A 56,951-nucleotide genomic window follows, 5' to 3' on the forward strand; every position below is an offset into this window, starting at 1 on the left:
GTACTGCAGCGGCAAGCCGCTGCAGAGCGGTCCGCCTTGCGCAAGCGCAAGGTGGTTCCCGCGCAAGCGCGGGAATGGGATTCCGCAAGCGGAATTCCTGAAGGGAATGTAATTCGCGCAAGCGCGAATTAGGGGTGATCGCGCAAGCGCGATCACTTGGGCTGGCTATTGGGGCGGGTGCATCGGGTGCGGGACTGTGTAGGGCTTGGGAACCTCAGCTGCTGCCCCTGCAGCAGGGGTGACGGGCTGCCGGCCTGCTCGGGTGCCGGCCTGTTGCAGTGACGGGTTCCGCTGCGCTCCACCCTGACCCCTCCCCTGTCCTCGAAAGTGGTCACGCTCGCGTTCACCAATCCTGCCGGTTTATACAGCAACTCTCGTGACAGTGGGGCAGGTATCCGACGATGCATCACCCGAGCGGATAAACGCACAACCTGGATGATGCATCATGGATAATAGCTGTGTAGCCTTTGGGGTTCTAGCTGCGTCCCATCCCCCTTTCCGATAACTCCCGTAAGAATTCAGAATCGCACGGCCCTGGATAGCTCAGCCACAGAACGGAAGCCCGATATGGGAACGCTGCAATTCAACGTGCGGAGGTAGCTGAGTCGCCCGGCCCCCGGGGCCGGGCGACGGAACCGTTCACCGGCATCAGCCACTCCTCGGTGCTTTGAAGCGTCACGGCCGGTACCACCCGAGACTCAGAGCCGTTGATGCCGCCCACGGCCCGCACCCGTTCCACCAAGCCGCACGCGAAGCCACCTCAGCTGTCGACGGATCAACCAACGGCGGCGCAAAAAGCCGTCCACGAGCGCCTGGGGGGCTATCCATCCCCTGTGGCCGCCGACTACGCAACGCGCGGCTGTGAGGCGCCTGGAGGCCTTCGCGGGCTCGGTGGTCGAACGGACCGGGTGACGGTTGCGGACGGTACGCCCTCGCTGCTGCGCAGTGCCAGCTGTGACGGTCGGGTGCCGTCGGTGGCGGGTGGCCGCACACGCGCGAGGCGCTGGTCCCTGACTCACGGACTCGTGCGCGCGCGTCTTAAAGGAAAAGAGGGCCCTCGCGGAAAATGGGCTCTGACCTGGTCTTTTACGGAAGGGGATGTGTCAGCGCTGACACATCGACCTGCGGAAATGTGTCCGTGGTGCCACACCGACACCCCTATTCGCCAACCACGCTTGTACAAACGCGGAAAATTGCTGGTGAGAGGTGGTTTTGAGGGAACACCCCTCGTTTCCCTGTGTCGGTGTCGACACCAAAGCGCCCGACCGCCGGCCGCAGCAAGGGCAAGATCACCGCCGTGCCGCCGGGCGGTGACAGCGCCTTCCGCGAGACCCTGTCCTCCCGGCTGGGCAAGGACATCAAGCCGCCGACCCGCAAGCGGCCGGTGCAGCAGATGGACGTCAGTGTCCGGTACACCTACCGCGCCCCACACGACATGTACGGGCGCTCCGGCTACAGCGTGGTCTCCAACGACTTCCTTGCTGACGTCCTGGCCGTGCTCATCGCCCAGCACGGCATGTCGCCGATCCAGTCTGCGGTCCTGCTGTGGTGCATCGGCCGGCAACGTGAGGGCTGGCTGAAGGCCACGCACAAGAAAATCGCCGACAAACTGGGTGTGGAACGGTCGAACGTAACCCGGGCGATCGGCCGCCTTGAGGAGTGGCACATGATCCAGCGCGTGGACACTGGGCTGATCTTCGTGAACCCGATGCTCGGGTTCGAGGGCAACGGGGACCTGCAGCGCGAGGTCCTGGACGCACTGCGTGACGCGGCCGGGAAGCTGCCCGAAGACCTCTTCCCGGCCCTGAACGCCCCGAAGCCGCCGCGCAGCGTTCAGCTGGAGCTCGGGGCAAAAGACGGGGAAGATGAAGTGGTCGACGCGGAGGGGCGGGCATGCTGATCCAGGCGAGCGCCGGTTTCGGAATGCTGTACCGGCTGAACCTCACCAAGGCCGCGATGGAGTTGCTGAGCGTTCTCATCGAGCGCCAGGCGCCCGGCGGCGAGGTGAATGCTTCCCAGGCCGAGCTGGGGGCGCGAGTCGGCCTGTCGCGGAATTCCGCGAACACGGCGATTTCGCTACTGGAGAGCCGGAACCTCGTGCTGAGGCCCGAGGACCGCAAGTACCGCACCTACTACCTCCACCCGTACATCGCCTCGTACAACTCCCAGGAAGAGCTGGAAGAAGCGCTCGAGGAAGCAGCCGAGCGCATCGAGGCCGGCGAACTGCCCGAGATCACCGCCCCGCTGTACGAAACCGCGCCGCCCAAGCGCCAGAGCCAGCCACTTCGGGCAGTCCGCGCCGCCGGCTGACGCCATCCGTTATCACCCCCGGGTGATAACGGACCGTGAAATAGGCGGCGCCCGAAGCCGCCGCCCACCGCGTACAACCGGTCCGTCGGCTCCAGCACGGGGTTCATCGGCGAGGCGTTCTCCATGGACAGCCTGGAGTTCATGCGCTGGGCCGCTGTCCGTTACGACGGCGACCGGTTCGTTCTCGTGGTGCTGTTCCACCTGATGGGCTCCCAGAAGCCCGGCGGGCTGATCGAGGCCACCCACGAGGATGTGTCCGCCGATCTCGGATACAGCCGGCCTCACATCAGCCGCGTCTTCAACGTCCTGGCGGCCGACGGGGCGCTGCGTAAGGTCCAGCGGGGCCGTCTACCAGCTCAACCCGGCCGCTCGCTGCGAGGAGGGCTCAGGGAGCCGCGCAAGGGCGAGAAGAAGCGTGCCAAGGCGGGTATGGGGGACAGGGTGGAGCAGTTGGACCTGTTGCGCGAGGTCATGGAGGACCCGGACGCGCCCGACGCGTTCCGGGCGATGGCCGCTCCTGGCGTGAAACTGGAAGCGCGCAAGGCGCCGAATGGGGAAGGGAAGGCCACGTCATGACGTCCGCTGTCGCAGAGGGATGGGTGCCGCGCCGCAACGTGCTGTGGGGCAGCTTCAACGGTCTCGCGTACGTTCCGCGGCTGCCTCCCACCGCCTACACGCTGCTGCTGCACATGATGAGCGAGCAGGAGCCGGGCGGCCTGGTCGTCGCCACCCACGACGAACTCGCCACCGGCCTCGCGATGGAGCGCGGCATGATCAGCCGGGCCATGCCCCACCTGGTCGCCGCCCGGCTCGTCGCCGTGGTCCGCCGCGGACGCTTCCAGCTCCACCCGATGATCGCAGCCTTCAACGACCCCCGCGAGCAGCAGCGCGCCGTCAAGGCCCTGCCCCGGGACATGCGCCTGGACGTCGGCGACTTCGAGGACGAGTACGACCGCCGCTTCCAACTCCACCTGGACGAGAAGGCCCGCCTGTATGCAGCAGCCGTGCATAGATCTCGCCCGGAGCATCGCAGATCTGCGATGTTATGCAGCCGCCGGGTTGAAGCCCTGCTCACAGTGCCATCGGCGATGCCGAACACTCGCTACGCCGGATTCCCTGCTTGCGTCGGCCGGGTTAGGAATTTGGTTGCGGTGAATCGGGCGGATGCGGTCATACTCCGGCATGAGTAGAGACGCCGAGGTCATCGTGCTCGCCCGCTGGTCGGACGAGGTGATGGAACCGCTGACCCAGGACGACCCGGAACGCACGTGGCGAGGTCGCTTCGTCCCGATAGCGGGGCACTGGGGCTACGAGTGCGGGTGGGCCCTTGAGTTCGAGAAAGTGCGTGCCCGCAAGGGCCTGCTCAGGCACCTGGAGTCGTTGCCGTGGCCGCATCCTCATACGGTGCAAGTTCTGCTTCGCGACCAGGACGACGACTGCTTCGGGCTGTGGATGTTCCAGGAGGGCCGGCTGGTGGAAGTCACCATTCCGCGCACCGAGCGTTTCCACCGGCCGGCACCGCCCACTGAGGACTTCGAACCCGACCCGGGCATGCTGCTGCGCACCGACCAAAACATGGCCCTGCCCGAGCAGACCCCAGAAGCACTCCGCGACACCCGCTCACCCTGGTAGACCGAGTTCGACAGCTCATCTTGGGACGTCAGGGCTGTCGACGCGCGCCGCGATGGCCCCGGGCGTGAGGTTCAGGACCTTGAACGGTTCGCCGTCCCAGCGGTTCGGGGCGGTGGTGGCGACGAGGGCTCCGCTCGGGCGGTCAGCGGTTGGCTCTGCTGCTCAATCGAGGTGGGGCGTAACCGTTCCACCTCGGCATCGGACACGGTGGTGCTCCTTCCCACGCCACCAGGGCCCGGGGGTACCCGTACCCGTACCCCCGGGCCCGTCCGTGACCGGACCGGTCAGGCCGGGAAGACTGCCTTCAGCCAGCCCTCCGCCGTTTCCGAGCGCAGCAGCGCGTGGCGCTTGTCGGCCGGGCCGGCGCTGCCGGTGTCCGTCCGCAGTGCGGCCTCGATGACGCGGCTGGTCTGGTCGATGTCGAACGGGTCGATGGTGCGGGCGAACGGCGCGAGTTGTTCGTGCACGCCCGCGTTGGCGGACACGAGCAGTGAGGCGGAGTCGTCGAGGAGGTAGGCGGCCTCCTTGGCGAACAGGTTGAGCCCGTCGTAGGTCGAGTTGACGATTGCGGCGCTGCTCATGAGCAGGGCCGCGAGGACGCAGTTGCGCGAGTCCCGGCCCTTGCCGGGCTGGAGGAGGGTGGCGACCGGCCGGTCCGGCGTCCCGAAGCGGTCGTTGACCCGGCGGATCGCCTCTTCGGTGGCCTTCTGGTAGGCGAGGTGGCGGGCGGAGGCGCGGCTGGGTGTGGTGCCGACGGCGAGGAACCAGGAGGTCTCGGCGAGCTCCGGGGAGCGTTCCAGGGCGGCCTCGAAGGCGGCGAACCCGCGGGGCATGTTCTTCCAGAGGTCGATCCGGTCGGCCCGGACCATCACGCGCCGGCCGTCCGCCATCCGCGTCAGCCGCTCCGTCCACGACGCGGTGGCGGGTTCCTCGACCATCGTGTCGATCACGTCCACGTCCAGCGGGAACGGCTCGGACACCAGCCGCGTGACGTGGCCCCGGTGCGTGATGGTGTCGCCCTCGATGACGGCGTCGGGCAGGAACCTTGCGCAGCAGGCGGCGAACGCGTCCGTCCAGCGCTGGGCGTGGAAGCCGACGGCGTCGCAGGCGAGGAGGGATTCGAGGATGCGGGTGCGGACGGGGCCGGGGAGGACGGTGAAGTAGTCGGGTTCGCACCACGGCGTGCCCAGGAAGTAGGTGAGCTTGCTCTTCCTCTGCTTCTTGCCCGCGGTGAAGAACTCCGGGACGAGCATGAGGTGCGGGTCGTTGATCAGGATGAGTTCGTCCGCGGTGTCGGCCGACAGGCCGGTGAGCCTTTCCGCGTACAGCCGGTTGACCGTTTCGTACCCTGCCCAGGCCTCGCCGAGCTCACGGTCGAAGACCGGTTCGACCGATGTGTCGTGCATGTAGTGCAGGAGTCCGAGCAGCAGTTGGATGGAGACCGTGTCGTAGTGACGGCGGCGCAGGTCCTCGTCCAGTCCCATGGGGTGCAGGGTGATGCCGCCGTCCAGGGTCACCGATTCGGGCAGGTCGCCGCCGGGTGGTGCGGTGAAGATCCAGTCGCCGCCGTGTTCGGCGAGCAGGGCGTTCAGCATGGGGACGAGCCCACCGGCGGAGCGCGGGTTGAGCTGCCCGTCCGCCCACTGCGGACAGCTGTTGCTGCAGGTCAGAATTTTCATTTCAGCATCCTTGGTGTCGAGAGCAGCAAGTCGGCCGCGGGGCGGCGCATCCGGACGAGGGCGAGTGCTGTCAGTGCCACGGCGCAGAGCCCCAGGAGGTGGTATCCCCAGGCACCGGGCAGCGCGGCCACCAGTGGTGCGACGACCACGGCGGCGGCGCCCATGGTGGCTTCGCCGATCCCTTCCACGTAGGGACGCAGCTGTCCTGGGACTGCTCCGGTCAGCAGCGTGCTGGCACCGACCACGCCGAAGTTCCAGCCGAGGCCGGCCAGGACGAGGTGGACGGTTGTCATCGTCGTGGGGCCTGTGCTGAAGCTGCCCAGCACGCTTGCCATCAGGGAGATCACGGCGCCGATGAGGACGACCGGCATCGGCCCGTACCGGTCGGCCAGCCGTCCGACGAGGGGGGCGGGGGCGAACATCCCGACCACGTGCAGCGCCACGAAGGAACCCACCACACCGTGGCCGGCGCCGTGCTGGCTGAGGTGTACGGGGGTGAGGGTCATGACGCCGACCATGATGAAGTTGGCCCCGGCCAGTGCGCTCAGGGCCACCACCGCCGCCGGCTCGCGGAGTGCGGCGCCCAGCCGGACTGTGCCGCGAGCGGGTCTCAAGCCGGAGGCGAGCACGCTCGCCGCACGTCCCAGCAAGGGTGTTCTCGGGGAGCAGCCCGCGGCCAGCAGCAGTGCGGAGCCGCCGAACGCGACGAAGGCGACCAGGTACAGGCCGCACAGTGTCGGCAGCCCGATCGCGTGGGCGGCCGTGCCGCTGGGGCCGAGCAGCAGCGGGCTGATCACGGCGCCGAGTGCGGTGGCGAGGAAGACCGCGCCCAGTGCTCTGCCCCGGCTTCCTTCCGGTACGGCTTGGGCGGCGGTGTAACGGAGCAGGAAGATGGAGGAGTTGGCGGTGCCGAGCAGTGCGCTGCCGGCCAGCATCCAGGCGAGGCTCCCCTGTTTCGCCGCGAGGACGACCGCCAGCGCCCCGAGGGCTCCCAGTACCAGGCCGAGGGCCAGGCCGCGTCCGCGGTGGCCCCGGCCCGCCTGGTGCGACACGAGGAGCGCGCCGACGGCGGAACCGCCCAGGTGCAGGGCCACGGGGAGTCCGGCCACCGAGGCGGTGCCGGCCAGTTCGGTGGCGAGCAGGGCTCCGGCCGTTCCGCCGGCGGCGAGGCCGAGGCCGGCCAGGGCGGTGGTGCCGGCGATGTACGCCGGTATGCCGTGCCACGGGCTGTTCGGCCCGGCCGTCGGTGGCAGCACGCTCAGGGCGGCCTCGCCGCCCCCCTGGAGTTCCGGGGCGGGACGGTATTGTGCAGGGCGGTTCAGTGGTACGACCTCTTCTCGTCCGACGGCCCGCTGCTGGCTGTGGGCAGCGGGCAGCGGGCGACTGGCGGGTGTCTACCCGGGCCGGGGTCGGGCCATGTGCGGGCCCGTCCGCGGCTCAGGCTGCGAAGGTCTCTTCCATCGGCCCCGATTCGTAGGCGCACCGGCCCGCCGTGGTGGCGTGCTTCATGGCCAGCGCCATTTTCATCGGGTCCTTCGCGCGTACCAGGGCGGTGTTGACGAGGGTGGCCGCGGCGCCCATGCCCATCGCCTGGGCGACGTGGTGGGCGGTGCCGAGGCCGCCTTCGACGACGACGGGGATGCTGACGGCGTCGATGATCTGCTGGATGGGCCGGGGGTCGATGATGCCGCGTCCCGAGGCCACGGGTGCCGCCATGACACGTAGGGCCGAACAGCCCGCTTCTTCGAGGGCCTTGGCGGTCTCGATGTCGGGCAGGATGAAGGGCAGCAGCGACCAGCCCTTCTCCCGAAGTTCATGGGCTGCCTCGATGGTCTGGCGGTTGTCCGGCACGTTGTCGTGGCCGCGTACATCCAGTTTGAGGATGTCGATGCCCCAGGAGTCGCGAAGGATTTCGGCGGTGCGCAGTGCGCTGTCCTTGGAGCGGGCGAACGAGGTGGTGCCGATCCAGGTGAACCGGTCGAGGTCGAGGGCGTCGTCCAGGTCGGACAGCAGGAGGCTGCTGCGGCGGTTGTCCGGGTCCACGGTGGTGATGAAGATGTCCGCGTCGGTCACGGTGAGCACGTCCCGCACGACGGGCACGGAGTCGTACTGTTCGATCCCGACGATGAGCCGGGAGCGGAACTCACGGGTGCCGATCCTGAGCCAGGGTTCCCTGCGGTCGTCGGTGAAGGCCGTTCGCTGAGTGGTCAAGGAATTGTCCCATCAGAGTAGATGGCGGAATGCCGCGAGCACCGGTTTCTTCATGTTGCTGAAACATTGGACATCGGACCCGGGTGCCTGTCAGCTATTCCTGTCCGTTCTCTTTCCACTCCGTTTTCCGGACTCTTCTCTCCGTTTGTGTCTGTGGTGCGGAGGTGCGGAGGTGGTCGCCGGGAGTGTCCTTGCCGGTGGTTCGTCAGGTCACCTGGGCGGCCGGTTCGAGGATGTATCCCCTGCCCCAGGCGGTCTGCAGGACCAGGCCAAGGGGGCGGATGCGCCGGCGGATGCGCATGATGTGGAGGTCCAGGGCGTTGCGGGAGATGCATGCCTGGCTCTCGCCCAAGCGGTCCAGTAGTTCCTCGCGGTAGACGACTCCCTGGAAAGATCCGGTCAGGCTGTCCAGCAGCGCCCTCTCCGCGGGTGAGACCGCCACCACGCGGTCGCGGTACTTCAGTGCGCCGCTGGGGTCCACGGTCGGCACGGTGAAGGGGTAGGACCTGGCCCGCAGGGCGGCCATCCGGGCGCGGAGGTCTTCGTTGCTGATGGGTGCCCGTGCCCAGTCCTCGCGTACGTCGGAGCAGATGGGCGCGGGTGCTCCGCCCTCTACGACGAGCAGGCGCAGGAGGCCCTCCTCCATACACTGGCGTCGCTTGGCCGACTCCGCGGGCCACCGCAGAAGTCTGACGTCGACTTGATCTTGTCGCACGAAATCGCGCTCCCGGTCTCGTGGTCCGTCATTCAGAACAAGCAGTTGTGCTCAGCGTTCCGAGTGGTCTCTTCAAGCCACTGTGGAGCCCCCGGGGGACGCGGGGAAGCTGGCCGAGGACCGGATGGGACCCGTGGGAGGAGCAGCGGTCACGGCCGTTGCCGGGGGGCATGCCGGAGCTGCGTAAACGTGCGGTACGAATGTATCGGGCCCTCGAACCGGCGCCGTGCGTCGAGGGTTTCTCGATCGGCCCTGGTGCGTTTCTCAAGGCTCGAGTTTCTCGGGGCTCGTGTTCAGTGGTGCTTCGCCGCTCGATTTTCTCCGGCCCCAGGAAGTGAGAGGCACTGTTCCAGGAAGGCGAGCACCCGCAGGTGGTAGGTGCGGGCGGTCCGGCCCAGGCTGATGTTGTGGCCGGCGTCCGCGAGGCGCTCGCTGCAGGACAGTGGGGATCCCAGCCGCTCCAGCATGGCCCGTACGGTTTCCGGGTCGCTGCGCCACCACAGCTCGTGTTCGGCGAAGGTGAACCGGACGGGTGCCCGGACGTCCCGTGCCACCTGCGGGTACAGCCGCGGCCAGTCCAGGATCTCGCGGGACTCCTGCTCCGGGATGGGTGTGATCAGCGCGTCGGCCAGCCGGAAGGTGCCGGGCGGGTAGAGGGCGAGGGGTCCCCAGTGCATCCGGTGGGAGAGCCGGCTGCCCTGGCCGACCAGTTGTTCCGCGTCGGGGGCCCATTGGTCGCCGATGCCGGAGACGTCCATGCCCAGCAGCCCGTCGCCCGTCCACCGGGACGAGGCGTGCAGGGCGACGACGCCGCCCAGGGAGTGTCCGACCAGGAGGATCCCGGCGCCGCAGGGGTGGTTCGCCCGGTAGTCGTCCAGGGCGGCGCGCACCACGTCCGCCTGTTCGGACAGGCCCATGCCCGTGGGCAGTTGAGCGGCTGACCGGCCGTAGCCGGGGCGGTCGAGGGCGAGTGCCGCGTATCCGCAGGAGGAGGCGAGGGTGAGCAGCGAGGTGGCCGGGTCGGCTCGGCCGTCGAAGTAGCCGGCCCGCATCCCGCCCCCGTGCAGGGCCACGAGCAGGGCGCGGGGCGGGGAGGCGGGCTCGGAGAGCAGCCCGGACAGGGTGACGCCCCTCCCGTCCAGGGTGATCGCACGAACCGGGTTGGAGCCGGGGGCGGTTGCGGGTGCGGCCACTGAGGATTCGTGGAGGGGCATCGGTGGATCTCCTTTCACATGTACTGCCGTGTCGCTCTACATGTGTACGGCGGTGCTGTCTTCCATCGCCTTCTCGTCCTGCCGCGGCCGCGGCAGGTTGTTGGTGAGCATGATCAGCACGCCGGCCAGCAGCAGGATGCCGACGGTCCACCACACGGCGACGGCGTAGCCGTGTACGGCCGCCTGGTCCGCGTGGTTGCTGCCGCTGCCGCTGTGGGAGACCAGCCAGGCGGCGGTGGTGCTGGCCGCGATGGTGTTGAGCAGGGCGGTGCCGATGGAGCCGCCGAGCTGCTGCGAGGCGTTGATCATCGCGGAGGCGACGCCGGTCTCGTGGTCGGCGACTCCGTTGGTGGCCAGGCTCATCGCCGGTGTGAAGGCGAGGCCGAGACCGATGCCGAACAGCAGCTGGCCGGGCAGGACCAGCAGCGGGTAGGAGGAGTCCACGTCCAGCTGGGTCAGCATCAGCATGCCGAGGGCGGCGACGAGGAACCCGGGGCCCATGATCCAGCGCGGGGCCATCCTCGGCATCATGCGGCTGGCGATCTGGCCCGCGCCGATGAGCATGCCGGCCACCATGGGCAGGAACGCCACGCCCGACATGAGGGGGCTGTAGCCGCGGATCTCCTGGAAGTAGTAGGTGAGGAAGAGCAGCAGGCCGAACATGGTGATCACGGCGAGGGCCTGGGAGGCGAAGACGCCGGCCCGGTTGCGCTCGGTCACGATCCGCAGCGGCAGGAGCGGGGTGCTGCTCCGCTTCTCGACGACGACGAAGAGGGTCAGCAGGACGACGCAGGCCACGAAGAGGGCCAGGGTCGGGGTGGCGGTCCAGCCTTCGCTGTCGGCGAGGGTGAAGCCGTAGACGAGTGCCACGATCCCCGCGACGGACAGCACGGCGCCGGCGATGTCGAGCTTCTCGCGGGGCGGGCGGTTGCCCTCGTCGCGGACGACGGCGACGGCGCCGACGACCACGACCGCGGCGAAGGCGATGTTCACGAAGAGGGACCAGCGCCAGTTGAGGTACTCGGTGAGGACGCCGCCGAGGATCAGGCCCACCGCGGAGCCGCTTCCTGCGATCGCGCTGAACACCCCGAACGCCTTGGCGCGTTCGCCGGGTTCGGTGAAGGTGACGGCCAGCAGCGAGAGGCCCGCCGGTGCCAGCAGGGCGCCGAACGCGCCTTGCAGGGCCCGCGCGGCCAGCAGCATTCCGGAGTCGACCGCCAGGCCGCCGAGCGCGGATGCCAGGCCGAAGCCGATGACTCCGATGAGGAAGGCCCGCTTGCGGCCGATGGTGTCGCTGATCCGGCCGCCCAGGAGCAGGAGTCCGCCGAAGGCGAGCATGTAGGCGGTGACGACCCACTGCCGGTTGCTGTCGGAGATGCCGAGGTCCCGTTGGGCGGAGGGCAGGGCGATGTTCACGATGGTGCTGTCCACCGAGACCATCAGCTGCGCGAGGGCAATGTAGACCAACGCCTGCCAGCGCCGTGCGTCCGGGGCGACGGCGCCGGACGCGCGGGGCGCGATGATTTGATCTTCAGCCATGACGGTTCTCACTTCTGTGACGGCAGGATGCTCGGTCCATACATGTCCAGCGCGTCGCCGGTCCGCCTCGCCCGTGGAGCTTCGGTAGACGTGGGGCAGGCCCGACAACATTTGTTGTTCCAACCAATGTTGTACGGCATAACGATATGACCAGATCGTTGGTCGATGCAACACTGTCGCGTAGGCTTCTCGATATGACCCTGTACGGACGACTGGTCGAACTGGATGTCTGGCTGCTCTCGGGCGCTGCCCTGCGAGCCCAGCGACTGCTCTGCGAGTACCTGGATACCACCGGCCTGCGGATGCAGCACTACCGCGTGATGGCCGGTCTGGCCGAGCTCGGTGAGTGCACCCAGGCCGATCTGGGCCGGGCCCTGGGCCTGGACGCCGGGAACATGGTCGCGCTCCTGGGCGATCTGGAGGGCCACGACGCCGTCACCCGTAAAACAGATCCCGCCAACCGTCGTCGAAACCTCGTCAGGAGCACCGAACAGGGCAGGAAGCTCTTCGAGGAGATGGACCGGGCCGTCGAACAGGCCAACGAGGCCATGTTCGCGGCGTTCTCTCCTGCCGAGCGCGAGGAATTCCACAAGGTGCTGGTCCGCCTCGCGCAGGGCGACCAGTAGAACTGCGAGAAACGGCCTGCGAGTCGCCCGCCGTTCGGGACGTCTCGTAGGCCGTCAGGTGTTACGCGGTGTACGGGCGCTTCTCACGGGCCTCGCGCAGCGAGACCCCCCACCACACCAGCTGGTCGAGCAGGGTCTTGCTCGCCGTGCCCGCCGCGGTGGGCTCCACGAGGGCTCCCGCCTCGTCGAACTGTCCCCAGACGTTGTGGAAGCTGACGCAGTCCCGCACCGTCACCGCGTGCAGCTCGGCGAAGACGGGACGCAGGTGCTCCACCGACCGCAGGCCGCCGGCCAGGCCGCCGTAGGAGACGAAGCCGAGCGGCTTGGCCTGCCACTCGGTGCGGTGCCAGTCGATGAGGTTCTTGAGCGAGGCCGGGTAACTGTGGTTGTACTCCGGCGTCACGACGACGAAGGCCTCGGCGGCGGCCAGGCGCGGCGATACCCGGGCCAGTTCCGCCGACACCGTCTCACTCGGGGCGTGCGACAGCTCGTGCGGCAGTGCGTGCTCGGTGAGGTCGATCAGGTCGACCTCCAAGTCCGGGCGCTGAGTGGCCTGTTCGACGAACCATCGCGCGACGGTCGGGCCGAACCGGCCCTCCCGGACGCTGCTGTTGATCACGGCGAGGCGTAGGGGTGTGGCGGACATATTTCTCCTCTAGTGCCTGTTCAAGCGGGAGACGGCCGTGGTGTCTCTCCGCCGGGTCTGGATGCTGGACCGGGGCTGAAGTCAAGAACGGCCCGGGGAACTCGCCGCGAGCGTACGGCCCGTACCTCGTTCCCGGCTCCAGCCGCGAGCGCCGCTGTGGCGCAGCGCGCGTTCCAGGCGGTGCCAGTTGGGCGTGTGGTGGCGGGACGGCCGAAGGGGCTGGGACGCGGCGGACCGGGCCATCAACACCACGACGAGAGCGGCGAGTTCCTCGGGAGTAGCGTAGCCGCGGCTTACCTGGATGTCTGACATGGGGGTCTCCGTCACAGAGGGGGATTGCCGTGTTTGCGGGAGGGGAGCTCGGCATGTTTGTCCCGCAGCATCGCGAGGGACCCGATGAGGATCTCGCGGGTGGCACGGGGGTCGATCACGTCGTCGACCAGGCCGCGTTCGGCCGCGTAGTACGGATGCATGAGCTGGGTGCGGTACTCCTCGATCTTCTGGCGCCGTACCGCGTCCGGATCGTCGGCGCCGTTGATCTCGCGGCGGAAGATGACGTTGGCGGCGCCCTCCGCACCCATCACCGCGATCTCGTTGCCGGGCCAGGCGAAGGCCAGATCGGTGCCGATGGAGCGGGAGTCCATCACGATGTACGCCCCGCCGTACGCCTTGCGGACCACGACCGAGACTCGGGGCACGGTGGCGTTGCAGTAGGCGTAGAGCAGCTTCGCGCCGTGCCGGATGATGCCGTTGTGTTCCTGTGCGATGCCGGGCAGGAAGCCCGGCACATCGACCAGCGTGACCAGCGGAATGTTGAACGCGTCGCAGAACTGCACGAAGCGAGCGGCCTTTTCGCTGCCCTGGATGTCCAGCACCCCCGCGGACGCGGCCGGCTGGTTGGCGACGATCCCGACGACCTCGCCGCCCAGCCGGGCCAGGGCGCAGAGCGTGTTGCCCGCCCAGGCCGAGTGGATCTCGAAGAACTCCCCGTTGTCGACGATCTCCTCGATGACGTCGCGCATGTCGTAGACCCGGCCGGGATCGTCCGGGACCAGATCGAGCAGTGCGTCGCTCCGCCGGTCGTGCGGGTCCTCGGACAGGACCGACGGGGCCAGTTCGCGGTTGTTGGACGGCAGCAGGGAGAGCAGGAAGCGCACGTCCTCCAGGCAGCTCTGTTCGTCGTCGTACGAGAAGTGCGCGACGCCAGAGACGGCGGCGTGCACGTCGGCGCCGCCGAGGCCGTTCTGGGTGATCTCCTCGCCGGTGACCGCCTTAACGACGTCCGGTCCCGTGATGAACATCTGCGAGGTCTCGCGGACCATGAACACGAAGTCGGTCAGCGCCGGACTGTAGGCCGCGCCGCCCGCGCACGGACCGAGCATCACGCTGATCTGTGGGATGACACCCGAGGCCCTCGTGTTGCGCTGGAAGATCCCGCCGTACCCGGCCAGCGCGGAGACGCCCTCCTGGATACGGGCGCCGGCGCCGTCGTTCAGCGAGACGAGCGGGGCGCCCGCCGCGATGGCCATGTCCATGATCTTGTGGATCTTCGTGGCGTGGGCCTCGCCCAGCGCCCCGCCGAAGATCCGGAAGTCGTGTGCGTAGACGAAGACGGTGCGGCCGTGCACGGTTCCCCAGCCGGTGACGACACCGTCGGTGTACGGCCGTTTCGCCTCCAGGCCGAACCCGGTCGCCCGGTGCCGGCGCAACTGCTCGACCTCGTGGAAGGAGCCCTCGTCGAGCAGCAGGGCTATGCGTTCGTGCGCCGTCAGCTTGCCCTTGGCATGCTGACGTTCGGTGGCTGCGGGGTCCGGGCCGTGCCGGGCCTCGTCTTTGATCAGCCGGAGTTCCTCCAGACGCCCGTAGAGCGTCCAGTCGGCGCTCCGGGCCGGAGTCGTGTCGGTGGCGGCCATAAGTGACTCACTCTCCTGTGGATGGTTTCCCGGCCCGGTCGGGGTGGGCCCGCAGGCCGCCGAGCCCGGCCGCCAGCCCGGCCACGGCGACGGCGGTGACGAGCAGGAGCGCCGGGCGGTCGTCGGCCCGGCCGACGGCCAGCGCCGCGGCCATGGCCGGCACGATGACGGCGGAGATCTGCACGGCACTCTGGTAGAGGCCGACCGCGGCCGGCCTGTCGACCGCGGCCAGCCGGGAGGTGGCCTGGGCGTTCAGCGCCGCGAAGGCCAGCACGAAGCCGGCGCCGACCAGCAGCAGCGTCGGCAGCACGTCCGTGACGTAGTGCTCCGGAACCGGATGCCGCAGGCAGAGCGCCGCACCCAGCACCGGTCCCAGCGCCCCCAGCGCGATCAGCCGGGCGGTGCCGTAGCGGGCGATCAGCCTCCGCGACAGCAGTGCCGTGACGGCCAAGGGCACACTGACGGGCAGGAACGCCAGCGCGGTACGCAACGGGGACCAGCCGAGACCGGTCTGCAGCCGCGCCGTCAGGACCAGCAACAGCCCCAGGTTCACGCCGTTCAGCGCGGCGGCCCCGGCCATCGAGCGGACCAGTGTCCGGTTCCGCAGCAGCCGCCCCTGGATCAGCGGCCGCGATCCGGTGCGCTCCGCGACGACCAGGACCGCCCCCAGCACCACGGCGAGCACCAGCGGACCCGCCGTACGCGCGTCGGACCAGCCGTGCACCGGCACCGAGACGATGCCCCCCACCAGGCACACCAGGACACCGGTCAGCGCGAGCGCCCCGGTGACGTCGAAGCGGCGCGGGGCTCCGGAGGACGCGGCGGCGGACACCGGGCCGCGCGGAACCAGCCGCACCGCGAAGGCGAACAGGACCAGCACCACCGGCGCCGGGAAGGCGACGGTCCAGCGCCAGCTCACTCCGGTCAGCAGACCCGACAGCAGCAGCCCCGCGGCGAACCCGAACCCGCCGAACAGGGCGTACACCGACACCGCGCGGTCGCGGCTGCGCCCGGCCCGGAACTCCGAAGCGATGATCGCCAGTCCGGTGGGCGCGGTCAGGGCGGCGAAGAACCCTTTCAGCACCCGGGCCGCCACCAGCACGGCGGGCTCATCGGTCACGGCGCCCGCCAGGGACGCCACGGCGAATCCGAGCAGCGCCCACAGGTACACCCGGCGCCGGCCGAGCAGTTCCACCAGCCGTCCGCCGAACAGCGTGAGCCCGCCGAAGCCGATGGCGAAGCCGGTGACCAGCCACTGCGCCCCGGTCAGTGCCAGACCGAGGCCCCGTCCCACCGAGGGCATGGCCACGATCATGGCCGACACCTCGATGGCGTCGATGAGCATGTTTCCGGCCAGCACGAACAGCAGCCCCCACAAGCGGGGGCTCCACCGTCCGTCGTCGGCCGCAGCAGGACCGAAGGAATCCTGGGTGGGTGGTGGCATGGGCCTCATCCGAACTCCTCCACTGCGTACGCTCCTTGTCCCGTCCCGGCGGTGATCAGCCCAGGAGCGTGCCGCCGGTGGCGTCGAGGAACGCCCCGGTGACCCAGCGGGCGTCCTCACTCGCCAGGAACGCCACCACGTCGGCGACGTCCCCCGGCTCGCCCACCCGCCCGAACGCCGACATCTGGGCCATCTGCTCGACGGCCTGGGGGATGTCGAAGACCGGGTTGTCGTTGCGGGTGATGCCGGGCGCGACGCTGTTGATGGTGATGCCGCGCGGCGCGAGGTACTTCGCGAAGTGCAGCGCCAACTGCTCGACGGCGCCCTTGGTCATCGCGTAGGCGATCTCCTCCGGGTTGGCGAAGTGGGTCAGCCCCGAGGAGACGTTGATGACGCGGCCGCCGTCGTTAAGGTTCTTCAGCGCCCGCTGGATCATGAAGAACGGCGCCTTGGCGTTGACGGCGAAGAGCCGGTCGAACTGCTCGGACGTCGTCGTCTCGGCCGGGACCCCGCCGCCCATGATCCCGGCGTTGTTGACCAGGATGTCCAGGTCGACGGAGCCGGTGCGCTCCTTCAGCCCCTGCTCCAGACCGAGGAACAGCTCGTGGACGTCACCGGGCAGCCCCAGCTCCGCCTGGACGGCGAAGGCCCGCCCGCCGTCCTTCTCGATCGAGGTGACGACGTCGTCCGCCGCCTGGCCCCCGCTGGAACTGTGCACGACGACCAGTGCGCCTTCCCTGGCCAGCCGCAGGGCTATGGCCCGTCCGATACCTCGGCTGGAACCGGTCACCAGCGCCGTCTTGCCCGCGAACCTGTTCATACCTGCTCCGCTCCCGTGTGAAGTGGTGTGTGAGGGTGCGCCGCCGGTCCGGTCCCCGGTTACCGCCGGGGACGGGGACTGCGTGCGCGCCGGGGTGGGACGTGCCTCGCGCGTGATGTCGTGCGCGAGGTCCTGCGGTGCCGGTTCACCGAACCAGCGCCGCAGGGCCGCGCCGAGCCCGGCCGTGTCCGCGGCGCCCTCCGCGTCGGCCCACACGACATGCCCGTCCGGCCGGACCAGCACCGCCGTACCCGGGTCGGGGACCGCCGCCGGCGGTACGCCCGTGACGAGGTCGACCCGGTCGGTCCACGGCGCCAGGTCCCGTTGCAGGGCGGCCTTCCGGTGGGACGAGCCGGGGTGGAGCAGCAGCAGGCCCCGGGAGCCGTGTCCCCGTTGCCCGTGAGCCAGCCGGTGTCCCAGGAGGGGGTGGGCGCCGGGGTGGACGTCATGGCGGATGTCGAGGCCGCTGATCATCGCGGCGAGGTGGGCGCGGGCCGGTTCGTGGCATACGAGTTCGGCCACGACCTCCCGTACCGCCTCCACCTCGGCGCCGCCGAGGAGCAGCATCGCCTGCGCCCTGATGTTGCCCAGGGCCCGTGCGCCCACGGCGTGCCGTTCCGTGTGGTAGCTGTCGAGCAGCCCGTCCGGGGCCCGCCCGGTCACCTGGAGGGCGAGCTTCCAGCCGAGGTTGGCGGCGTCCTGGAGCCCGAGGTTGAGGGCCTGGCCGCCGATGGGCATCTGCTGGTGGGCGGCGTCGCCCGCGAACAGCACGCGCCCCTGCCGGTAGCGGGTCAGCTGCCTGGCGGCGTCCGCGAAGGAGTTCACCCACAGGGGGCGGCCGTGCCCGATGTCCTCGCCGGTCACCCGTTGCCAGATGTCGCGGACCTCGGCGAATTCCGGGTCGCCGGTGCGCTGTCCGGCGGAGCTGCCGAACTCGTGCACCATCACCCGGGTCACGCCCTGGGGGTTGCGGGCCGCGATGGCCAGTCCCCGGGGCAGCCGCTGGAAGCGCCGGGCCGGGATGTCGATACCGGTCACGTCGGCCCGGACCAGCTCCCGGCTCGCCGCCTCGCCGGGGAAGTCCGCCCCGGTCAGCCGCCGTACGGTGCTGTCCTCGCCGTCGCACGCCACGAGGTACCGGCCGCTGATCCGGACCGTTCCGCCGGGCCCGGCCGCCTCGGCGCCCACCCGGTCCGGGTGCGTGGTCAGCCGGGTCACCTCGTGGCCGGGACGCAGATCCGCCCCCAGGGACAGCGCCCACTCCCGCAGGGCCGCCTCGGTGCGGGTCTGCGGGATCTTCCACTGCCCGGGGTACGGCGTCGGCAGCGTCAGATCGAGCGGGATGCCGCCGAAGTGGCCCATGACGTCGTTCGGCAGGGTTCCCAGCCGGTCCAGCAGGCCGCGGCTGTCGAGGATCTCCATCGTGCGGGCGTGCAGGGTGGATGCCCGCGACTCCGTGCCCGGCTCCGGCCGTCGCTCCAGCACCACCACCCTCGCCCCGCCGAGCCGGAGTTCCCCGGCGAGGAGCAGCCCGACCGGGCCCGCCCCGACGACGATGACATCGCTGTCCAGGGTGGCCACGGTCAGCGCTTGCTCTCGGCGTGGCTCTTGGCGTAGCCGAGCGTGGCACTGCTGTTGGTGCTCAGTGCGCCGTGCACGTAGGCGCGGGCGTCCTCGACCGTCGCCTCCGTGCCCAGGATTTTCGCGATGTTGGCCGTGTTGAGCACCACGGTGTGCTGGGAGACGGCGGTCACGCCGCCGTCGTGCTCGGTGAAGGTCCAGCAGCCGGTGTGCAGGGTCATGAGCGCGGGCAGGGTGATCTGCTTGTACGCGATCTTCTGGTCGGGGAAGGCCACCCGGTAGGACTTGGTGGTGTGCACCGAGCCGTCCTTGGCCCTGGTGTCCATCTCCAGGGTCTGCAGCCCGGGAGCGTCCTCGCTGAAGCGCACGGAGGCGACGTGCGGAAGCCGCTCCGCCCACAGGCCGGCCTCGTTGATGAAGTCGAAGGCGTCCTTGGCAGCCCCGTCGATCTGCACGCTGTCCTCGAAGGAGAAGGTCAACTCCTTCGAGGAGTACGCCAGTTCGACATTGGTCTTGAGCGCTTCGAGCTCCGAGCGGGAGTTGCGGTCGACGGCTTCCTCGATCCACTTCAGGCCCTCGGCGTCGTCGTCGACGGCCCGGTAGTCGTGCAGCAGCCTGATCCGGGAGCTCCCGCCGTCGAGCGGCTCGATGATCCAGGTGCCGCCCATGGCGGCGACCGGAGGCGTGGAGACCTCCTGGCGGAAGCGGATGCGCAGCCCCTCGGGATCGAGGGTTCGGCGGGACGTCCAGTTCTTCGCGGCGCCGTTGGCGGTGGCCCAGATCCGGATGCGCTCCTCGGTGCCGGTCCGTTCTGCCACGTCCACGTGGATGGTGGGCGGGAAGATCTGCGGCCAGTTCTCCACCTCGGCGATCAGGCGGTAGACATCGGCCGCGGGTGCGGCCACGGTGATCTCGTGCTCGACGTGCTGGGTCGTCATGGTGTTCGCTCCTAGCGAGGTTCCCCCGGGAGGGTTCGGGTCCTGTGCGGAGTTGTGGCGTGGAGGACCTAGAAGTTGCCGAGTCCGCCGCAGACGTTCAGCGCCTGGGCCGTGATCGACGCCGCGGTGTCCGACGCCAGGTAGCCGACGAGGCCGGCGACCTCCTCGGGGGTCGAGTAGCGGCCGAGCGGGATCTTCGCGGTGAAGCGCTCCATGATCACGTCCTCGCCGGTGCCGTACGCCGCCGCGTAGCCCTGGCGCACCCGCTGGGCCATGGGGGTCTCGACGTAGCCGGGGCAGACGGCGTTGACGGTGATCCCGGTCGGCGCCAGTTCGTTGCCGAGGGACTTGGTGAAGCCGACGACGCCGTGCTTGGAGGCCGAGTAGGGCGCTCCGAGGACCACGCCCTGCTTGCCCGCCGTGGAGGCGATGTTGATGATCCGGCCCCGGCTCTTCTCCCGCATGCCGCCGGCGTTCAGCGCGGCACGGGTCATCCGGAAGACGCTGTTGAGGTTGGTGTCGATGACATCGGCCCACAGCTCGTCGTCGATGTCGGCGGTGACTCCGCCACCGCTGCGGCCCGCGTTGTTCACCAGCACGTCGACGGTGTCGTAGCGCTGCACGGCGGCGCGCACGAACTCCTCGACGCCCTCCGGGGAACGGACGTCGAGCGTCGTGCCGTCGACGTCCAGGCCGTCCTCCCGGAGCGTCTTGAGCGTGGAGGCCACGTTCTCGGCATTGCGGGCCCCGATGAAGACCCGGTGCCCCTGCTCGGCCAGCAGCCGGGCGGTGGCGAGGCCGATTCCGCTGGTGGCGCCGGTGACGACGGCGACCCTGGTGTCCTGAGTGTCCTGTGGCATGGCTGCTCCCGTGAGCGGTGAATGGGGTACGAGGATGTGTGGCGGGACCGGGGTGGCCGGGTCAGGCCGCGGCTCCGTCCGCCAGGTGCTCGTTGACGGCTCCGACCAGGGCGCGCGGGGTCGTCGCGTCGGCCAGGATGGTGTCGGAGATGGTGATGCCGTACGTGCGCTCGATCCGGCTGCTGGTCTCCAGCAGTGCCAGGGAGTCGTAGCCCAGGTCCTCGAACTCCTTGTCCAGGATGTCGGTTTCGAGGTCCACGTTCTCCGCGGCGCCGGCGCCTTCGAGCAGGATCCGCTTGAGGTCGTCGATCGTGAACGGCTGAGAGCTCACCGTTTGCCCTACCTTTCGTCTTGGGTCCGGACCGGCCGCGTTGCCGGCCGGCGTGATCAGCCGCGGTCGGGACTGCGCAGCAGAACCGCGGAGTTGAAGCCGCCGTGGCCACGGGCCAGCACCAGCGCGGTGCGCACCGGGCCCGGCCGGGCGTCGCCCGTGACGAGGTCGAGGCCGAAGGCGGGATCGGGGTCGGTGTTGGTGCTGGGCGGGATCAGCCCGGACTCCATCGCCAGCAGCGCGGTGGCCAGGTCGAGCGGGGCGGCCCCGGAGTAGAGGCGGCCGGTCATGGTCTTCGGTGCGGTGACGGGAACCGCGCGCGGCCCGAAGACAGCGTTGATCGCCTGCGCCTCGGCCCGGTCCAGTTCCGGCACCGCCGCCGCGTCGGCGAACACCACGTCGACGTCGCCGGGTGCGGCGCCCGCCTCGGCCAGGGCCAGCTCGATCGCCTTCCGCAGACCGGGCTCGCCCCCGCTGCCCGGCCTCGGGTCGAACGTGGAGCCGTACCCGGCGACCTCGCCGTACACCCGTGCGCCCCGTCGGCGCGCGTTCTCGGCCTGCTCCAGGATGAGCATCGCGCCGCCCTCGCCCGCCACATGGCCGGTGGCGCGGGCGTCGAACGGCAGGTAGGCGCGGTCGGGGTCGTCGACGGTGCTGAGGCGCCCGCTCGCCAGCTGGGCCACCCAGCCCCAGGGGCAGACGGAGGCGTCGATGCTGCCGGAGACGATCATCCCGGTGCCCTTGCGGATCTGCCGGCGCGCGTGCGCGACGGCGTCGAGCCCGCCCGCCTGGTCCCCCACCAGGACACCGCTGGGCCCCTTCATTCCGTTGCGGATGGAGATCTGGCCGCTGTTGACGGCGTAGAACCAGGCGAAGGACTGATAGGCGCTGACGTGCTGGCTGCCCTTGCTCCAGAGCTTCTGCAGCTCGTTCTGGCCGAACTCGAAACCGCCCGAGGAGCTCGCCGTCACCACGCCCATCTCGAAGCCCTCGGCCTCCGCGGGCTTGATACCGGCGTCGGCCAGTGCCCAGTCGGTGGCGACCAGCGCGAGCCTGGTCATCCGGTCCGTCTGCGGCAACAGCCGGCTCGGCAGATGGTCCTCGGCCTCGAAGCCCGGCACTTCACCGGCCAGCCGCGCCGGGTACTGCGAGGCGTCGAACCGGGTGACGGGGCCGATACCGCCGCGTCCCGCCCGGGTGGCCGCCCAGAAGTCCTCCTTGCCCAGTCCGTTGGGGGACGCGATGCCCAGACCGGTGATCACGACCGATGTCGTCATCGTGCGCTCCCTTCGACCCGCGCCATCACCATGGCGCTCTGGAATCCGCCGAATCCGCTGCCCACGGTGAGCACCGTGTCCGTGCGGTGGTCCCGCGCGGTGATCGGCACGTAGTCCAGGTCGCACTCGGGGTCGGGTGTGTGCAGGTTCGCCGTGGGAGGAACGACGTTGTTCTCCATGGCGAGGGCGCAGGCGGCGATCTCGATCGAGCCGATCGCGCCCAGCGAGTGCCCCACCATCGACTTGATGGAGCTGACCGGCGTGCGGTAGGCGTGGTCGCCGAGGCTCTTCTTGAACGCGGCCGTCTCGTGCCGGTCGTTCTGCTTGGTGCCGGAGCCGTGCGCGTTGATGTAGTCGATACGGTCGCCGGGGATCCTGGCCTCGTCGAGGGCCACCCGGATCGCCTCCGCCATCTCCGCCCCGTCCGGGCGCAGCCCGGTCATGTGGAAGGCGTTGCAGCGGGAGGCGTAGCCGGAGATCTCGGCGTAGACGTGCGCGCCGCGCCGCCGGGCACTCTCCAGCTCCTCCAGGACGAACACCGCGGACCCTTCGCCCAGCACGAACCCGTTGCGGGTGCCGTCGAAGGGCCGCGAGGCCTCCTCCGGGGCGTCGTCGCGCGGGGTGGTCGCCTTGATCGCGTCGAAGCACGCCATCGTGATCGGGGAGATCGGGGCGTCCGAGGAGCCGGCGATCATCACGTCCGCCGATCCCTCGCGCAGCAGCTCCACGGCGTACCCGACGGAGTCCAGGCCGGAGGTGCAGCCGGTCGACACCACCGTGCTGGGTCCTTGCGCGCCCACGGCCCAGGCGACCTCGGCGGCGAATGAGCTCGGGACGAAGTAGTTGTACAGATGGGGGACGGCGTACTCGTGGTCCACCAGGTCCAGCCGCCCCTGGTCGCTGACGACGCGGTACTCCTCGTCGAGCCCCATGGTCGCGCCGACCGCGCTGCCGATGGTGACGCCGAGCCGGTAGGGGTCCATCGCCCCCAGGTCGAGGCCGCTGTCCGCGACCGCCTCCCGGGTGGCGACGATCGCGAGCTGAGCGGCCCGGTCCATCCGCCGGATTTCCTGCGGGCTCAGTCCGCTCGCCTCGGCGTCGAAGTCGATCTCGGCGGCGACCCGGGAGCGGAACGGGGCGGGGTCGAAGAAGGTGATGCCCCGGGTGGCGGTGCGCCCCTCGCTGAGCAGGCTCCAGAAGTCCTTGACCCCGATGCCGCCGGGGGCGACCACTCCGATGCCGGTGATGACCACCCTGCGCCCGGTCACGCGGTGCCTTCCCAGTGGTAGAAGCGGGTCGCCATCGCGTCGGCGGGAGAGCGCCAGGTGGCGGGGTCGTACGCCTCGATGAACGGCTTGAGGTCCTCGCTGATCCCGATGAACCGGGGGTCCGTCTTGGCTTCCTCTATCAGCCGGCCACCGTTGTCCTCGTCGAATTCCTGAAGGTGGAAGTACAGGCCCCGGTACGAGAACAGCTGGCGGCGCCGCGTGCCCATCAGATGCGGCATCTCCGTCTCGTCGAACGCGCCGAACAGCCGGGCGACATCGGAGCCGGATCCCGGCTCCATCCGCGCGACGATCAAGGTGCTGTGCATGGTCTCTTCTCTCTTCTCTCAGAGGTACGGAGTCAGCGCGACGGCCCGAACCAGCGCTTCAGGGCCATCGGCAGGTCGCTGTGGCTTCCCGGCGCGGCCCAGGCCACGTAGCCGTCGGGGCGGATCAGCACGGCCGCGGTGCCGTCCAGTGCCCCGTCGTCGGGAAGGGACTTCGGTGCCGCGGTCACCACATCCACCCGGTCCGCCCAGCCGGCCGCCCGGCGGCGCAGTTCGGCGTTGTCCGCGAGGTCGAGCAGTACACCGCGGCCGGCGTGGAGCGCCTCGGTACTGCTGCCGGGGCCCGAGGTGCCGGTCAGGTCCAGGTGCGGCATCCGGCGGCCGAGCAGAGGGTGGGCGCCGGCGGCGATGCCGTAGTGGATCTCCAGCCCGCTGACCATCGCGGCCAGATGACGGCTGACCGGCTCGTACCGGATGAGTTCCTTGAAGACGTCCCGCAGCGGCTGCACCTCCGCGCCGCTGAGGAACAGCAGCCCCTGGGCCTGTGTGTTCATCAGCAGCCGCTTGCCCACCGGGTGGCGTTCGTCGTGGTAGGTGTCCAGGAACTCCTCGTCCATCCGGCCCCGGACCACGGCTGCCAGCTTCCAGCCGAGGTTCACCGCGTCCTGGATGCTGGTGTTCATGCCCTGCCCGCCGGCCGGCAGATGGATGTGCGCGGAGTCGCCGGCCAGCAGGACACGGCCCTGCCGGTAGTGGGTCGCCTGGCGGGTGGCGTTCCCGAAGGAGCTCACCCACACCGGCTCGCCGTGCGAGATGTCGTCCCCGGTCAGCCGCTTCCATGCGGCGGCCACCTCGTCGTACGACGGCGGAACCTCACGCCGCTGAGGCGGTGTTCCGCGCTCGCACACGATCAGCCGGGTGACGCCCCCGGGCAGTGGCCCCACCATGACCATGCCGCCGGGCAGTGTCTCGCCGATCATCCGCGGCGACAGGTCCAGCCCCTTCACATCGGCGAGGAACATCTCCATCGTCGACGCGGTGCCGGGAAACTCGAACCCGACCTCCTTGCGCACCAGGCTGCGCCCGCCGTCGCACCCCACGAGGTAGGGCGCGGTCAGCCGGTGGACCCCGTCGGGGCCGCGGACCTCCGCCTCGACGTGGTCTCCGGCGTCCTTGACGGAGAGCAGTTCGTGGCTGCGGCGGATGTCGCCGCCCAGCGAGGTGACCCACTCCTCCAGCACGGTTTCGGTGTGTGACTGGGGGATGGTCTTGGCGGCCTGGTGGGCCCCGTCCAGAATGGCGAAGTCGATGGGCAGGCCACCGAAGTGCCCCTGGTTGCTCACCTCGATGTCGCCGAAGCGGGAGAGCAGTCCGCGCTGGTCGAAGACTTCCATCGTGCGGGCGGTGAATCCCAGTCCCCGCGATTCGCCAGTCCGCCGGGCGAGCTTTTCGAGTACGACGACGTCGACCCCGGCCAGCCGCAGTTCTCCGGCGAGCATCATTCCGGCCGGTCCGGCGCCGACGACGATCACTTGAGTGTCCATGCACCCTCCTTGTTCGGTCCTGCACCCGACAGCACCCCGTGCTGCGGTGGGGAGGCGTCGTGGTGCCAGATGGCATGAGGTCGGTCAGTCCTTGATCTCGCAGATCACGGCGCCGGACGAGAGGGAACAGCCGACCTCCGCGGTCAGGCCCCTGACGGTGCCGGAGCGGTGCGCGCCGAGCGGCTGCTCCATCTTCATCGCCTCCAGGACGACGATCAGGTCACCGTGCTCGACCTGCTGGCCCTCCTCGACCGCGACCTTGACGACCGTGCCCTGCATCGGGGAGGCCAGCGCGTCGCCGGAGGCGGCGGAACCTCCCCTCCGCACCTCGCGGCGCTTGGGCCTGGCGCCGGCCGCGAGTCCGGTGCGGGCCAGGCTCATGCCGAGCGAGGACGGCAGGGAGACTTCGAGGCGCTTCCCGCCGATCTCCACGACGACGCTCTCGCGGCCGGTTTCCTCGTCGGTGTCGGCGTCGGTGGGGGCGGCGAAGGCCGGGATCTCGTTGACGAACTCCGTCTCGATCCAGCGGGTGTGGATGGTGAACGGGTCCGCGGTGAACGCCGGGTCGGTCACGACCGCGCGGTGGAAGGGGATCGCGGTGGCCATGCCCTCCACGGTGAACTCGCCCAGCGCGCGGGCCGCCCGCTGCAGCGCCTGCTCACGGGTGGCGCCCGTCACGATCAGCTTCGCCAGGAGCGAGTCCCAGGCGGGGCCGATCACGCTGCCGGACTCGACGCCCGCGTCCAGACGGACACCCGGACCGGACGGCGGGGCGAACAGGGTCACGGTGCCGGGGGCCGGCAGGAAGCCACGGCCCGGGTCCTCACCGTTGATCCGGAACTCGAAGGAGTGCCCGCGCATCTCGGGGTCCCCGTAACCGAGCTCCTCACCGTCGGCGATGCGGAACATCTCCCGTACGAGGTCGAGGCCGGTGACCTCCTCGGTGACCGGGTGCTCGACCTGCAGACGGGTGTTGACCTCCAGGAAGGAGATCGTGCCGTCCGCGCCGACCAGGAACTCGACCGTGCCCGCGCCGACGTAGCCGGCCTCCTTCAGGATCGCCTTGGACGCCGCGTACAGCTGCGCGTTCTGCGCCTGGGACAGGAAGGGGGCCGGGGCCTCCTCCACCAGCTTCTGGTGGCGGCGCTGGAGCGAGCAGTCACGGGTGGACACGACCACGACATTGCCGTGGGTGTCGGCCAGGCACTGCGTCTCCACGTGCCGGGGCTTGTCCAGGTAGCGCTCCACGAAGCACTCCCCGCGCCCGAACGCGGCAACCGCCTCACGCACCGCGGAGTCGTACAGCTCCGGGATCTCCTCCAGGGTGCGGGCGACCTTCAGCCCGCGCCCGCCACCGCCGAACGCCGCCTTGATCGCGATCGGCAGCCCGTTCTCCTCGGCGAACGCCACGACCTCCGCCGAACCCGAGACCGGGTCCGGGGTGCCCGCGACGAGCGGGGCACCGGCACGCTGCGCGATATGGCGGGCGGCGACCTTGTCACCCAGGTCCCGGATCGCCTGCGGCGGCGGCCCGATCCACGTCAGCCCGGCATCCAGCACGGCCTGCGCGAACTCGGCGTTCTCCGAGAGGAACCCGTAACCCGGGTGGATCGCGTCCGCCCCGGAATCCGCGGCGGCCCGCAGGACCTTGGCCATGTCCAGATAACTGGCGGCCGGAGTGTCACCGCCCAGCGCGAATGCCTCATCGGCCGCACGCACATGCAACGCGTCGCGGTCCGGGTCCGCGTAGACGGCCACGCTCCCGATCCCCGCGTCCCGGCAAGCACGGGCAACACGGACAGCAATCTCGCCACGATTGGCGATGAGCACCTTGCGCAGCATGTTCCTCAAACCTCCACGGGTCTCAGTGGGACGCCACGTCGGCCGGGATGTCGCCGGCGGTCCGAGCGATTGCCTGATGCGCCCGGAAAAAGCGAACGGCCCAGGTCCGAGGACCTGGGCCGTGCACGGTGTCCGAGATGTCAGCGGGTGACCGCACCCGCGAGTACGTACCTCTTGCCGCCGATGCCGCGGACGCCGGGCATCGTGATGGCCTGGAGGCACTCCTTGGGGCGGCTGCTGTTCATGAACCCCACATGCGCCGCCTCGTCGACCCACTCGGCCCAGTTCAGGACGCGGGTGCCGTCGAGGCTCAGGTGGAAGTGGGAGGAGACCAGGCCGGGAAAGGGAGTGCCGAGCGGCCCGTCGATGAGGTTGTCGATCGAGCGCCGCTGCCGGTCCCGCCCGTCCACGTCGAAGACGGGGGCCACCAGCATGGTGGGGATGCTGCCGGGTTCCAGGACCCGGCCCCGGTAGAGCTTGTAGCGGACCGGCTCGGTGGTGTTCTCGTCCGGCTCACCGAGTCCGCCGTCCCGGACGAACGCGCGGTAGGCGTCGTCCGAGGTCCACTGGGCGTAGGTGAGCACGTTCTCGCCCTCGGTGCTGACGAAGACGCTCACCGAGATGAATCCCTCGGGCAGAGAACCGTTTCGGTACGGCGCCAGGACGCGCTCCACCTCCGCACGCTGGAGTCCGGGCCCCCCGACGTACAACGGAGTCACCAGCGCGACTCCGGCATCCTCGCGGGCGACATCCGGATAGGGGATGGGGGCATCGGCCATGGGCTTCTCCTTCGTGCCAAAACTGTTGGTCCGTCAACCATGATGGCAAAAGCCGGAGTTATGGGAGCCGATGGGCGCCTGTCGGCCATCCGTCAGAAGCCGATGGCGCGATACAGGTGGTAGCGGGTGAAGCCGATCGGGCGGACGCCCGGGGTGTCCGTGGCCAGGCGCAGCGACCGGTGCCGGGTGGCCCCCTCCAGGAACGTGATGTGCTCCTGATCGCTCGTCCACTCGGCGAAGTTGATCACGCGGGTGCCGTCGATGCTGAGATGGAAGTGCGAGGCGATCAGCCCGCCCTGGTCGGTGCGCGGCGACTTCTCGATGTTCTCCGTGACGGAGGAGACGATGTACTCCTGGCGCTCCCGGCCGTCGACGTCGAAGCTGGCGATGACGACCGCGGCCGCCGGTCCGGTCTCCGGGGCGAGCAGCACGCTGCGGTGGAGCCGGTACTCGACCGGCTCCACCCGGGCGGCCTGCGCGGGCAGGCTGCGGATGAAGGGCCGGTAGCCGTCGGGCCGCGTGCACTGGGCGTACGTCATCACGGTGAAGTGATCGCTGCCGGTGCTCAGGTAGCACGAGAAGGAGAGGACGTCGGCGGGCCGGGAGGTCCCTTCCCAGGCGTCCGCGATCTCGTCGAGCACCGCGCGGCCCCGGTCCTCGCTCGCCACGTGCCAGTGGCTCATGAAGACGGTGTGCACGTCCTCGCGGTCGATGTCGGGCGCGGCCGCCTGCTGGACCCGTGTCTCTGTCATCGTCGTCGTCTCCTGGTCTGTTGTGATGGCCCGGCCCGGAGCTGCCCGGCCGGTGGACGCCCCGGCCGGTGCTCAGCCGGTGGGCTCACCGAAGTGGCGGTGCAGGGCGGTGTCGAGGCTGCCTGACCCGGCCACCCAGGCCACATAGCCGTCGGGGCGCACCAGTACGGCTTCGGCGTCGACCGTCTCGCCGTCCGCCGGTGCGGCATCGGCCAGGCCGGCGGACCGGATGTCCACGTGGGGCGCCCACCTGGCCGCGATGCGTGCGGGCTCGGGGTCGGAGCCCAGGGACAGCAGCACTCCGCGGGCCGGGTGCAGCAGCCGGGTGCTGCGGGTCTTCTCGCCGTCGTCCAGTACCAGTTGGACGTCGGGCAGCCGCCGGCCGAGCAGCGGATGGCCCTCGGAGCCGACGTCGTACCGGATCTCCAGGCCGCTGACCAGCCCCGAGAGGACCAGGGCCGCCTCCTCGCCCCGGAACACCTCGGTGAGTACGTCGCGCAGCGGCTGCATCTCGGGTCCGCCGAGGAAGAGCGTGGCCTGCGCCCGGGTGTTGCGCAGCAGCTCGGCGCCGACAGGGTGGCGCTCGGAGTGGTAGGTGTCCAGCAGCGCTCCGGGAGACCGGCCGGTGACGACGGCGCCCAGTTTCCAGCCGAGGTTGACGGCGTCCTGGATGCTGACGTTCATGCCCTGACCGCTGGCGGGCAGATGGACGTGCGCGGCGTCCCCGGCCAGCAGTACCCGGCCCCTCCGGTACTCGGACGCCTGCCGTGCCGCGTCCCCGAAGGAGCTGACCCAGGCCGGGGTGGCGCCGGAGATGTCGTCGCCGCTGACCCGCTTCCAGGCTTCGGCCACCTCGCTGAAGGCCGGGGGTCCGGTGCGTACCAGTGGCGCCCTGCCGTGTTCGGAGACCACGACCCGGGTCATTCCGTTGCCCAGGGGCGCGGCCAGCAGCATGCCACCGGGGCGGCGCTCCCCGGACCACTTCGGCGGTAGCCGGAGATCCCGCACATCGGCCAGCAGCAGTTCGGCGGTGGCGTCGGTGCCGGGGAACTCGAAGCCGCCGGTCCGCCTGACCACACTGCGGCCGCCGTCGCAGCCCACGAGGTAGGGCGCTGCCAGCCGGACCTCGCCGTCCGGTCCCTCGGCCCACACCTCGACCCCGTCACCGCTGTCGGTGAACCGGGTCAGCCGGTGTCCCCGCCGGATGTCGGCCCCGAGCTCGGCGGCCCACTCCCCCAGCGCGACGACGGTACGGGCCTGGGAGATGCCGGTGACGCTCGCGTGCCGTCCGTCGCCGACCGCGAAGTCGACCGGCACACTGCCGAAGTGGCCGCCGGGGGAACGGTTCAGCTCACCGAACCTGGGCAACAGCCCGCGCTGGTCGAACACCTCCAGGGTGCGGGCGGTGAATCCCATGCCGCGCGACTCCGCGGTCGGCCGGTCCTCCTGCTCCAGGACCACGACCCCGGCGCCGGCCAGCCGCAGTTCGGCGGCCAGCATGAGCCCCGCGGGCCCCGCTCCTGCCACGACGACGTCTGTGTCCCACTGCGCGGACTGGCTCTGCATGGCGTGCCTCACCCCTTGCTCTCGTGTGCGTTGTCGCGTTCGGCCGCGCCGAGATCCTCCTCGGTGACGGTGATCGCCCCGGTCGGACAGCAGTCGGCGATGGCGTGCAGCCGCTCCAGCCTCCCGTCCGTACCGTCGGGGGCCAGGGCGACGGCGATCCCGTCGTCGTCCAGCAGGAACAGGTCCTGCGCCATCGACTCGCACAGCCCGGTCCCGAGGCAGAGCGTGCGGTCGACCTGGGCGGAGCCACTCATGACGGCCGCCGGGGGCCGGTGGGGGCATTCACGTGTCAGACCTCCTGAGGTACCCGCGCGACGGCCTTCGCCGATGCGGCGACGGGCAGTGCGACCAGGCGGCGGATCGCCCAGTTGTCGATGTACCGCATGCTGCCCCGGGGGGCGTTGAGGGCCAGCTCCGGGAAGCGTGCGAACAGGGCGGGGATGGCGATGGCCCCCTCCAGCCGGGCCAGTGCCGCGCCCAGGCAGTTGTGCAGCCCGTGCCCGAAGCCGACATGGCGGTGCCCCTCGCGCCGGAGGTCCAGGAGCTCGGGCCGGTCGAACCGGCGGGGGTCACGGTTGGCCGCCAGCAGCCCGACGATCACCGGCGCCCCCGCAGGCAGGGTGGTGCCGGAGAGCTCCACCTCCTGTGTGGTGACCCGGAACAGGGCGGTGCTCAACGCGCCGTCGTAGCGCAGGAGTTCCTCCACCGCCGGTTCGGCCAGCTGCGGGTCGGCACGCAGCAGGTCCGCCTGGCCGGGGTGGTCGAGCAGCGAGAGGACGGCGTTGCCGATGAAGCCGCGCACGGTGTCGCTGCCGCCCATGATGATCGCGGCGACGATGCCCGTCAGCTCGTCCTCGGTCAGCTGGTCGTCGGGGTCACCGCCCCGGATCAGCGCGGAGGTCAGGTCGTCGGCGGGGTTGCTGCGCTTCTCTGCGACCAGCTCGGCCGCGTACTCGCAGATCCTGCCGAACGCCTCCGGCACCTTGTGCATGAGCGCGGGATCGGACGGGAACGCCTCGTTGAGCGCGCTGACCAGCTCACGGTGGCGCTCGATGCGCATACCGAGGATCTCGCCCAGAACGCCGGCGGACACCTCGCCCGCGTAGTCGTCCATCACGTCGAAGGTCTCGCTGCGCGAGCAGTCGTCGAGGATCCGGTCCACGTGCTCCTGCACGGTCTTGCGCCACTGCTCCACCTGGCGGGTGGTGAACGCGCCCATCGCCCGCCGGCGCAGCCTGGTGTGGTACGGCGGGTCGACCACCGAGATGCCCCGCGCCAGGATGGTGCCCTCGGCGGCGACCAGACCCGCGGCCCGGAACTCCGCGTTGCCCCAGGTGGAGGCCTCCGCGCTGTAGTGCTGGTCGGAGAGGACGGCCTTGACGTCGTCGTAGCGGGTCACGAGCCAGGTCTTCACGTCACCGACGGGGAAGCTGAACTCATGGACCGGGGAGTTCTCCCTGAGCCAGGAGAGAGTGGCGTGCGGATCCTGGTAGTAGGCGGGCGAGAACAGGGCGGCGGGCGGTTGCGCCGGGGTCGACGGGGTCATGACGGTTCCTCTCCTGGGGCGGGCTTCGGGGTCAGAGTGCGTTCCAGGCATCGGCCGTGGGCGCGAAGAAGCCGCGCAGGGGTGGCGGGAAGACCCCGGCGTCGGCGGCGATGCCCACCGTCCGATGCACGTACCGGGCCAGCCGCTCGACGTTCGCGGGCCCCAGGGCTTCGTACGGCCGCCGGTCGAGCCTGCCGGTCTCGGCCTCGACCTCGTCCCTCAGCGCCGCGCCGCGCGGGGTGAGCTCTCCCCCGGCGTCGACCAGCCCGCGGTCGGCGAGGCGCTCCCGGCCCGCCGACCACTCGTCCTCCGTCCAGCCGCGCATCGGCATGACGATCTCCTTGGCCATGCCGTGGCTGCTGGCGCAGTCGATCACGAGCGAGTCCACGCCCGTCAGTTCGAAGTGATCCAGCACGGCGACGTGTCCGTCGCCCCGGTGCTCGCGCAGCACCGTCGCCGCGTGCCACAGGGCCACGTGCGGGCGTTCCGGCAGGTCGAGCGCGGAGTTCGCCGCGTACAGCGGGCGTCCCGGCAGTGCCCCCGCCTGGGCTGCCACGGTCGCGAGCTTCGCCGCCTCCGAGAGCTCCGCGGACCGCACGATCCTGGTTCCCAGCAGGCGTTCGAGCGCGGCGGCAACCGCATTCTCGCGGGCCCGGAGCGCCCGCTCGGGCGATATCTGATCCCAGAGAGTGGGAATTCTTTCAGAGATGAGGCGGGGCGCGAACGAGTTGAATACAGCGGCCACCACAGCGGGATCCACGGGGCCGAGTGCGGAGGCCCGGCCGGCAAGGTAGACGCTTGAGTGATCAGTAATCCCGAACGGTGCGACTTCATCAGCCAGATCGGCTGTGAAATAGGGAATTGAATGGAGCGCGTTCACTGCCTGAGCGCAATGACGCGCGTATCCATGATTTCTGTACTGCTGATCCATGATGCCCTCAAGGCTGGGTGTCGTGGTCGGGCACGAAAACCGCTGGAGTCTGGCATGAATACCGCTGGAGCGGACGCCGACGGGTGCGCAATGGGTGCGCAGGAAAAGAAGAAAGCCACCGCGATGGACGCTGGTGGCTGTAATGACTCAGGGGCCTGCACCAACTGCCTCGTGAGCGGGCGCCGGCGAGATTTGCGCAGACCAGTGGCCCGCGAGAAGTGTGACAGTTGCTTGTGAGAGATGTCAACATCATTTCTGATTGGTCGAGTTACGTACACCGCGACGACTCCAGAGAGCGTGATGCGGCCCACATGAGGTCGTCTTGACACGTCATAGCCGGCAGGCGTGACAATTGATGATTGTAGTAACCAACGTCTGGTTGATGGAGTGATGGAGCTCTTCGCCCGATTTGGTTACGTCACGTTTACCGCTCCGTACCAGGTGTTTGCGTCACAGCAAGGCGAAGAGCCGGGCAGGCGTGGGCACTTTCCGGCCAGCGGAAGGGTGCTGGCCGCAAAGTCGGGACGCTCGGGATACAGGGGATGCGAGGCCAAAAGAGTGCAGCAGCAGCAAGATTGCTCGGAAGCGTCCGTACAACGGTCCAAGAGCCATCACCACACACCCGAAGCGGAATGGCCGCGTAGTTCTCTGGCCGAGAGACTGATTGCCAAGTTGCGGGACGTCGGAGAGGTTTACCGGGAAAGCGAGGAAGAGCTGGCGGTGCCGAGCGGAAGGCCGCTGGAACGTGTCAGTGGCACACAGTCGGTCGGCATACGCCTCGACGAGGAGACGCTGACGCTCCGCTCGCGGGTCACCGACCTCCTGTGCTCCTGGGCGGGGCTCGTGGTCTCGGAGCGCAGGCTTACGGCCGCCGTCGGCACGGAGGTCCCCGCCCTGCTGCACTTCCTGAGCGGCCAGGTCCGCTGGCTGGCCGAGCACCCCGCGGCCCAGGACCTGGACGCCGAACTGTCCGCGCTCCTCGATTCCTCCCGGGCACGCCGCGACCCGCAGTCGTACGAGGTCTCCCTCGGGGTGTGCTGCCATCCCGGCTGCACCGCCGGACTGCGGGCGACACTGTCGGGAACCGGCCGCACGGTCTACTCCCGTGTGGCCTGCGACGCCGGCCACACGGTGCCGCCCAGGGAGTGGCTGCTGCTGTCCGGCCGGGCGCGGACGGCGTCGGACACCGGCCGGTCGGGCGGTGCGGCGTGACGGAGAAGGGACGCCGGCGCACCGTACCGACCGAGCTCGCCGCACTGGCCGCGGGCGTCAGCCAGGCCACGATCCGTAAATGGGTGAGCCGAGGAAAGATCACCCGCTACGGCAGCCCGCAACGCGCCGAATACGATCTGGACGAGCTGTACGAAATCCTCTCCCGCTCGGCCCGGACGCCGCGCCCCGACTGACTCCGGCGCCGGCCGGTGCGTGTGCGTACCGCCCGCCGCTCGGCGAAGGCCGCCGAGCGGCGGGCGGGGGTCAGACGGCCCAGGCCGAGGCCACGGACACGGCCTGCCACGGAGTGAGCCGGGGATCGCAGAACGAGGTGTAGCGCTCACCGACGCCGGCGAGGTCGGCCTCGGTGGTGGCGCACTCGGTGACGTCGTCGGGAGTCGTCTCCAGATGCAGACCACCGGGAACACCACCCGCGTCCCGTACGGCCGTCACGAAGCGGGACACCTCCAGCGCGACGGTCTCCACCATCCGGGTCTTGTGGCCACTGGGTGCGGTGACGGTATTGCCGTGCACGGGATCGCTGAGCCAGATGGCGGCATGGCCGGCCTCGCGCACCGCCTCGACCAGGCGCGGCAGCCGCTCGGCGACCTTGCCGGCGCCCATCCGCGTGATCAGGGTGAGCCTGCCCGGTTCGCGCCACTCGTCGAGGCGCTCGCACAGTGCCACCAGTTCCTGGGGCTCCATGCCGGGACCGACCTTGCAGGCCACCGGGTTGGCGACCTGGGAGAGCATGGCGACGTGGGCGCCGTCGGTCTGACGGGTGCGCTCACCGATCCACGGCCAGTGCGTGGAGCCGAGGAACAGCCGCCCCGCGTCGTCGGTGCGCAGCATGGGCACCTCGTAGTCGAGCAGCAACGCCTCATGGCTCGTCCACACCTGCGGGCTCACGACGTGACGGCCTGCGGCGCGCTCGCGCCAGCCCAAGTGCTCGACGGTGTCGCTGGCCGCCATGTAACCGGTGAGGATGCGCAGGGGGTCGAGTCGGCGGCTCTCGCCGTTCGCTTCCGGCCCGTTGACCATGTGGCCCCGGAACACCGGGAGTTCGGTGCCGTCGACGACTTCGGTCGGCTGGGACCGCGGCTTGGCGAACTGCCCTGCTATCCGGCCCGCGCGCAGCACGGGCTTGCCGGAGATCAGCCCGAGCGTCCCGGCCAGCAGGTCGAGCACCGCCACCTTGCGGGCGACATGCTCGGGCCCGCACTGCTCGGGGTCCTCGGCGCAGTCGCCCGACTGCACCACCAGGGCCTGCCCCGAGGCCACGACGCCGAGGAGCGTCCGCAGGGTGGCCACATCGTCGGGCTGTACGAGGGTGGGCCGCGCGGCAAGCGTCTCGGTGACCCGGTTCAGCTGGAGCAGATCGTTCCATTCGGGCTGCTGCAGTGCCCCGCGGACGCTGATCTCACGGATGACGTCCTTCACGACGTCCTTCATTGCGTACTCCGATCCAACGGTCGTGTCGCTCGGGTCGGGGAACGTCGTCAGGCCGGGATCCCCGTGCGCTTGGTCTCAGGGACGGGAACACCCGCGGCCCGCAGCGGGCCGGAATCCGTTGACGTTCTCGATCCCGGCCGTCTTCCGCACGGCGTCAAGGAGCCCTTGATGCGGCCCACGTCGCTTCAACAGGCGTACGCACAGGGAGGGTTGAGGTTCTCAATCGAACCAGGGAGCCCGCTGCGTCGGGCCCGTGGCGGGCGTCCTCGACGGCCGCGCAGGACGGGTTCGGCTGCTGATCATGTGGTCAACTTCCCTGGTTCTCGTCAGAATCGGAGCCTCAAGACGAAGTCGAAGAGCGTTCTTCGAAAAGTATTGGCGAGCGGACTTGAGACCCGGTCGAGTTTTTGTCGTGATCGCCGGTGACACCGCCCACCCGGGCCGGGGCCCGGCCCCGGGCCCGGGGCCCGGGTCCGCGTGTCAGTCGATACCGCGTACGACGTGCGGCTCGGCGATGTCGTCCTCGTCGATGCCCGCGAGCCGCAGCGGCGGGATCGAGCCCATTGAGCCCGGGGAGAAGTCCACCGTCTCGTGAACGAATCCGAATCCGATGTCCTGTTCCTTGATGTCCTGCACGTGGTCCTCCGTCTCAGCAGGTCGGTGAAGTGTCAGCCGTGGAGCATCTCCACTGGCCGGACACTCCTCGAACCGGTCACGGCGCGGTGGATCTCGAGCGCCGCCGTAGATCGGTTGAGCGTGATGTAGTGCAGCCCCGGGGCGCCCTCTGCCAGTAGCCGCTCGGCCATGGCGGTGGCGTACTCGACGCCGATGCGGTATCCCAGTGCCGGGTCCTCGCGGGCGGCGTTCAGCTGGTGTGCCAGGTCCTCGGGGAACGCGGCGCCGCTCAGTTCGGCGAAGCGGCTGATCTGGCGGGCGTCGGTGGCCGGCATGATCTCCGGGATGACCGGGATGTCGCAGCCCGCCGCGGCCACCCGGTCACGCAGCCGCAGATAGTCCTCGACCTGGAAGAACATCTGGGTGAGGGCGTAGTCGGCGCCCGCCCGGCACTTGGCGACGAAGTGCCTGATGTCGCTCTCCCAGTCGGGCGAGCGAGGATGCCGTTCGGGGAAGGCCGCAACCCCGATGCTGAAATCACCGAGCTCCCGGACGAGCGAGACCAGTTCATGGGCGTGCCGGAAGCCGTCGGGGTGCGGGATCCACGGGGCGTTCGGATCACCGGGCGGATCCCCGCGCACGACGAGAACGTCACGCACTCCCGCGTCGGCGTACTGGCCGATGATGTGGCGCAGCTGCGCCACCGAGTGGCCGACCGCGGTGAGATGGGCGACCGGGCGCATCGTCGTCTCCGCGACGATCCGCTTGGTCACCTCGATGGTGCGCTCCCGCGAGGAGCCGCCCGCCCCGTAGGTGACGGAGACGAAGTCCGGCGCGAGGCGCTCGACCTGGCGGATCGCCTGCCACAGGGCGCGCATACCGGCCGGGGTCTTCGCCGGGAAGAACTCGAAGGAGAACGAGGGGGCGCGCCGGTGGAGGGTCTCACGCAGCATCGTCATGTCGGCCCCTGGCCTCGATGGTTCCGGTCACCGCCATACGCACGGGACTCCTTCGATCGCTCGGATCTTCAACCATGTTCGATCGCTCGGATCTTCCACCATGCGGCCCCGCGCACGAGGATCCCTCGCGAAACGCTGGAATGCGCGTGGATGCCGCTGCCCTTTCCAGCCCGTTGCGCCGTCGGTTCCTTTGCGCGTCGGTTCCTTCCCTGGGCCCCGGGCATCTCGTCGGGCGTGCCCGCGCGCCAGGTGGTACGTAGTTGAACGACTTCTGTGAGAGCCGTTCTCCCGGGAGCCGCCGTCGCGCGAGAACCGGGTTTTTCGGGCTCCGCCGGCCCCGTGCGGGCTCCGGGTCGGCGAACGCCCTTCCACGCAGGTCCTGGCAGCGGCCCGGAGCACCCCTCCCCCACCGGTGCCGCGACGCTCCCCGCCGGACCGGCCTGCTCGCCGTACCGGGCGACATACCCCACCGCCGCGAGGCGCCTCGACCTGCCACAGCACGCCGCCCACCGGCAGCTCGCCATCGGTGGGGGTGCGAGGGAGGCGGCCGCTGTTTGATGACCGGGCCAGAAACCCTGCCGGGCGGCGAGGCCCTCTGGACACGCAGGGAATCCGTGACTCCGCGAAGGTGGCGGCGCGGGCCGGGCCGTGCCGGCCGGGTTCCTGCTGTCGCCCGACTCTCCCGTGTGGGATCAGCTGTTGTGACCTTGCGGGATGCGGCCGGAACGGTGTCGTCGATGGCAGCGCGGAGGCGGAGTGCGCGGCCGCGCTCGCGGCACGCCGGCAGGTGGTCAAGGCGTTCCCGGCAGCGACGGGAGGCACCGCGCTCGGGCCGCTTGCTGGTTGCCGTCCGGTCCTTGGCCGACAACGCCCTTGTACGTCGTATCCGGGTGCGGGAGCGACCGGCCTCTCCCCTGGCGCACATCGCGTTCCTCGGTATGGAGCCCGGCGTACCTCTCCCCATGGGCGCCGCAGTGGCCCGCAGTAGGGGGGGCCGGGAGCCTTGGGATGGGGAGATCCGCGTCCGGCGGACCCGGCCGTGTCGCGAGGACCATGGGCGGCTTCGTGGGCAGAGCTCCAGGCGTGACCGGGCATCGCCGGAACACGCGAGGGCCATCCCTTCGGGGGCTTATCGATGCTCCTGGAGAGCCGAGACGGAGGGCCGGGATAGACGTGGAGGGCTCGGGTGGGAAGAGCGTGCGAAAGCGGGGACTGCAAGCGCGCTTCCGGCCTGTCGCAGCGAACAGCCTGGAAGCAGGAAGCCTGTATCGGTAGGACAGGTGATCAAGGAATGTCCGGCCCGGAGCAGACTGTGCGCAATCTCCCAAGGCGGCTCGCCCTGTGTCACCTCAACCGGCCTGACAACGGAGAGGCGACATCAGGCACATGTCCGGTACCGGGCTGAATGCGAGCGACGCGTGACGAACCATCCCCTGCTGAGCCATTCTCCCGCGCGGGTGCCTGCTACCCAGCGGAGAGAGCGACCACCCCTCGTCACCACACTGCGCACCCGGCATGCTCTCTCATAGTCCAGCCCTCGGGGGCTGCCCCCCTCGATGCCTGACTGCTAGTGCTGGGCTGGTAGAAGTAGTCCACTTTCATCGCGACTGTTCGCCACCTGGTGCCAAGAGAGCAGGAGATCCTGCATCTTCGCGCATCTCTCACCGCCCCTCATGACTACCGAACGACGTTGCCACTCTCAGCACGTCAGCGTCCGTTGCACGTAGCCAGAATCGGCAGGCAACATCTGGCGACCATCGCCATCCTGCATCTGCGAGCGAACTCCGGCACTGGTTCTCCGATTCGGGCTGATGGCATCAGTCATCATCTTCATCGGTACCGGATCAGAAGCTAGTGGAACGAGGGGAACCGTGGCGCTAGTATGCAGGGTGAGGTAAGCGAAGAACAGCCTCTGACCTGGGTAAACAAACAATGTCGCAAACATCGACGCAAGCTTGTGAGCACATAGGAGTTGCGGCATGAAGAACCGCCTGATGCCAAACTTTGACAAGAGTGTGCATCAACGGTGTCGTGACGGTGTTTCTGTAAGTAGCTACTCCTGCCCCGATCAACGCAGCTCGGAAGGCCTTGGTTCTCACCTGTCTCCTCCCCTGTGTCAACGCATACAAGGCGGCCTGTTTGCCGACAGGTTCACTGGCAGGTATGCATACAACATGGCACGTCCATCCGGCGGTGCTGCTGCAAGTCCACCTGCTCGTGGATGCGCGGGTAGACGTGTTGACCTGAGCGCCCATAAGCAGAGCGGTAAGCAGGGGTGCAGGGGTGTCTATCCGTCTCCCTGTGGCTATGCACGTGCAACCAAGGGTCGGCTCAGTAGCCAGCAGCTCAGCACGTGGGCCAACAGGGGTGCGGACTCAGTCCCAGGTAGGCGAGTCCGCCTGACTGCACATGCGGCGACAGACGGACGTGCAGACCTGCGAGGCAGCAGGCATCCAAGTGGGCCTATAGGGAAGCAGTCATGTTGGTAAGGACGCACGGTTGTAGGGGTGCATGCCCAGTAGCAGCGGTGTCCGGCGCCCTGTGTGCTCGTCCATTGAACTGCCGAGCCGCAGGCACGCTGGCTCGGCAGCCGGTATGCGGGTCCATTGCGAAGCCTGTACGCACACATCGTGCTGGGTCTCTCCGCAAGTGCAAGGGCACGCAGGCTTCGCCGTAGACAAGCGGGCCTATGTGCGTGCCAGCAGACCGGCAGGGTTCTATGTCCGGATGCCCGTCGGCAGGGCAGTCCGCCCCAGGGATTGCCCGCGTGTTGATGGTGCGGTTGCGTAGCACACGGGACGGTTAGCTGGACCGTCGGCAAGCGTGGCTGCCTGGCTGTGCATCCGTGGGCAACCAGGCCCATAGGCAGGCATCGAGGCCGCTTGGCGGGCAAGCACGCAGGCGAGCACGGAACCCGGTGCACAGGTCGGTGGCGAAGCAAGCCGACCGGCTGCCTGCCACACGAGCCGCAGTGTCTGCCCGTACCTGTGCGTGGATGCTGATTCGGTCGCGTGTCCGACAACTAAGACGTTGATCTTCGTGATAACTTGTGCTCCTCCCTTTGACGCAACTTTTTTGGAGGTAACTGTCCATATGGAGATGTCTCTTGGCCTCTTCGCTGGGCAGCCGACTCACAGAGCTGCGAAGTGGAACGTATGAGAACCAGCAGTAGAAGCACCCTTGGGACACGCAGTGACACCTATCGTGCTGCCAACCCGAAGTATGCCGATGAGCTGGGACAACGGGGCCAGATGCGCGATTTGGCGCTCCGATCGGCAGGTTCAGGGCCCTACCTGACGCGCTCCGGGGCTGCCACGGAGCGCAGAATCGTTCTGAGCGAAGTCTTGACCATCAGTACCGGAGCAAAAGGGGCGTTTCATGCCCCGATTGCGGTCCCGAACAAGAGTGAGAGGATCCATGGCCAGTCCCTTCGAAGCGCCTGCCACTGATACGCAGCTCGCCGGCATCCCCTGGGAGTCGCTGTCGCACATCTTCATGTTCGGCAACGGCAAGGGAGGCGTCGGCAAGTCCTCCGTCTCCGCGAACGCTGCGGGCAAGGCGGCTCGCAGCGGACTGCGCACACTCATCATCGACTGCAACGCCCAGGGCAACATCGCACGCGAGCTCGGGTACAAGCGGGCCGATTGGAACGACGGGGGAGCGGGGCTCATCGAGGCGCTGCGTACCGGCGCGCCCCTGACTCCGGTCGAGAACGTGCGGGAGAACCTCGACGTCGTCCTGGGCGGCCCGGCGCTCGGTGACGAGTTCGGCATCTTCTTCCACACACTCCTGGCCAAGGAAGGCCCGCACGCGTACCTGCGGCTGCTGATGTGTCTGCTGCCGATCGCGCACCGGTACCAGATCATCATTCTCGACACCCCGCCGGAGAACCCCTCGCTCCAGCGCCTCGCCCTCTCCGCCGCCCGGTGGCTGATCATCCCGGTCAAGAGCGACGGTGGTGCGGAGGACGGCCTCGCGCAGATTGGCCTGGAGTTCTCCTACGTCAAGTTCGTCAGCCACATCAATCCGCACATCGCACTGCTCGGCGTACTGCTGTTCGACACAGGGCGGAACTACAGCAGCATCCACGCCGACGTACGGCGCCAGGTGCAGAAGGTGCTGGGCGAGGAAGCCCACATGTTCAAGCACCTCATCGGGCACACCGAGTCGGTGGCCCGTCTGGTGCGGAAGAGAGGCCTCCTCGTACACGAGTTGGCGGATCAGCGTGCGGCAGGCGATCGCACGGTTCCGGAGACCGTGGTGGGGCTCGACTCGGATTACGAAGGTTTCACCGAAGAGATGTTCGCCAGGGCTCTGGAGCTCAGGAAGGATGCCGCGGCATGACACCGCCGAAGAACAAAAAGACCTCCGACCAGGACGACGAGCAGAGCATGTCGGACGAGGGCGTCGGCAACCTGTTCACCGGTGGCGCCGCACCGTCCGGTGCGCTCGCCGGCTGGGCGGCCCAGCCGGGCCCCTCGGCCCCGGCTGTCCCGGCGGCTCAGCCGGGCCCGGCCGTCCCGCGGCCTCCTGTGGTGCCCCGGCCCACTCAGGAGCTCGTCGAGGAGCCCACGCCCCCGGTCTCCGATGCGGACACCGCCAAGCCGGTCGGGTTCTACGTGTCGACGAACGTGGCCAACCGCTTCCGCAAGCTTCGCAAGCAGAGCGACCTGACCCATACCCAGATCGTGTTCCTGGCGGTGGAAGCCGCTGTCGAGAAGGGGCTCGCTCAGGTCGTCGAGGAGGCACGGCGGGCGCCCAAGTTCCAGTCCAAGCTCTTCGCCGTGGCGACGAACAACACGGACCTGCGGGGGCTCGGGCCGGTGCAGCTGCAGTACAAGCCGACGAGGGCTCAGCGTGGGGTCATCGACGGCCTGGTGACCGAGGCCGGGCTTCCTGACCACACCAAGTTCCTGGCGGTCGTCCTCGACCAGTACCTGCCGGGGCGCAGGGACGCCTGAGAGCAGCCGTGGGGAACATCGTCGGCCAAGCAGCGCTGGCCGGCGATGCCGAATCGCTCCCCTCCAGCATTACCTGAACGACGGCCAGCCCCCGGCAGAGCCCCGGGGGCTGGCACAGCTGCGTTCGGACCCCGTAGGAGGCCAGGCGGCGGGGGAGTGATGGGAGTGCCCGCCGGGCCGCTCCCGCGGGTCCAGAGGCGGTAGAGGCGCGCTCGAAGAAGAGCCCAGGCCCGAGGCAGGGCGGCACGGGGCTGAACGGGACCGGAGGCTCCGGTCCCGTTCAGCCCCGTGGTTCAGTCCCGTACAAAAGTGCAGGTCAGAGCGTTTTCCTGGAGAACAACGGGACTGACGGGGCTGGACCTCGTAGTTATCAGCTGTGTAAGAAAATATGGGAACACGCGTACGCACGCGCATGACATCTGTTTCTCTGTGTAGGGGATAACTACGAGGTCCAGCCCCGTCAGTCCCGTAGTCTTGCGGGATACTGCTTTGACCTGCACTTTTACTGAACGGGACTGAAGCGTTCAGCCCCTCACGGGACTGAACGAAACGCGGGGGACCGAGCCGCCGGGCGGGGGCACGGGACTGACGGGACTCATTTTCCGCGACACGCGGTTCTTCCTCTCCTGCACCCCTTCGGGGTGGGCTACGCTCTGTTCGGCTGACTCGAAAGCTCAGTCCCTTCAGTCCCGTGGTCCCGTCGGCGCGGGGCTTGCCGAGGCGAGGGACAAGACCCGCACGCGAAGAGCCTGAGAAGGACCAAAAGTTGCCCGACCACGCCTCGGCCACCCCGCCGGCTGCCTCTCGGCCGGCGGACGGGCACACGATCGCGCGTTGGTGCGCCCGTGAGGGCTGGCCGGTGCACCCGCTCGCACCGGCACAGAAGACGCCGCCCGCCAACTGCGCCGACTGCAAGGGTCACCACGCCCCGGCCACCTGCCCGTGCAGGAACGCGGGCAGGTGGTGCCACGGCTTCCACGCGGCGACCACCGTCCCCGGGCTCATCGACGCCTGGTGGAGCGCGCAGCCCCGCTTCGGGGTGGGCGTTTCGTGCGGTCCCGCCGAACTGGTGGTGCTCGATGTCGACGCCCACGCCGCCCAAGTGCCCGAGAGGGCCCGGCTGCTGCCCGGCATCCCGATCGGCCCCCAGGTGGACCTGGCGGGCCTGGCCACGGGTTTCGACACGCTGGCGCTGCTCGCGGCCCTGCGCGGCGAGCAGGACCCGGCGGCCGACGAGACCACCTTGCGCGTGCGGACCCCGTCCGGCGGGCTGCACATCTGGTACCGCAACCCGTACCCGGCGACCCGCTACCGCTCGTCCACCGGCTCCAGCCCGCGGACGGCCCTGGCCTGGCAGGTCGACGTCCGGTCCGACAACGGCTACATCGTGGCCCCCGGCGTCCGGACCGCCGCAGGCGACTACGTCCCCGTGAGCGCTGCCCGTGAGCCGGCCCCGCTGCCCGCCTGGCTGGCAGCCGAGCTGAAGCGCACAGGGCACGTCCCGGAGGCCGTGAGTGCCTCTCAGGCGCCGTCCGGCCCCCCGGTGCCCATGCGTCGCTCACGTCCGGCCACAAAGGCCGCAGAACGGCTCCTGGAGCCGTTGCTCGCGGAGGTCACCGCCTGTCGAACCGTCAGGGAGGGAGCGAGCTTCACCGAGAAGCTCAACCGTGCCGCCTACACCGCTGGTGGCCTTGTAGAAGGCGGTCACCTGTCCGGGGCCGATGCGCGCAGCCTGCTTGCGGAGACTGCCCGTACCGCCCGACCGCACCAGGAACGTCGCAATTTCATGGTCATCGAATCAGCTCTGTCCGCCGGCGCCCAGCGCCCGCTCCACCCGCGAGGAAGCTCATGAGCGTCGAGCCCGTACGCTTCGATGCCGAAGCCGCAGCCAGGCAGATTCATCAGCAGAGCCTCGATCTGAACCTGGACCTGCAGCAGCCCAGCCTCCCCGCCCAGCAGAACGAGGCGCCCGCCCAGCACCCCGCGGAGCCCGCCGGGCTGCTGCCGACCGCCCTCACCGACCGAGGGAACGCGAAGCTGTTCGCGCGCCTGTACAGGGACCGGTTCCGATACGTCATCGGGATGGGCTGGCACTCCTGGGACAGGTACCGGTGGAAACTCACCGGTGGCGAGGAGGCCGCCGTCTGGGCCGCGGGGGAGATGGCAGAGCAGTACGCCGACCACGACCCGACCGGGCGGTTCATGGACCGGCAACTGGCCGGACACCGCCGCCACTCGGAGTCGACCGCCGGAGTCAAGGCCCTCCTGTTCCAGGCGCAGGCAGCACCGAGCCTGCGCCTGTACCCCGATGTCCTGGACGGCGACATGTACGCCCTGTGCACCCCCTCCGGCGTGGTGGACCTGCGCACCGGCCGGCTGCGCAAGCCCAACCCGCTCACCGACATGCACTCGCGCGCCACCACCGTCGCCCCGCTCAAGACGCCGGTCCCGAGGTGGGACAGCTTTCTGCGCGACACCTTCGGCGACGACGACCAGGGCCTGGAGACCACGCGCTTCCTGCACCTGCTGCTCGGCTACTCCATCACCGGCGACGTCGGCGCCCAGGTCCTGCCGTTCCTGTACGGCTCGGGCGCCAACGGCAAGTCCGTGCTCCTGGAGGTCATGACCCAGATCCTGGGGGACTACGCGAACGCCGCCCCGCCCGGCTTCCTCATGGAGAAGGGCAAGTTCACCGAACACTCCACCGAGCTGACCGAACTGCACGGCCGGCGCATCGTGGTGTGCAGCGAGCTGAAGCCCAACGACAAGTTCAACGAGGCCCGGGTCAAGCTCCTCACCGGCGGCGACACCATCACCGCCCGCCGCATGCGGCAGAACTTCTTCACCTTCACGCCCACCCACAAGCTCTGGCTGCTCGGCAACCACCGACCGGAGGTCGGCACCGGCGGGCACGCGTTCTGGCGCCGCATGCGCATCATCCCCTTCGAACGGCGCGTTCCCGACGAGCGGAAGATCGACAACCTCGCCGCCGAACTCGTAGCCGACGAGGGCCCCGGCATCCTGCAGTGGCTCATCGAAGGCGCCCAGCGCTACCTGGCCACCCGGGACCCGCTCACCGGCCCCGCGTCCGTACGGGTCGCGACAGCCGCGTACGAGACGACAGAGGACCACATCGGGCGGTTCCTCACCGAACGCTGCACCAAGGGCGAGGGAGACCGTCCCAACCCCGATCTGCGCGTCGAGCAGAAGCTGCTGTACGAGGCCTACGGCCGATGGTGTTCGGACGAGGGCATCCGCTCCTCCACACCGCGCGCCTTCGCCGGCCGGATCCGTCAGGAACTGGGTCTGGCCTCGCCCGCCGAAATGATCAAGAATAACGCGACCAAGCTCTACCCGGGTCTCGCGCTGCTCCCCGACGGCGCTTCTGAAGGGGGCGCTCGATGACAGCAACACCATGCGCCCTGCCCGCCCTTGCCGGGCAACCGTACGATAGGGGTGGTTGCCCCGACCGGTTCCGCACCGCCGGCCCGGGCACGAGCTCTTTGAACGACACACCGCCAGGCCGACCCGCGGCCACCCACACGCAGGAGGGCCGATGAGCGCGCTGCCCCAGGAAGGCGATGTTGCCCAGGAGGTCGAGATCGTGTGGCTCGAGGACCCGAGGGGCCTCGACTACGTCCGCCAGGCCCTGGACAAGGTCAACACGCGCAAGGGCAAGCCACGGTACGAGCGTGACGGCCGTCTCGTCGGCTACACGAACCTCGCCCCGAAGGCGCCCCGCAGTGCCGACAGCGGCCTGTTCGCCCGCCGTACGTTCTACCTGCTGCCGCACGACCGCCCCAACCGGCCCGACGACCCCGAGTGCCCCTACAAGGTCGGCTCGCCCCTCGAGGCGGTCGACCCGCGCACGGTCGCGCCGGGCGAGGTGGGGGAGAAGACCAGCCGCTCACAGGGCACCGCGGAGATAGTCCCGGCCGGTTCCTGAGCGCCGCGTACGGACGGAGGTGTCCCCGTGGCCGGTACGGCGGGTCACGGGGACACTCCGGGAAGAGCGTTGCCGGGCAGTAGATCCGGCTCTCTCGCGATGTGCCGCGGAAGAGCGCGGCGGTGTGGTCACAGAGGCCGCACGGGGCCCGACATGGTCGAGGTGAAGACGGTCTCGCCCCCTTGCCGGCCCACGACCTCCACCGTCATCAGTTCGCTGTTGTCCGCCGAGTGCCCGGCCACCTCGATCCAGCAGGGCCGGTCGAGCTCGGCGAAGCGGTGGAAGACGGTGGCCGCGCTCGCGGGCGGCATCACCAGGGGCGCGGTCAGCGTGCACGCCGCCTGGCGCGCCGCTTCGAGCAGGACCATGCCGGGCAGATGGTCCCCGGCGTGATCGAAGAAGATCGGGTGATCCAGGTCCGGGGCGAGCAGCCAGACGGACGGGACGTCGGTCGGGGTCAGGACCACGTCGGCGGCGAAGCGACGGCCGACGGAGGCCGGTGCCATGGGCGCACTGCCCGGCTCGACCGACGGCATCGCCGGGTCGTCGCCCTCCGGACGGTTCGCGCGCAGACGCGCGTAGACGGGCGGGATGATGGCGGAGAAGCGTGACGTTCCGTTTGCGACGACGGCGTCGCCCCGCCGGATGACGAACTCCATACGCAGATGACTGGTTCTTCGCCCGCTATAGGTGATATCCGTACATCTCACGTCCAGGGAGAAGTCCGTCGGGCAGGAGCCTATGTTCAGGTTCTCCAGGTAGGTCGTGTAATTGAGGTCCCACATCACGAAGTGATGACCGAGCGGGACACCCAGCTCGGCGTGGGCCAGGAACATTCCGGCCTGCCGGAATGTCTCGGCCACCTGCAGCGGATCGTGGCTGAGCCCGTCCGCGCTGTTGAAGAGCGTATGCGCTCGCGGCCACTGCCCGGTGAGGGCGAACCGCAGGTCTTCCTGGGCGGTGCAGCCGGTGAGGAACACCTCCGCCAGGGATGCCCGGTGGACGTATTCCTTGGGAACCGTCGTGGTCAGCTGGGACATTTGCGGCAGTTCGGTATGGCCACTTGTGGTGGACAGAGCCATGGAAGACCCCCCGTTTTGAATACGCGGTCAGCGATGACCCCTATAAGATACGGACCTACCGGTTTTCTTAACGAGAACCACAAAGTAAAGAATTGGTCAAGTACACTCGTTTGCTGAATCCAACATTCCGGTTTGCGTGATCACTCCATATCTTTCACTGCGAATGTTCACGAAATAAAGGGAGAAACGGACTTAAGCGGCAACTGTTGGCCCCGGGCTGGAGGAGTAAGAAAGCGCGGGAACATCACGTGAGGTCTTTTCTTCTTGTGGGGGGTACTCGGGTGGCGGCCGGAAGTGACAGGGAGACCGATTTGATGAAGGCACCACTGCGCACACTTCGCCTCGCCGCGGTCAACATCGACGGGGTTCTGCTCAATGACACGTTCAGCCCCGTCCTGCACCGTCTCGTGGTCGAGTGGGGCGGCACCTATACGGCCGAGCTCGAACGGCGAATGCTGTCGCAGCCGCAGAGTGCGGTGGCGCGCCTGCTGGTCGAGACGACCGGTGTGAACGCGACCGTGCAGGAGGTGATCCAGGCCTACTTCGCGGTCCGCGAGCGCTATCTGCGCGAGCATCCGGTGCGACTCCTGCCGGGGGCCCTTGCGTTGCTCGAACGGCTGGCGGCCCTGGGCCTCGACCTCGTGTGCTACGGCGGCCTCGAAGCAGACCACTTCCATCGCCATCTCGGTGCGGAGACCGCACGGTTCACCGCACCCGGGTACATCTGCACCAACGACTGCCGGCCCGGGATCCGGGAGATCGTCGAGGACTCCTTCTCCCTCCGCCACGACCAGGTGCTCTTCATCGACGACGCCGCGTCGTTCGCGGTCCGGGCGCGCGAGCTGGACGTGCCCTTCATCGGACACCCCAGCCACTACGAGAACAGCTTCCAGCCGGAACTGATGCGCGAGGCCGGCGCCCGGCACGTGGCCGGTTCGCTGGACGAGATCGACGAAGCACTGGTGCGCAGGCTCGACCAGGAGGCCGGGGACGGAACGGTATGGCGAAACGCCGGCCGGCCCGCCGCCCAGGAGGTGGGCAGATGAACAGCGCCGCAGCCCCGGCCCTTGAGGGGAAGGTCGTGATCGTCCACGGTGCCAGCAGCGGCATCGGGGCCGCCGCCGGGCGGGTGTTCGCCCGCCACGGCGCCGTCGTGGTGCTGACCGCGCGCCGGGAGGACCGGCTGCGCGAGCTGGTCGGCCGGCTGCGCGCCACGGGTGCGGAGGCGAGCCACCACGTGGTGGACGTGCGGGACGGGGAGGCCGTGCGGCGCGCGGTGGACAGCACCGTCCAGCGCTACGGGCGGCTGGACGGCGCCTTCAACAACGCGGGCGTCGGCCTGCCGAGAACCCCGATGCACCTCATCGAGGACGACGTGTACGAACGCGTCCTGTCGACGAACGTGACAGGCGTGTGGAACTGCATGCGCCACGAGATCGCGGCCATGCTCAAGGGCGGGGGCGGGGCGATCGTCAACACGAGCAGTGTCGGCGGGCTGGTGGCCTCCTCCACCGGGGCGCCCTACATCGCGTCGAAGCACGCGGTGCTCGGGCTGACCAAGGCGGCCGCGGTCGAGTACGCCCCGCACGGCATTCGCGTCAACGCGATCGCTCCGGGGCTGACCCGCTCCGAGATGATGGACGACTGGTTCGCGAGCTCGCCGGAAGTGGAGGAGAGGGCCTCCCGGTCCGCTCCGCAGGCGCGGGCGGCCGACCCGGAGGAAGTGGCGGAGACGGCGGCCTGGCTCTGCAGTGACCTGGCAAGTTTTGTCACGGGGGCCACGTTGCCGGTGGACGGAGGGCGTACCGCCTGGTGAGCCGGGACGGGTGGGGCGGGTCCGTCCCACAACTGCTGACGGGCCTTCGTGCCGGAGACGGGACCGGGTAAGGTAGTCACATTCGGTTTGTTAGTGATCGGAGCGGGGGCCATGGCGCAGCAGGAGCGTGCGATACGAACCCGCCGTGCTGTTATCGAGGCAGCCGCCGCGGTCTTCGCCGAACGGGGCTACGCGGCGGCCACCATGGCCGAGATCCTTCAGCGGGCCGGAATGACCAAGGGCGCCCTGTACTTCCACTTCGACTCCAAGGAAATGCTGGCGCGCGGAGTCATAGAGGCGCAGGTCGACCCCGCCCAGTGGGCTCCGCGCGAGTTGAAGCTGCAGGAGTGGATCGACGTCGGCATGACGCTGGCCGAGCGGATCCCCAGCGATGTCGTCCTGCTCGCGGGCATCCGGCTCTCGGCCGACATGCAGGGCCGGACCCGGTTCGGCAGCGCGTGGCCCACCTGGACCGGTCTGGTCGCCAAGCTGCTCACCGAGGCGAAGGAACAGGGAGAAGTGCTCCCGCACGTCGACCCGGAGGAGACCTCGCAGGCTTTCGTCGGTGCGTGGGTCGGTACACAGCTCGTGTCGGAGGCCGAGGCCCGCTGGGGGGACCTCAGCCAACGTGTCTCCGTGCTGTACAACCTCGTACTGCCCGCCATCGCCACGCCCGCGGCGCTGATGAGGCTGGACACCGCGCCGGACCGGGGCGCCCGGGTCCTCGCGGAGTTCCAGGACCCGGACGGCACACCGCTCACGTCCGCCGAGGCGTAGCAGGCACAGCAGGTATCTCCGTGGTCCGTGCGTCTGTCTGATGTCTGACGGCAGAAGTACGGACCATCGCCGTCTTTCTCCCCGCACTGGAGCCGTGCTGGATTCTTGCTGTCGTCGGCATCGTGAGGCTGTCGACGACAGCGAGGACGGGTGCGGCGGCACGGCGCCCGGAAGTCGCGGGACGACCGCGTTCACGTGCAGTCACTTCTTCTTTCGCTGACGGTGCTTGGCCGTCCCGGGGTGGCCGGCAGCAGCAAGAACCTCTAGAAACCAACCAGATATGCGGTTTGCTAGGGTGCTCTGAGCGAGGCACCGCTGTCCGCGGCGACCGGAGTGGGGACCCGGCGTGCCGCTCAGGGCGGAATGAGGAGGAACTCATGGTCAAGCAGGAGCGAGCGGCCCGTACTCGTCGTGCTCTCATCAACGCGGCCGCGGAGATCTTCGCGGACGACGGATACGCACTGGCCTCCCTTCCTGCGATCAGCAAACGGGCCGGAGTGAGCACCGGCGCCCTGCACTTCCACTTTCCGAGCAAGGACTCCTTGGCGCTCGCGGTGGAGAGCGACGCGGAGCTCGCCGTACGCACCATGCTCGAACAGTGCAGCGACTCGTCGGCCACCGCGCCGCAGTGCCTGGGGCGCGCCGTCACGCTGCTGCTCGACGCGGTCGGTTCGGACCCCGTGGTCCGGGGAGGCCTCCGGCTGGGCGGCGATCCGTCCCGCAAACGTGGCGGCGGTGTCATCGCCTGCTGGCACGAGTGGGTCCGCGATGTGCTCGTGCGGGCCAGGGAAGAGGGCGAGCTGTCGGAGCAGATCTCCCCGGAGTACGCGGCCGTCGCCATCGCGGCGGCCGTCGCCGGCGTCGCGTTGTTCGGCGGCATCTGCGCTCCGCCACAGCTGCCGCACGCGTACGTGGTCCAGTTCCGGGAATTCCTCCTGTCCTGGCCGGCCACGTCGATGTGGCAGGAACGGCCTCGGCAGGTCGGCGGGCCGGCCGAGGTGGTCGAGTCCGGTTGAAGGGTGCCGGGTCCTGCCCGGCTCAAGTCGTACTCCAGCAGGACACCGCACCCTTGGTCCGGTGATTCGGGCCGTTGAAGAGGGGGCCAGCACGCATGTCGTCGCAAGTGCACGTGGCCGAACACGCGATCTCTGTGGCAGCTCCTGTCGGCGTGGTCTACGGCCTCCTCGCGGACCCGCTCCGCTGGCCCGTGCTGTTCCCGTCGTACGTCCACGTCGAGCGCATCGACGGTGACGGTTTCCGTGAACTGCTGCACCTGTGGGACATGACGAGCGACGGACTGCGCGCCCTGCACGTACGCCGCCACCTGCACCCGCACACCAGGACCGTGGAGACCGAGCGGATCGAACCCCTGACGCAGCAGGTCACCGGGCGCGGCGTCTGGCGTGTGACGCCCGGTAGCGGCGGCGGCAGCGTGCTGACCCTGCGCAGGGAACTCGGGCCGTCCCCCTTCCCGGTGCCCTCTGCCGGGGCCGGGGAGGCGGCACAGGTGCTCGACACGGAGGTCAGGGCCCGGCTCGACGAGGTCAGGGCGGTGGCCGAGCGCTGGGAGCGGCTGGACGAACTACTGCTGGCCTTCTCTGACAGCGTCCACACCAACGGGCCGCCCGAGCTGGTCTACGACTTCCTCCAGCGCGTCGAGGACTGGCCCGACCTGGTTCCGCACATCGAGTGGACCGAGGTCAGCACGGACGCTCCGGGCGTGCAGGTCGTCGATATCGACAGCACCGCCTGGGACGGCGGCGACACCGTCACCTCGGGCGCCGTCCGGCTCTGCTTCCCGGCTGCCGGATACATCGTCCACAAGGACGTGGTGCCGCCCGAGATCCTCGCGGGGCACACCGTCCAGTGGTCCTTGCTGCCGGACAGTTCGGGACTCACCGCGGTCTGTACGCACTCCGTGATGCTCAGGGAAGAGGCTCTCGTCTCCTTCCTCGGCGCCGGAGCCACCCTCACCGACGCCCGTCACGAGGTGCGTACGGGGCTGGGACAGGCCAGTGCCGAGATCCTCGGGCTGGCCAAGTGGCATGCGGAGAGCGCCCTGCGCCGCGTGGGGTGACCACGCGGACCGGACGGACGAGGAGGACACGCCGATGGGCGTTAGCGGGCAGGGATCGCTCCTGCGGGACGAGCGGGCGGCCGCACCGGCCGTCGCGCCGCCCTTTCACGCGGCGGCGCCGCTGCCCCCCGCCGCGACGAGGCGTGCCCGGCGTCTTGAGGGGCTGCTGGGCGACCCGCGCGACCGGGCCAACCCGTACGGCCACCACGCACTGACGCTTCCCGGCGGGCTGCCCGCGCTCAGCGGCATCGCCGCGTCCGAGGTCCGGTCGGCCGGTGAGAGCGGGTACTTCGGCGGTGCCGAGGCACTGGTCGCCGCCCTGCGCCCGCTCTTCCGCCGGGACCTGGCCCTGGGCCACGCCACCGTCACCGGGGCCCTGTTCGCGGCCGACGGGCCGGACGGGCCGATGCCGGCCCGGACGGTGGAACTGGCCCGGCTGCTGGGGCCGGCCGCGCTGAGCGCCGCGGCCGGAACCGCGCTGCGCGCCGCGGTGCGGGCCGTCTCGGAGGGGGAGCGGAAGACGCCGGGGCTGTCACGCTGGCGCGCCTCGCTCGCCCGGAGTTTCGCCGACCTGGCCGCCTGCGAGAGCCTGACGGCCGTGGCGCTGCGGTCCCTGACCCGTTCGCCCGGTACGGGGCAGGCCCTGCGGGCCGCGGCGGGCTGCGTCGTACCCGGTCTGGCGGCCGAGATCCTGGACGAATCCGTACTCACGCTGGGCGAATGCGGTCACGAGCCCGGCAGCGCCGCGCTGCGGTGGTGCGCCAAGACGGCGGCCGAGGTGTCCTACGTACGCGAGACGATCGGCATGGCCAACTGCCGGGCCGAACTGATGCATGAGCTGCCGTCGTCAGCGGGCCCCGGCGGCGGCCGCGTGGCGGCGCGGCCCACCGCGGCGCGCGGGGACGCGGACTTCGACTGGGCGGCGGAGCTGCACGGTGTCCTGGACGCCGCGGCGGCCCACGGCTCCGGCGACGCGGACCGTCCGGTCCCCGGGCAGACCCGGGCGGCGCGGCGGCTGCTCGCCGAACGCCGGCTGCTGACCGGAGCGGACAGGTCCATGGCCCAGGCGGGCACGGCGGCGGCCGAGCGGTATGCCCAGCTCCTCACGGTCTGCGCGGTGCTGGGCGTCCACCGGGACGCCGCTCTGTACGGCGGCAGCCGCTTCCTCGCCTCCGGGGCGTGGTCGACGCTCGCGCTCACCCGCGCCGTCCAGCGCCTCGGCCTGCCGCCGGTCGGCCCGTTCGTCGAGGCGCAGGCGGCTGTCGAGGCGGAGCTGGACAGCCGGGACCGGCTGCGAGCCGACTGCGACCTGCACGCCACCAGGATTCTGTGGTGAGCGCCCTGGACGCCGCGGAGGTCACCGCGGCCGGCAGTGCGGCGCCGGTGTACGTATCCAGCCCCGACGGTCCGTGGGATTCGGTGCAGAGTCGTTTCTGCAGTGCGGGGCGCGTGATCGTGCACACCACATGGGGGGCGTGGGCGCCGGCGGCGCTGCTCGATCCCGAACTCCGTCAGACGCTGGGCCAGGACTGGCCCCGCTACCGGCAGTTCCCCGGAACCGGGCAGCGCCTGGGCTTCGCCGCCTCGCGCTACCTCATGAAGTACACCGTCGCCGCGGCCTTGGAGATCCCCGTCCAGACCATCGACTTCACCTTCCGGCCCGGTGGACGGCCCGGAGTACGCGGCTGGGACGAGCTCTCGCTGAGCCTGGCGCACACCGACGAACTGCTCCTGGTCGGCGTGAGCGGCACCGGCCCGATCGGCGTGGATGTCGAACGGGCCGACCGGCCCGTCCCCTTCGAGCTGATGGGCGAGGAGGTGTGCACCCCCGTCGAGGCCGAGCGGCTGAGGGCGATGCCCGAGGAGCGACAGCGTGCCGAACTGCTGCGGCTGTGGACCCTGAAGGAGGCGTACACCAAGGCGCTCGGCTACGGGCTGCGCCACAGCTTCTCCCGGGTTGGCTTCGAGGAGGGCGCCGACGGGCGCATCAGGCTGGCCGCGCCCGCACCGGACGCCGACGCCTGGGCCTTCGGCACCCACCTGGTTCAGGACCGGTACCTGGTCAGTGAGGCCCACCGCGGACCGCTGCCCGGCCCGGCGGCGGACCTGCCCGCGGCCGCCGGCGCCGCCGCCGTGGGGGACGAGGGCGCGCGGGACCGGGGATGAGCGGCGGACGTCCGAGCCCGGGCGGCGTCCTGTGCGTGACCCACACGGCGTCCGCCACGGCACCGGACGGCTCTCAGGTGCTCGAACTGCACGGGCCGCTGACACCGGTCGAGGCCGACCGGCTGGCGGCCCGGTTCGTCGAGCGCCATCGCGCCTTCTCCGTCCTGTTCGCCAGCCACACCGACAGCCGCCACACCCTGACGTTCATCCCGCGTGGCACCGCCCCGCCGGGCCCGGTGCCCCTCTCGTCCGAACTGCTCGCCGACGTACTGCTGCTGCCGGTGGGCGCGTGGACCGTGCCACTGACCGGCACCCAGCGCGCCCGGGTGCGGGCGGCCCTGCGCACCCCGGACGATCCCGGCCGCCACGTCGAGCAGGTGGCCCTGCACTGGACCGGCCCCCTGGACGCGCACCGCTTCGTGGCCGCCTGGCAGTCGGTGGCCGCCCGCGAATCGGTGCTGCGCAGCGCGTTCGACTGGGTGGCCACGCCCCGGCTGGTGCTGCACGACCACGCGCACATCGACATCGTCCACCGCTCCCGTGAGGCGGTCCCTTCCTGGGACGATCTGCTCGCGCACGACCGTGCCCAGGGCTTCGTGCTGAACCGCGCCGGACTGCTGAGGCTGACGCTGATCGAGGATGCCCCGTCCGGGGAGGGCGCGTCCGTACCCGGTACCCGCGTCCTGCTCACGTATCACCGGGCGCTCCTGGACGAGCGCGGCGTACACGTCCTGCTGCGCGCCTTCTACCGCGCGTATCTGGCGGGCGGGTCGCTGCCCGGCGGGGACCGGCGCCCCGATGTCCGCGACCACGCCCGCTGGCTGGCCGGGCAGTCCCCGGACGCCGCACGCGCCTACTGGACCCGCGCCGCCCCGCCCCCGGACGCAGCGGTGAGCCCCGGACAGCAGGGTGGCCCCACCCGGCAGAGCGGGGACGCCCAGGCGCGGCGCCGCCTTTCCCCGGCGCAGGTGCTGCGGCTGAGGGCCTGGGTGACCGCTCGGGGCGCCGGGGAGAGCAGCGCGCTGCACCTGGTGTGGGCGCTGCTGCTCCACCGGGCCATGGGGACCGGTGGCCGCCCGGGTCACGTCACCTTCGACGTACGGCTTTCGGGGCGGGACGTCGCGCTGCCGGGCGCCACCGACGTGCCGGGTCTGCTGGGCGGCTGCGCCCCGCTGACGGTGAACGTCGACCCGGTGGAGCCGCTGGAAACGCTGATATCCAGGCTGCGCGACGCCGCACTGGACATGGCCATCTATCCGTGGGTGAGCGACGAGCTGCTGAGCGAGTGGACCGGGCGCGGTGCGCGGCAGACGGGCACCATCATCGATTTCGACAGCAGGCCACCGATGATCCCGGCCGTGCGCGCGGAACTCGCGGCGCAGGGAGTCCGGGTCGACGTACCGCGCCTCGTCGGCGGTTCGGGCGCCTCGGTCACGCTCGTGGCGCGTCACGAGCCGGACGGCAGTCTCAGCCTGACCTCGCTCTACGACCGCGCGGTGCTGCGGGACGCGGATGCCGCGCTGCTGCTCTCGCAGTGTGTGCGGATGCTGCGTGCCCTGGCGGACTTCACCGACACGGGCACAACCGTCGCGCAACTGGTCCGGGTGCTGGACGGCCTGGGCGTGCCGCACGCGGCGGTGCGGCCGCCGGGGCGTCAGGGCGCCCGCCGGCCGTCCCTGACCGTGCTGAGGACCGGAGAACCGGGCGCGGACGTCATCTGCCTGGTCGCGCGGGAGGGCGTGGTGTCCGGCGCGTACGAGCGCTTCGCCCGCCGGCACGACGGCCCGGAACACATCGTCGAACTGAACTGCCAGGAAACCCCGCTCGCATTGCCGCCCGCGCTCGTGGAGGTGGTGCGCGGGGCCAGGCTGCTGCTGTGCGGCTGCGGACCGGGCGCGGTGACGGCGTACGAGATCGCGCGCACCGCCGCGGCCGGCCGGGACCCGGTCGTGGTGATGGCGGGCACGGGCAGTGCGGAGGCGAGTGCGGACGCGCTCGCGGTCGGCCTGCGCTCGGCGATGACGGGCAGGCTGACGGCGCGTGACGCGGACCTTCCGTCCCGCAAGCACGGCAACCCCTCGCAGTAGAAGGGGAGTAGCGCCGCCTTGCCCCCCTTTTTCTCCGAACAGGGGTCAGGGCGGTCGCAATTGACAAACCGCCTGTGCTGTTTTTTAATGTGAGTCTTGTGTACCAGGACAGAAGCCAAGGAGGCGAGCTGCGTGGACATGGATGCTCTGGGCGCGTTGGACGTGCGCGAGAACGGTGTGTCCATCACCCCGACCGCGCCCAAGCCGCGTCAGGTGCTCGCTCTGCTGGCCCTGCACGCGGACCAGGTGGTGCCCGTGTCGGTCCTCGTCGAGGAGTTGTGGGGAAGCACGCCGCCGCGCAGCGCCCGTACGACCCTACAGACATATGTGCTCCAGGTGCGAGACCTCATCGCCGTCGCTCTGCTGAAGGACCCCGCCGACGGCCCCGTCCGCACCCCCAAGGATGTGCTGGTGACCGCGCCCGGCGGATACATGCTCGTCAGCGGTGAAGGCGTCAGCGACGTCCGCCAGTTCGACCGGCTCGCCGGCCTCGGCTACCGGGCCATGGACGCCGGCGACTACCCCATGGCCGCCGAGACCCTGCGCCAGGCGCTGGACCTGTGGACCGGACTGCCGTTCTCCGGGGTGCAGGCGGGCGGGCAGCTGGGCATGGAGGTGAAGCGGCTGGAGGAGAGCCGGCTGTGCGCCCTCGACCAGCGCATCGACGCGGACCTGAGGCTGGGGCGGCACCGCGAACTGCTGGCCGAGCTGACGGTACTGGTGAGCCGCTACCGCACCCATGAGAACCTGCACGCCCAGTTCATGATCGCGCTCTACCGCTCCGGCCGCCGGGGCGAGGCGCTCGGGCTCTACCGGCGGCTGCGCACCACCCTCGTACAGGAACTGGGGCTTGAGCCGTCGGCCCGGCTCGCCCGGCTGCAGAAGTCGCTGCTGGCTTCTCCGGTCGCCGACGGACGCGCCACCGTCAACGACTCCGTGCTTCCGCTGGGGGGCGCGGGCGCGGTGCCGATCAGCTGACGCGGCTCGCTCCTCCCGCTTCCCATGGCTCATATCGCGCCATGCGGCGGGGCGGTCCCCTACCCCTCCGGTTCTGTTATTTCCACCAGAAAGACAGGCGGGAAATAGGGGTCGGGAGTGCGGGTAAACCCAAATGTTTGAGGTCCGCTACAGAGCCACTGGAGAAACGCACTCGGTGGAGCATGACCGGATAGCTTGCTCCACAGCGCAGTTTTGTGGCCACTAGAGGCCATTAAAAGCGGACGCTAACGGGGAGGGCGAAGTGAGGGTTCATCTTCTAGGTCCGTTGTCGGCCGAAATCAACGCTGGGTCGATCGTCCCTACGGCAAGCAAGCCCCGCCAGATTCTGGCTCTGCTTGCCCTTTATCCCAGTCGAGTGGTACCGGTCCCGACTCTGATGGAGGAGATCTGGGCATCGAACCCGCCACAGAGCGCACTCACCACTTTGCAGACGTATATACTCCAGCTGCGCCGCAGGCTCGGTACGGCGATGGGCCCGGACTCGCGCGAGGGCGTCAAGGATGTGCTGGCCACCCGGCACGGTGGCTACTTGCTGCAGATACCGGAATCACATA

General features: G+C 69.7%; 52 protein-coding genes (1 of these 52 running past the window's edge). 23 read left to right on the forward strand and 29 right to left on the reverse strand.

The window, feature by feature from the left end; translation table 11 throughout:
• Positions 1-1,243: 1,243 nt before the first annotated feature.
• The 5 genes from OG892_RS38885 (at position 1,244) to OG892_RS38905 (ending at position 3,942) form a co-directional block, all read left to right on the forward strand.
• Positions 1,244-1,900 carry a MarR family transcriptional regulator gene (locus tag OG892_RS38885; protein ID WP_371631768.1) on the forward strand — a complete coding sequence of 219 codons (657 nt, stop codon included), beginning with the start codon at positions 1,244-1,246 and terminating at the stop codon, positions 1,898-1,900.
• The gene (locus OG892_RS38890; protein WP_073737910.1) at positions 1,894-2,310 is read left to right on the forward strand and encodes a hypothetical protein; all 417 of its coding nucleotides are present in this window, start codon (positions 1,894-1,896) and stop codon (positions 2,308-2,310) included. The genes OG892_RS38885 and OG892_RS38890 overlap by 7 nt, the downstream gene beginning before the upstream one ends.
• A 123-nt stretch (positions 2,311-2,433) precedes the next feature.
• Positions 2,434-2,886, forward strand: coding sequence for a helix-turn-helix domain-containing protein (locus tag OG892_RS38895; protein ID WP_371631769.1), 453 nt, complete (start codon positions 2,434-2,436; stop codon positions 2,884-2,886).
• Positions 2,883-3,500: a hypothetical protein gene (locus tag OG892_RS38900; RefSeq protein WP_371631770.1), complete on the forward strand. Its 618-nt coding sequence runs from the start codon at positions 2,883-2,885 to the stop codon at positions 3,498-3,500. The genes OG892_RS38895 and OG892_RS38900 overlap by 4 nt, the downstream gene beginning before the upstream one ends.
• Positions 3,493-3,942 (forward strand): hypothetical protein, encoded by a 450-nt coding sequence (locus OG892_RS38905; RefSeq protein WP_328868543.1) that lies wholly within the window; start codon positions 3,493-3,495, stop codon positions 3,940-3,942. Before OG892_RS38900 ends, OG892_RS38905 begins: the two co-directional genes overlap by 8 nt.
• A gap of 284 nt (positions 3,943-4,226) precedes the next feature.
• Here the strand turns inward: OG892_RS38905 and OG892_RS38910 are convergent, their stop codons facing one another.
• The 6 genes from OG892_RS38910 to OG892_RS38935 all read right to left on the reverse strand — a co-directional run bounded on the left by OG892_RS38910 (position 4,227) and on the right by OG892_RS38935 (position 11,300).
• Positions 4,227-5,621: a trehalose-6-phosphate synthase gene (locus OG892_RS38910; RefSeq protein WP_328868544.1), complete on the reverse strand. Its 1,395-nt coding sequence runs from the start codon at positions 5,619-5,621 to the stop codon at positions 4,227-4,229.
• Positions 5,618-6,877 carry an MFS transporter gene (locus OG892_RS38915; RefSeq protein WP_073737906.1) on the reverse strand — a complete coding sequence of 420 codons (1,260 nt, stop codon included), beginning with the start codon at positions 6,875-6,877 and terminating at the stop codon, positions 5,618-5,620. Before OG892_RS38915 ends, OG892_RS38910 begins: the two co-directional genes overlap by 4 nt.
• 181 nt (positions 6,878-7,058) lie before the next feature.
• Complete coding sequence (locus OG892_RS38920) at positions 7,059-7,832, reverse strand: nitronate monooxygenase (protein WP_073737905.1); 774 nt, start codon at positions 7,830-7,832, stop codon at positions 7,059-7,061.
• Positions 7,833-8,037: 205 nt separating this feature from the next.
• Positions 8,038-8,547, reverse strand: a complete 510-nt coding sequence (locus OG892_RS38925) for a winged helix-turn-helix domain-containing protein (RefSeq protein WP_328868546.1) — start codon at positions 8,545-8,547, stop codon at positions 8,038-8,040.
• A gap of 293 nt (positions 8,548-8,840) precedes the next feature.
• Positions 8,841-9,761: an alpha/beta hydrolase gene (locus OG892_RS38930; RefSeq protein WP_371631771.1), complete on the reverse strand. Its 921-nt coding sequence runs from the start codon at positions 9,759-9,761 to the stop codon at positions 8,841-8,843.
• A gap of 36 nt (positions 9,762-9,797) precedes the next feature.
• Positions 9,798-11,300, reverse strand: coding sequence for an MFS transporter (locus OG892_RS38935; RefSeq protein ID WP_073737902.1), 1,503 nt, complete (start codon positions 11,298-11,300; stop codon positions 9,798-9,800).
• Between the two features lie 194 nt (positions 11,301-11,494).
• Here OG892_RS38935 and OG892_RS38940 point away from each other — a divergent pair, with 194 nt between their 5' ends.
• A complete protein-coding gene (locus tag OG892_RS38940) occupies positions 11,495-11,926 on the forward strand; it encodes a MarR family winged helix-turn-helix transcriptional regulator (protein ID WP_073737901.1) in 432 nt (143 codons plus the stop codon).
• A gap of 61 nt (positions 11,927-11,987) precedes the next feature.
• On the opposite strand, the gene OG892_RS38945 is transcribed toward OG892_RS38940, so the two are convergent.
• The 19 genes from OG892_RS38945 to OG892_RS39035 all read right to left on the reverse strand — a co-directional run bounded on the left by OG892_RS38945 (position 11,988) and on the right by OG892_RS39035 (position 32,248).
• Entirely contained in the window at positions 11,988-12,572 is a 585-nt protein-coding gene (locus OG892_RS38945; protein ID WP_073737900.1) for an NADPH-dependent FMN reductase, read from the reverse strand.
• An 81-nt stretch (positions 12,573-12,653) separates the two neighbouring features.
• Positions 12,654-12,884, reverse strand: coding sequence for an acyl-CoA carboxylase subunit epsilon (locus tag OG892_RS38950; RefSeq protein WP_073737899.1), 231 nt, complete (start codon positions 12,882-12,884; stop codon positions 12,654-12,656).
• 11 nt (positions 12,885-12,895) lie between these two features.
• Complete coding sequence (locus tag OG892_RS38955) at positions 12,896-14,485, reverse strand: acyl-CoA carboxylase subunit beta (RefSeq protein ID WP_328868549.1); 1,590 nt, start codon at positions 14,483-14,485, stop codon at positions 12,896-12,898.
• A 7-nt stretch (positions 14,486-14,492) separates the two neighbouring features.
• Entirely contained in the window at positions 14,493-15,929 is a 1,437-nt protein-coding gene (locus tag OG892_RS38960) for an MFS transporter (protein WP_371631772.1), read from the reverse strand.
• A gap of 55 nt (positions 15,930-15,984) precedes the next feature.
• Positions 15,985-18,330, reverse strand: a complete 2,346-nt coding sequence (locus OG892_RS38965; protein WP_371631773.1) for an SDR family oxidoreductase — start codon at positions 18,328-18,330, stop codon at positions 15,985-15,987.
• 2 nt (positions 18,331-18,332) lie between these two features.
• A complete protein-coding gene (locus OG892_RS38970) occupies positions 18,333-19,268 on the reverse strand; it encodes an aromatase/cyclase (RefSeq protein ID WP_371631774.1) in 936 nt (311 codons plus the stop codon).
• A 68-nt stretch (positions 19,269-19,336) separates the two neighbouring features.
• Positions 19,337-20,128 carry a 3-oxoacyl-ACP reductase FabG gene (gene fabG / locus OG892_RS38975; RefSeq protein WP_073737894.1) on the reverse strand — a complete coding sequence of 264 codons (792 nt, stop codon included), beginning with the start codon at positions 20,126-20,128 and terminating at the stop codon, positions 19,337-19,339.
• Positions 20,129-20,189: 61 nt separating this feature from the next.
• A complete protein-coding gene (locus tag OG892_RS38980; RefSeq protein ID WP_073737893.1) occupies positions 20,190-20,459 on the reverse strand; it encodes an acyl carrier protein in 270 nt (89 codons plus the stop codon).
• A 56-nt stretch (positions 20,460-20,515) separates the two neighbouring features.
• A complete protein-coding gene (locus OG892_RS38985; protein WP_073737892.1) occupies positions 20,516-21,736 on the reverse strand; it encodes a ketosynthase chain-length factor in 1,221 nt (406 codons plus the stop codon).
• Positions 21,733-23,004: a beta-ketoacyl synthase gene (locus tag OG892_RS38990; RefSeq protein ID WP_073737891.1), complete on the reverse strand. Its 1,272-nt coding sequence runs from the start codon at positions 23,002-23,004 to the stop codon at positions 21,733-21,735. Before OG892_RS38990 ends, OG892_RS38985 begins: the two co-directional genes overlap by 4 nt.
• The gene (locus OG892_RS38995) at positions 23,001-23,330 is read right to left on the reverse strand and encodes a TcmI family type II polyketide cyclase (RefSeq protein WP_024491216.1); all 330 of its coding nucleotides are present in this window, start codon (positions 23,328-23,330) and stop codon (positions 23,001-23,003) included. Before OG892_RS38995 ends, OG892_RS38990 begins: the two co-directional genes overlap by 4 nt.
• 32 nt (positions 23,331-23,362) lie before the next feature.
• Positions 23,363-24,832 (reverse strand): FAD-dependent monooxygenase, encoded by a 1,470-nt coding sequence (locus OG892_RS39000; protein ID WP_073737890.1) that lies wholly within the window; start codon positions 24,830-24,832, stop codon positions 23,363-23,365.
• Positions 24,833-24,916: 84 nt separating this feature from the next.
• Entirely contained in the window at positions 24,917-26,671 is a 1,755-nt protein-coding gene (locus tag OG892_RS39005) for a biotin carboxylase N-terminal domain-containing protein (protein ID WP_371631822.1), read from the reverse strand.
• Positions 26,672-26,814: 143 nt separating this feature from the next.
• Positions 26,815-27,453 carry an antibiotic biosynthesis monooxygenase gene (locus OG892_RS39010; protein ID WP_371631775.1) on the reverse strand — a complete coding sequence of 213 codons (639 nt, stop codon included), beginning with the start codon at positions 27,451-27,453 and terminating at the stop codon, positions 26,815-26,817.
• 92 nt (positions 27,454-27,545) lie between these two features.
• Positions 27,546-28,205, reverse strand: a complete 660-nt coding sequence (locus tag OG892_RS39015; RefSeq protein ID WP_328698331.1) for a hypothetical protein — start codon at positions 28,203-28,205, stop codon at positions 27,546-27,548.
• Between the two features lie 72 nt (positions 28,206-28,277).
• Positions 28,278-29,771, reverse strand: a complete 1,494-nt coding sequence (locus OG892_RS39020; protein ID WP_371631776.1) for an FAD-dependent monooxygenase — start codon at positions 29,769-29,771, stop codon at positions 28,278-28,280.
• Between the two features lie 8 nt (positions 29,772-29,779).
• The gene (locus OG892_RS39025; RefSeq protein ID WP_073737886.1) at positions 29,780-30,025 is read right to left on the reverse strand and encodes a ferredoxin; all 246 of its coding nucleotides are present in this window, start codon (positions 30,023-30,025) and stop codon (positions 29,780-29,782) included.
• 35 nt (positions 30,026-30,060) lie between these two features.
• Positions 30,061-31,317 (reverse strand): cytochrome P450, encoded by a 1,257-nt coding sequence (locus tag OG892_RS39030; RefSeq protein WP_371631777.1) that lies wholly within the window; start codon positions 31,315-31,317, stop codon positions 30,061-30,063.
• A 31-nt stretch (positions 31,318-31,348) separates the two neighbouring features.
• A complete protein-coding gene (locus OG892_RS39035) occupies positions 31,349-32,248 on the reverse strand; it encodes a hypothetical protein (protein WP_371631778.1) in 900 nt (299 codons plus the stop codon).
• A gap of 720 nt (positions 32,249-32,968) precedes the next feature.
• On the opposite strand from OG892_RS39035, the gene OG892_RS39040 reads away from it, so the two are divergent.
• Positions 32,969-33,460 carry a hypothetical protein gene (locus OG892_RS39040; protein WP_079193587.1) on the forward strand — a complete coding sequence of 164 codons (492 nt, stop codon included), beginning with the start codon at positions 32,969-32,971 and terminating at the stop codon, positions 33,458-33,460.
• Positions 33,457-33,654 carry a hypothetical protein gene (locus OG892_RS39045; protein ID WP_073737882.1) on the forward strand — a complete coding sequence of 66 codons (198 nt, stop codon included), beginning with the start codon at positions 33,457-33,459 and terminating at the stop codon, positions 33,652-33,654. Before OG892_RS39040 ends, OG892_RS39045 begins: the two co-directional genes overlap by 4 nt.
• 70 nt (positions 33,655-33,724) lie before the next feature.
• On the opposite strand, the gene OG892_RS39050 is transcribed toward OG892_RS39045, so the two are convergent.
• From OG892_RS39050 to metF, 3 genes are all read right to left on the reverse strand, one after another.
• Positions 33,725-34,912: a 3-deoxy-7-phosphoheptulonate synthase gene (locus OG892_RS39050; protein WP_328868556.1), complete on the reverse strand. Its 1,188-nt coding sequence runs from the start codon at positions 34,910-34,912 to the stop codon at positions 33,725-33,727.
• Positions 34,913-35,392: 480 nt separating this feature from the next.
• Entirely contained in the window at positions 35,393-35,548 is a 156-nt protein-coding gene (locus OG892_RS39055) for a hypothetical protein (RefSeq protein ID WP_158072261.1), read from the reverse strand.
• A gap of 32 nt (positions 35,549-35,580) precedes the next feature.
• On the reverse strand, positions 35,581-36,486 hold the full coding sequence (gene metF, locus OG892_RS39060; protein WP_371631779.1) for a methylenetetrahydrofolate reductase [NAD(P)H]: 906 nt from the start codon (positions 36,484-36,486) through the stop codon (positions 35,581-35,583).
• 3,417 nt (positions 36,487-39,903) lie between these two features.
• Between metF and OG892_RS39065 the strand changes: the two genes are divergently transcribed.
• The 5 genes from OG892_RS39065 to OG892_RS39085 all read left to right on the forward strand — a co-directional run bounded on the left by OG892_RS39065 (position 39,904) and on the right by OG892_RS39085 (position 45,393).
• Complete coding sequence (locus OG892_RS39065) at positions 39,904-40,830, forward strand: ParA family protein (protein ID WP_158072260.1); 927 nt, start codon at positions 39,904-39,906, stop codon at positions 40,828-40,830.
• Positions 40,827-41,447, forward strand: coding sequence for a hypothetical protein (locus tag OG892_RS39070; protein ID WP_073737879.1), 621 nt, complete (start codon positions 40,827-40,829; stop codon positions 41,445-41,447). The genes OG892_RS39065 and OG892_RS39070 overlap by 4 nt, the downstream gene beginning before the upstream one ends.
• 766 nt (positions 41,448-42,213) lie before the next feature.
• Positions 42,214-43,299, forward strand: a complete 1,086-nt coding sequence (locus OG892_RS39075) for a bifunctional DNA primase/polymerase (protein ID WP_371631780.1) — start codon at positions 42,214-42,216, stop codon at positions 43,297-43,299.
• Positions 43,296-44,852 carry a phage/plasmid primase, P4 family gene (locus tag OG892_RS39080; protein ID WP_073737878.1) on the forward strand — a complete coding sequence of 519 codons (1,557 nt, stop codon included), beginning with the start codon at positions 43,296-43,298 and terminating at the stop codon, positions 44,850-44,852. The genes OG892_RS39075 and OG892_RS39080 overlap by 4 nt, the downstream gene beginning before the upstream one ends.
• Positions 44,853-45,003: 151 nt before the next feature.
• Positions 45,004-45,393: a DUF6009 family protein gene (locus OG892_RS39085; protein WP_073737877.1), complete on the forward strand. Its 390-nt coding sequence runs from the start codon at positions 45,004-45,006 to the stop codon at positions 45,391-45,393.
• Between the two features lie 128 nt (positions 45,394-45,521).
• On the opposite strand, the gene OG892_RS39090 is transcribed toward OG892_RS39085, so the two are convergent.
• Positions 45,522-46,433, reverse strand: a complete 912-nt coding sequence (locus tag OG892_RS39090) for a ScbA/BarX family gamma-butyrolactone biosynthesis protein (protein ID WP_242436825.1) — start codon at positions 46,431-46,433, stop codon at positions 45,522-45,524.
• Positions 46,434-46,789: 356 nt separating this feature from the next.
• Between OG892_RS39090 and OG892_RS39095 the strand changes: the two genes are divergently transcribed.
• From OG892_RS39095 to OG892_RS39140, 10 genes are all read left to right on the forward strand, one after another.
• On the forward strand, positions 46,790-47,521 hold the full coding sequence (locus tag OG892_RS39095) for a haloacid dehalogenase-like hydrolase (protein WP_073737875.1): 732 nt from the start codon (positions 46,790-46,792) through the stop codon (positions 47,519-47,521).
• The gene (locus OG892_RS39100) at positions 47,518-48,291 is read left to right on the forward strand and encodes a glucose 1-dehydrogenase (RefSeq protein ID WP_311308190.1); all 774 of its coding nucleotides are present in this window, start codon (positions 47,518-47,520) and stop codon (positions 48,289-48,291) included. Before OG892_RS39095 ends, OG892_RS39100 begins: the two co-directional genes overlap by 4 nt.
• Positions 48,292-48,402: 111 nt before the next feature.
• The gene (locus OG892_RS39105; protein WP_073737922.1) at positions 48,403-49,068 is read left to right on the forward strand and encodes a ScbR family autoregulator-binding transcription factor; all 666 of its coding nucleotides are present in this window, start codon (positions 48,403-48,405) and stop codon (positions 49,066-49,068) included.
• A gap of 377 nt (positions 49,069-49,445) precedes the next feature.
• Positions 49,446-50,084 (forward strand): ScbR family autoregulator-binding transcription factor, encoded by a 639-nt coding sequence (locus tag OG892_RS39110; protein ID WP_311308188.1) that lies wholly within the window; start codon positions 49,446-49,448, stop codon positions 50,082-50,084.
• 95 nt (positions 50,085-50,179) lie between these two features.
• Complete coding sequence (locus OG892_RS39115) at positions 50,180-51,145, forward strand: SRPBCC family protein (RefSeq protein ID WP_073737872.1); 966 nt, start codon at positions 50,180-50,182, stop codon at positions 51,143-51,145.
• A 34-nt stretch (positions 51,146-51,179) separates the two neighbouring features.
• Positions 51,180-52,481, forward strand: a complete 1,302-nt coding sequence (locus tag OG892_RS39120; protein ID WP_371631781.1) for a hypothetical protein — start codon at positions 51,180-51,182, stop codon at positions 52,479-52,481.
• Complete coding sequence (locus OG892_RS39125; RefSeq protein ID WP_242436824.1) at positions 52,478-53,311, forward strand: 4'-phosphopantetheinyl transferase superfamily protein; 834 nt, start codon at positions 52,478-52,480, stop codon at positions 53,309-53,311. The genes OG892_RS39120 and OG892_RS39125 overlap by 4 nt, the downstream gene beginning before the upstream one ends.
• Positions 53,308-55,398, forward strand: coding sequence for a condensation domain-containing protein (locus OG892_RS39130; protein ID WP_371631782.1), 2,091 nt, complete (start codon positions 53,308-53,310; stop codon positions 55,396-55,398). Before OG892_RS39125 ends, OG892_RS39130 begins: the two co-directional genes overlap by 4 nt.
• Before the next feature lie 132 nt (positions 55,399-55,530).
• Positions 55,531-56,376 (forward strand): AfsR/SARP family transcriptional regulator, encoded by an 846-nt coding sequence (locus OG892_RS39135; protein ID WP_073737869.1) that lies wholly within the window; start codon positions 55,531-55,533, stop codon positions 56,374-56,376.
• A 262-nt stretch (positions 56,377-56,638) separates the two neighbouring features.
• Positions 56,639-56,951: the beginning of an AfsR/SARP family transcriptional regulator gene (locus OG892_RS39140; protein ID WP_073737868.1), read on the forward strand. It continues 509 nt past the right edge of the window; 313 of the gene's 822 nt are visible here — the first part of the coding sequence; it begins with the start codon at positions 56,639-56,641; its stop codon lies off the right edge, out of view.

This window comes from Streptomyces sp. NBC_00341 (assembly GCF_041435055.1).
Taxonomy (GTDB): Bacteria; Actinomycetota; Actinomycetes; order Streptomycetales; family Streptomycetaceae; genus Streptomyces.

Excerpts from the sequence above, each read along its gene's own strand:
- OG892_RS38890 (WP_073737910.1), top strand. The coding sequence starts at position 1,894 with ATGCTGATCCAGGCGAGCGCCGGTTTCGGAATGCTGTACCGGCTGAAC.
- OG892_RS38895 (WP_371631769.1), top strand. The coding sequence starts at position 2,434 with ATGGACAGCCTGGAGTTCATGCGCTGGGCCGCTGTCCGTTACGACGGC.
- OG892_RS38900 (WP_371631770.1), top strand. The coding sequence starts at position 2,883 with ATGACGTCCGCTGTCGCAGAGGGATGGGTGCCGCGCCGCAACGTGCTG.
- OG892_RS38905 (WP_328868543.1), top strand. The coding sequence starts at position 3,493 with ATGAGTAGAGACGCCGAGGTCATCGTGCTCGCCCGCTGGTCGGACGAG.
- OG892_RS38910 (WP_328868544.1), bottom strand. The coding sequence starts at position 5,621 with ATGAAAATTCTGACCTGCAGCAACAGCTGTCCGCAGTGGGCGGACGGG.
- OG892_RS38930 (WP_371631771.1), bottom strand. The coding sequence starts at position 9,761 with ATGCCCCTCCACGAATCCTCAGTGGCCGCACCCGCAACCGCCCCCGGC.
- OG892_RS38935 (WP_073737902.1), bottom strand. The coding sequence starts at position 11,300 with ATGGCTGAAGATCAAATCATCGCGCCCCGCGCGTCCGGCGCCGTCGCC.
- OG892_RS38940 (WP_073737901.1), top strand. The coding sequence starts at position 11,495 with ATGACCCTGTACGGACGACTGGTCGAACTGGATGTCTGGCTGCTCTCG.
- OG892_RS38945 (WP_073737900.1), bottom strand. The coding sequence starts at position 12,572 with ATGTCCGCCACACCCCTACGCCTCGCCGTGATCAACAGCAGCGTCCGG.
- OG892_RS38950 (WP_073737899.1), bottom strand. The coding sequence starts at position 12,884 with ATGTCAGACATCCAGGTAAGCCGCGGCTACGCTACTCCCGAGGAACTC.
- OG892_RS38955 (WP_328868549.1), bottom strand. The coding sequence starts at position 14,485 with ATGGCCGCCACCGACACGACTCCGGCCCGGAGCGCCGACTGGACGCTC.
- OG892_RS38960 (WP_371631772.1), bottom strand. The coding sequence starts at position 15,929 with ATGCCACCACCCACCCAGGATTCCTTCGGTCCTGCTGCGGCCGACGAC.
- OG892_RS38970 (WP_371631774.1), bottom strand. The coding sequence starts at position 19,268 with ATGACGACCCAGCACGTCGAGCACGAGATCACCGTGGCCGCACCCGCG.
- fabG (WP_073737894.1), bottom strand. The coding sequence starts at position 20,128 with ATGCCACAGGACACTCAGGACACCAGGGTCGCCGTCGTCACCGGCGCC.
- OG892_RS38985 (WP_073737892.1), bottom strand. The coding sequence starts at position 21,736 with ATGACGACATCGGTCGTGATCACCGGTCTGGGCATCGCGTCCCCCAAC.
- OG892_RS38995 (WP_024491216.1), bottom strand. The coding sequence starts at position 23,330 with ATGCACAGCACCTTGATCGTCGCGCGGATGGAGCCGGGATCCGGCTCC.
- OG892_RS39000 (WP_073737890.1), bottom strand. The coding sequence starts at position 24,832 with ATGGACACTCAAGTGATCGTCGTCGGCGCCGGACCGGCCGGAATGATG.
- OG892_RS39010 (WP_371631775.1), bottom strand. The coding sequence starts at position 27,453 with ATGGCCGATGCCCCCATCCCCTATCCGGATGTCGCCCGCGAGGATGCC.
- OG892_RS39015 (WP_328698331.1), bottom strand. The coding sequence starts at position 28,205 with ATGACAGAGACACGGGTCCAGCAGGCGGCCGCGCCCGACATCGACCGC.
- OG892_RS39020 (WP_371631776.1), bottom strand. The coding sequence starts at position 29,771 with ATGCAGAGCCAGTCCGCGCAGTGGGACACAGACGTCGTCGTGGCAGGA.
- OG892_RS39025 (WP_073737886.1), bottom strand. The coding sequence starts at position 30,025 with ATGAGTGGCTCCGCCCAGGTCGACCGCACGCTCTGCCTCGGGACCGGG.
- OG892_RS39030 (WP_371631777.1), bottom strand. The coding sequence starts at position 31,317 with ATGACCCCGTCGACCCCGGCGCAACCGCCCGCCGCCCTGTTCTCGCCC.
- OG892_RS39035 (WP_371631778.1), bottom strand. The coding sequence starts at position 32,248 with ATGGATCAGCAGTACAGAAATCATGGATACGCGCGTCATTGCGCTCAG.
- OG892_RS39050 (WP_328868556.1), bottom strand. The coding sequence starts at position 34,912 with ATGAAGGACGTCGTGAAGGACGTCATCCGTGAGATCAGCGTCCGCGGG.
- metF (WP_371631779.1), bottom strand. The coding sequence starts at position 36,486 with ATGACGATGCTGCGTGAGACCCTCCACCGGCGCGCCCCCTCGTTCTCC.
- OG892_RS39065 (WP_158072260.1), top strand. The coding sequence starts at position 39,904 with ATGGCCAGTCCCTTCGAAGCGCCTGCCACTGATACGCAGCTCGCCGGC.
- OG892_RS39070 (WP_073737879.1), top strand. The coding sequence starts at position 40,827 with ATGACACCGCCGAAGAACAAAAAGACCTCCGACCAGGACGACGAGCAG.
- OG892_RS39080 (WP_073737878.1), top strand. The coding sequence starts at position 43,296 with ATGAGCGTCGAGCCCGTACGCTTCGATGCCGAAGCCGCAGCCAGGCAG.
- OG892_RS39085 (WP_073737877.1), top strand. The coding sequence starts at position 45,004 with ATGAGCGCGCTGCCCCAGGAAGGCGATGTTGCCCAGGAGGTCGAGATC.
- OG892_RS39090 (WP_242436825.1), bottom strand. The coding sequence starts at position 46,433 with ATGTCCCAGCTGACCACGACGGTTCCCAAGGAATACGTCCACCGGGCA.
- OG892_RS39095 (WP_073737875.1), top strand. The coding sequence starts at position 46,790 with ATGAAGGCACCACTGCGCACACTTCGCCTCGCCGCGGTCAACATCGAC.
- OG892_RS39100 (WP_311308190.1), top strand. The coding sequence starts at position 47,518 with ATGAACAGCGCCGCAGCCCCGGCCCTTGAGGGGAAGGTCGTGATCGTC.
- OG892_RS39105 (WP_073737922.1), top strand. The coding sequence starts at position 48,403 with ATGGCGCAGCAGGAGCGTGCGATACGAACCCGCCGTGCTGTTATCGAG.
- OG892_RS39110 (WP_311308188.1), top strand. The coding sequence starts at position 49,446 with ATGGTCAAGCAGGAGCGAGCGGCCCGTACTCGTCGTGCTCTCATCAAC.
- OG892_RS39115 (WP_073737872.1), top strand. The coding sequence starts at position 50,180 with ATGTCGTCGCAAGTGCACGTGGCCGAACACGCGATCTCTGTGGCAGCT.
- OG892_RS39120 (WP_371631781.1), top strand. The coding sequence starts at position 51,180 with ATGGGCGTTAGCGGGCAGGGATCGCTCCTGCGGGACGAGCGGGCGGCC.
- OG892_RS39130 (WP_371631782.1), top strand. The coding sequence starts at position 53,308 with ATGAGCGGCGGACGTCCGAGCCCGGGCGGCGTCCTGTGCGTGACCCAC.